A 56,394-nucleotide genomic window follows, 5' to 3' on the forward strand; every position below is an offset into this window, starting at 1 on the left:
ATTGCGTGAGTCTAGGTTACCTGTGGGCTCATCAGCAAAGATGATTTTGGGCGTGTTCACGAGTGCTCGCACAATGGCAGCACGCTGACGTTGCCCACCTGAAATCTCATCGGGATATTTATGCTTAATGGCTTCGATGCCACATTGTTCAAAAAGCGTGTCGATGTAGGTGCTATTTTTATTGATCGCGGCTAGTTTGATGTTTTCTAAAATCGTTAAATACCCGATGAGGTAGTGAAACTGGAAGATAAACCCAACCTCTTTTTGACGAAACGCATCAATATCTTTGATGAGCGTGTAAGCTTTCCCCTCAAAAAAAAGCTCGCCTTTGCTTGGGAGAAGTAGAGAGGAGAGAATGGAGAGCAGGGTGGATTTACCACTACCGCTTTCACCCACGATAGCGATAAACTCACCTTTTTTGGCTTCAAAATTGACGTTATCCAGAGCGAGATCATTTTTATAGTAATGGGTAATGCCACCCGCTTGAAGTATCATAGCGCACCCCTTTGAATAAGGATGATCGGATCGATCTTTGATGCGCTGTAGGCAGGCAACAGTGCGCCTAAAAGTGCCATAAAAAGGGAAAAGCCAAAGACAGTTACAATCGTCTCAAGGCTAAGCTCACCATTGACATAGCCTTGAAATTTCTCGATGTGTGCGATCATAAACAAAAGTCCTTTAGAGAACAGAAGCGCTGAGAGAAAACCAACACAGGTGATGATAAACGTCTCACCGACAACCATCGTCATGATAAAATTGGATGACTTACCGATGGCTCTTAAAATGCCAAACTCACTTCTTCGCTCATTGATCGTAATGCTAATAAGACTCGCAATGCCAAGCAGTCCCATCAAAAATGCCACCGCACTGATCACAATGGAAGAGGTTTCGATGATCTTAAACTGATTGTAATTGTCCACAAATTCGTGTGTGGTTTTGGCTTCAATGTCAGAGCTTAGGGCGTTGATATGCTCTATAAGTTCTTCTACATCTGTATCTTTTTTGATGCTCACGAGCAAGATAGATGCTTCCTTGTTGAAGATGGCACTGGCATCCTCACGGTTAAGGACAGCGCCTCCATCTTCGAAGCCGACACCGTTTTCAAAGATGCCTGAAACGCTGAATGTTTTGTTTGAAATCGAGATAGTTTTGGGTGCGTGAAGGCGCGCATTGATATTTTTACCCAAAATGACTTCGCCCTTTTTAGGGTAAGTACCTTCTATCAGCGCATAGGTTTTAAAACGGTTTTCACTCACACCATAAATCGCTGCGATGGGAAGATCATTAATGGGTGAAGCGCCTAAGATGATTGCATATACGTCATTCACGCCTGCGATGTTTTTGATCTTAGCGCCAAGCGAAGCGTTGACATCGCTGAAAAAGGTATCGGCAATTTTGGCTTGCGTGACGATGATGTCACCTTCGGTTTTAAGTATCGCGGAGTACATACCAATGATGCCACGTGAAATCGAGGTTATCATAAAGATAGCCGTGATAGAGACGGTGATGCTTAGGTAAATTAAAAAGGTTTTAAAGCGGTTGCGATTTAGTGCTTTAAAGAAAAGTGATACCAATGAAATTTCCTTACAAGTTATAATTTAATGACAATTTTAGATGAATAAGATGAATTGAGTATGAATTATCTTTACATGTAAAACATTTAAAAGCTATGTCGAAGTACAATGTTCACAATGTTGAATGAGGGAGTATTATGAAAATTATTGTATTAGATACCGAAACGACAGGCATGCTTGAAAAAGACCGCATCTGCCAGCTTAGTTATTTAGTGATGAATGAAGAGTTTGAGATAGAGGAAATTCATAACGACCTTTGCACGCCACCCCTTCCGATCTCGTTCGAAGCAATGGCGATTCACCACATTACCCCTGAAATGCTTGAAGGTGAGCCAACGTGTGTGCAAACCAAAGCGTTTAAAAGACTCTGTGAGCTCAACATCCCTGCCAATATTATCGTCATTCAAAATGCCGCATTTGATCTTGGGATGCTTGCCAAAGAGGGCTTTAGCTCACAGATGAATCTCATCGATACCTTTCGCATTTTACGTGCCTACTATCCGCTTGAGGGTTCTTTTAGCTTGCAGTTTAAACGCTACCAGTGGGGACTGTATAAAGAAGAAGAGGGCTTGTCTCAAAAGCTTGGCATTACCATCAAAGCACACGATGCTCTGGGTGATGTCATCGTTCTAAAACACCTGTTTGAACGCCTGTGCGAAGAACACTCCATGCCAAAGATGATACTTCTCTGTTCTGAACCTATCGTACTAAGTCACATTCCTTACGGAAAAAACAAAGGCAAAAAGTTCGTCGATGTAGCACATACCGATCGCCAAGACCTCCACTATATGCTAAATGCCAACGGACTCGACGCCGATGTAAAAGCCTCCATACTCCACGCGCTTGAAAGCACCAAAGAGAACGTCACCCTAACCATCAGCTTTGGTAAATACGCAGGCAAAACGCCCGAGGAAGTTTTAGAGATAGATAGAAACTATCTTTTATGGATGGTCAATAAGATGGATAACCTCAATGCTGAGTTGAAAGAGGCGATAGAGAAGGTTTTGGTAGCGTATCCATAAATTTTAAGATAAAATTGTACTAAATCAATAAAGGTCTAATGATGAGTAATGATATAAGGTGGCAACAACGGTTTTTTAACTACCAAAAAGCACTTAAACAGCTCAAAGCAGGCGTGGATTTATCAGCTCAAAGAGAGTTGTCCCTCTTAGAAAAACAAGGGATTATCCAAGCGTTTGAGTACACCCATGAACTAGCATGGAAAACGATGAAAGATTTTTTGGATTATAAAGGCTCAACCGAGCAAATTTATGGCTCAAAAGATGCAACACGGCAAGCCTTTCTTATGGGTTTAATCGCACATGGAGAGGATTGGATGAGAATGATACTAAGCAGAAATCTAACCTCTCACACGTATGATGAAAAAACAGTTGAAGAGATAGTGAATGAAGTGTTGGGAAATTATAGTTTTAGATTTGAAGAGTTAGAGCAAAAGCTATCGACACTTTTAAAAGAAGAGAGCCTTTAGAGATGTCTTTTGGTCTGAGTGATGATGTCATTGAAAAAATGCAACAGGTTTTTTCGCAGTTTCCTAACATCAAAGAAGTTGTTGTGTTTGGCTCTCGTGCTAAAGGAAACTATAAAGAAGGCTCCGATATTGACCTAGCACTAAAAGGTACTGCTCTCAATCTCCAAACACTGCAAAACCTTGAACTTAAACTAGAAGAACTTTATTTGCCCTATAAAATTGATATGGTGATTTATAAAAATATCGCCAATGATGCGCTCAAAGAGCATATTGATAGAGTTGGAATGGTCTTACAAAAATAAACGCTTGCTCTAAGTTGTGGTAAAAATATGTAGGCCAAACGCCAGAGAAAGTTTTAAAATATGACCGAAACTATCTATTATGGATGGTCAATAAGATGGATAATCTGAGTGCAGAGCTGAAAGAGGCGATAGAGAAGGTTTTGGTTTCGTATCCGTAAAGGTTTATATGTAAAAATTCTAACGCACAAACACCCTTTTTAGATATGTTAAAATACTTTCAAACATTCACTTCATCAAAAGGACTTCAAGATGGCAACGAATACTGGTAAAAATCATCGAATAGGCTCAATTAAGGATAGATCACAGTTCTATAATGAAAGAACTAACACTTATCTTGAAAGAGATGCTATAACAGGTCTTATTCTGAAAGGGAAACAAGGTAAACCTTTTAAGGGTGTTGCAAAAGAACCTGATGGTCGTAAAAAATGAAATTTGATTTGCCTGAGGATTTATTAAAACGAAGCGAAGAAGCAGACTCTTTAAAAAACTATCTTCTTAAAAGATATGAACAGATTCCTCTAAAACCATTTACATTAAATATTAATGCTGAATGGGGATATGGAAAAACATATTTTTTACAACAATTAGCCAATAAATTTGCGGTTGATGGACATCCTGTTGTCTATTTTGACGCGTGGAAAAATGACTATACGAAAGAGCCTTTGCTCGCTTTTATGTCAGAGTTAAATGGACAATTAGACGAATATTTAGATAAAAGAGAGCAGAAAGCAAAAAATATTTTAAAAAAGATTGCCGAGTTTTCATTACCAATTATTTTTTCAATTATTGCAAAACGCTTTACAGGATACAGCGTAGACCAACTTAATGAAATGTTATCTGAAGATAAAGGAATTGAGAAAGAGAAAACTGAAGATAAAGTTTCATCTTTAGTGAGCAATATGACTAAGATAACACTTGAAGAACATTTTAGAACTAAAAATAGCATCAATGATTTTAAAGAGAATATGAAAAATCTTTTAAGAAAGATCGAAAATTATAAGAATAAAAAACTTCCACTTTTTATTCTTATTGATGAATTAGACAGATGCAGACCAAATTATGCTATCGAGCTTTTAGAGAACATCAAACATCTTTTCGATATTGAAGGAATTTACTTTATCATTGCTACGGATTCAAGACAGTTGTCTCATTCCATCAATGCCGTTTATGGTGTCAATTTTGCATCCGATAAATATTTGAAAAGATTTTTTGATTTAGAATACACACTAAAAACACCTGAGGTTTATGACTTTGCGTATTATCTTTTTGACCACTATAATTTGCTCAATCACGATAAATTCTTTGTTCCTTTTGAAGAAAATGAGTATAAAGAAAAAAATCTAAATGTCGTTGCATTTGATCTAATGGCACGTTTTTTTAAACTTGTACCCAGAGATATAGAGCAAACGGTTTCCATGTTATCAACCATTTGTTTGACATGGAATGTTGAACATAAAATCCACTTAATTTATATGGTGTTTTTAATCATGCTAAAACATAAATCTAATAGTGATTTTGAAAAATATAAAGATGCGTTACTAGCTAAACCCGACTGGATAACATCGGTAGATTGCCCCTTAGATATGGACAAAACTATTGGGGTCAATCAGCTCTATGTTATAGGAAATGAAGCTCGTAAAAATATATTATTGACTAAGATAATTGAGCGGTATAGCAAGCTAGAAAATATTGCAATAAAAACATTTTTTAATATATATGATCGTTCAGAAAATCCAATAGAAAACAACATTTTTAATTTAATTAAAAATGAAAAAGGTATTACAAGCCGTCTTAGTTCAGAGGTATTAAAAAGTTCTATTCAAACCTATAAAGATAAAATTTTGCATTGTGGTCAATTTGATATTATCTCTAAGGCTAAATGAGTTTCACAAAACAAAAGGAATAAAATGGAAAATAAGGGCTCAGGACTAAACTTTTAACTTTTGAAATCCCTTTCAAACACATTCACAAACTGCTCAAAAATGCCTTTACATGTAAAGCCATTCTCCCTCACACACAAAACTAAAATAGTGTCATAAATAACCACGATAGAAAAGGTTTTGTGGCATATTTGTTTAGAGGCTACGTAGAGCTTTTCTTTAAGTTGGGTTGTGTTAGCATAAATGCAATGTACCTTTATGGGAGAATCAAACTAATGATTAAACATATTGAACTATCTTTACGCAAATGCGTTGCTCCCGAGTTTGTTTTTGGTGTCGATGCTCGAAAAATGGCGGGAAAATATGCCAAAAATTTAGGTATAAAAAAGGTTTTAATCGTTACCGATCCTGGCGTCATTCGCGCGGGTTGGGTTGATGATGTTACAAAAGCATTGGAAGCAGAAAATATTTCCGCGATTCTCTTTGATGATGTCGTCCCTAACCCAAGAGATACCAACGTTTTAGCCGGCGTAAAGCTTTACCGCAAGCATAAATGCGATGGCATTGTGACTATCGGTGGTGGTAGTCCTATGGATTGTGCCAAAGGCATTGGCATCGTTGTTGCCAATATGGGCGATGTCTTAGCATATGAAGGTGTCGATAAAATTCTCTACCCTTTGCCCCCACTGATTTGCATTCCCACGACGGCAGGAACGGCAGCGGATGTTTCTCAGTTTGCCATTATCAACGATATTAAACGGCATGTGAAGATTGCGATTATTAGTAAGTCTATCGTTCCAGATGTCTCCTTGATTGACCCTGAAACAACGATGAGCATGGATAAAGAGCTTACCATCAACACAGGGCTTGATGCGTTAACCCATGCTGTTGAGGCGTATGTGTCCAATGCCAACTCCGCGATTACTGATTTGTACTCTTTGGAAGCGATTTCGCTGTTAGGTAAAAATTTGCCCCGTGTTGTAGAACATCCTAATGATATACAAGCGCGTGCTTCGGTGATGATGGCAAGTCTTCTTGCAGGTCTCGCGTTTTCCAATGCTTCTCTTGGGGTGATTCATGCAATGGCACATTCACTTGGTGGCTGGCTTGATTTACCGCATGGTTTATGCAATGCTATTTTACTCGAGCATGCGGTTGCTTATAATTTTTCCCATGCAAAAGAGCGCTACCAGACGATGGCCTCGTATATGGGAATGAAAGGCAATCTTAATTGCGATGCGATAGTGTATGACATCCATGAGTTTAAACTCTCTTTAGGATTGACACAGCGTTTAGGCGTGTTGGGTGTTACGCGTGAGATTATTCCTCATCTTGCTTCGATGGCACTGCAAGATGCGTGTATCGTTACCAACCCTGTTATGCCAAGTCAACATGATGTTGAGGAGATTTTGATCCATGCCCTATGAAAACAGTGACGACTTACGCACTAAAATTATTGGCTTAGGAGAGAGCTCTGTTCGTAAAAGCTACTACCCTCAGCTTCAAGATAGAATCGTGGAACTCGAGCGTTTTCATGGTCTTTTGGATCGCGCTAGGGAGTTAATCTTTTTAGTCGATGCACAGAGTTTACGCATTATCGATAGCAATGCCATTGTCTGTTCAACTTTTGAAGCATCCAAAGAGAGTTTAATGGGAAGTGAGCTTGCGCAGTGGTTTCCTCCCCATTTTATGGATGCTTTGAATACTTTGTCTCAGGAGAGTGAACATTGTTCCATCGTTGAGACGATCATTGCAAATTCTTCGGGCGCAGTTCCCATGGAATTTGTACTCCAATATGTCAACTTTAGTGCGCAAAATTATTATGTCATTTTGGGCAAAGATATTTCTGAGCGCAAGCATGCAGAGTCTAAGATTCATACCTTAGCTTTTTATGACTCTCTAACCCACCTTCCCAATCGCCAACTGCTTCATGATCGTATGGCAATGGCTCTGGCTAAAAACCAACGGCATCACAGAGTAGGGGCGCTTTTGATGATAGATCTTGATAATTTTAAAGCGTTAAATGACACCAAAGGTCATCACATTGGAGATGAACTTTTGATTCAGGTGGCGAGTAGGCTTCAAAGTGTTCTCCGCGATGGTGATACATTAGCGCGTATGAGCGGTGATGATTTTATCGTTTTACTAGAAGGTCTTCATTTAGAAGAAGACAAAGCGGCCTTGGAGGCTGAAAAGTTCGCGACACGCATCAAATATCTCCTGAACGAGCCTTACAATCTTTTAGGGTATGAGCATACATGCTCTTCGAGTATTGGTATTGCACTGTTTAGTTCTAAACCAAAAAGTAAAGAGACATTGCTCAAGCAAGCGGATATTGCGATGTATCAAGCTAAAAAACTGGGGCGGAATCGTATCTGTTTTTATGACCCTGTGATGCAGGAGAACATTGAGCAAAAAACAACGATGGAGCATGAACTGAGAATTGCGCTCTCTCAAGAAGAGTTGACACTTTTTTACCAACCCCAAGTCAACTTAGAGGGCGAAATCATTGGTGTTGAAGCACTGGTGAGATGGAATCATCCTCAAAAAGGGCTTGTGCCGCCCAATGCGTTTATTCCGCTCGCGGAAGAGACTGGATTGATTATTCCTGTTGGCAGTTGGGTGTTACATCAGGCTTGCGAACAACTCAGCCTTTGGACGAAAATGTATCCAGAACGACATTTACATGTATCTATTAATGTGAGTGTTAAACAGTTCCAAGAAGCCTCTTTTTACGACACGGTTGCTGAGGTTATTGCCAAGAGTGGTGTGGAGACGGGACGGGTGAAATTGGAATTAACCGAGAGTTTAATTGTCGAAAATATACGCGAAACGATTGTCAAGATAGAATCACTGCGTTCCCTTGGCATCGGCTTTTCATTGGATGATTTTGGCACAGGGTACTCTTCGCTTTCCTACTTGAAGCGCTTGCCGTTGGATGAACTCAAAATCGACCAATCCTTTGTTCGTGACATTGGCAATGACAACAATGACGCGATGATCGTTAAGACCATTATAGAGATGGCGCGCAACTTTGACTTGGATGTGATTGCTGAAGGTGTTGAAGACCAAGAGCAGTTCAAGTTTTTAGAAGAGAATGGCTGTACGTTGTTCCAAGGGTATCTTTTTGGAAAACCAATGCCCGCGAAAGAGATAGAACGCCTCTTTTTAGATGCATAACGCTTTATATGTAAAAAAATAGCTTAATCAATAGTATTTTTTTGTACTTAATAGGGGGTTGGTAACTATGTTGCGATGGATCATAGCTTTTTTAGTGATAGTATTAGGTTTGAATGTTTATGCTGACCAAGGCATTCCACAAGAGCATATAGTCGCCCTTTCGCCTGAGGCTTCATCTTCGAATGTTATTGAGATTAAACGTTTAACCTTAAGTGCCAATGCACTAGAACTTAAAGCCTCGAGCCAAACAGCCTTAGAGCTCAATGCGCTCTTTGGTGATAACTCCACCCAAACGATTACTACCACTATAGAATGGCTTGTGTCAGATCCTACCGTTGCTTCCATCACCCATAACACACTTCAAGCCCTTAAAGAGGGAAAAACAACCATTCAAGCACGCTATTATGGTAAAAGTTCCAACACACTGACCATTACTGTTTATCAAGAGATCAATGGACATAGACTCCCTCCAAAACCTGATCCTAAGTTAAACAATGCAACCCTCTTGGGAATAGACAGCAATCACAATGGCGTGAGAGATGATGTCGAGAGGCAAATTTACTTCAGATACAAAAAACCCGTTATCCAAGCCTTTATGATGCAAAGTGCAAAATCGTATACTCAATCTTTAGAGAATCCTATTGCGAGTGCTAAAGCAGAAGAGATCAAAGGTGCAATATGGAAGGAAGGCTCATGCTCTGGATATCTAGAAGTTGTTGAAAAAATAGAAATGCCAAGTGTTGAAGGTCTTAAATTTTTAAACAATGCCTATATGAATACTAAAGAGAGAATCAAAGCCTATAAAAAATTTAATGAGGCTTTAAGTGGGGGAAGTTACTCTATTCCATTACCAAGAGATTATAAAAAAGAGAGTTGTGATTTTAATGTTGAAGAGATGCTGGAGATGGGAAAATAAGAGTGCAGGGCTAAACTTTTAACTTTTAAACTGAACACTCTTTTACATGTAAAGATTTATTTTGGAAGTTAGAGTATAAAAGGGATGATTCTTTTTGTTTTGCGCATGTAGGTTGTGTACTCGCTAGAATGCTCCATCCACAACATCTCCTCTTTTTTAGCTTTCAAAAACAGCGTTATGATTAAGAGTGTATAGATCAAAAAGCTGAGAATGGTAGGCTTAGACACTACAACCCCAAGCATCATCACAAGGACTGAAAAATACATAGGATGCCTGATGTAGCGGTAGGCTCCTGTGGTGATGAGTGAGGCGTTTTCTTTGATTTCGGGGGTGATGTTGAAGTTGCCAAGGGGGTTGTGTCTCACCGTATAGAGTCCAAAGCCACAGCCTAAGAGAAAGATGAGTAAAGCAAAGTTGCTTGGTGTATGCAAACCATGTTCTACAAGTAAGATTGCGATGAAGATGAATTGTAACGATACTAAAAGGTAAGAGTATGCTTTTGAACTCATTGATTCTCCCTTTCAAAAGCTTCCATTAAACTGCTCAAAAATGCTTTTACATGTAAATCATTTTCTATCTCAATGCGCTCTTTCATTTCATGAGCAGTGATGCGTAAAGCTTCGACACATTCATCGTAAAGCACTCGAGTTTCGCTGGTACTTAGCTCACAACTCTCTTTACCAAAGCGGAGCAAAAACGCTTTGCTCCACCATTTCTTACTTTCCAAAAGATGCAAAGCAGGGATGTCTTTTTGAATGTAGAGTGTCGTACAGACGACATCGTATGCAGGTGCAAGCCAAATATCGTGAATGTTTTCATAGAGCATACCAAAGTTTTTGAGGTGTGCATCGCCATTTTGCACGAGTGTGTTGATGACCATCATCTTGAAAAAATCTCTTAATGCCTTTTTCTTGTATTTTGGTGAGACAAACGTTTTGATGCTTTTGGCGATATGCTCATAGGAGCCTTCGTATTTTTCATCGGCTTGGCGTGCTTGAAGAACACACATATCTTCAAAACCTAGGTAGTTGCCATCATCTTTGATGTCAAAGCGTTTCATAATGAAGAGCTTGTTGTCATCGGATAGGTAAAACTCAGGCACTTCAATGCCAGCACATTTTACGACTTTCATGCAGTAAAATTCGTTAAGCGCTAAGTGTGGGTACTCGTCACCCCATGACTTGACGATGTACTCTTGCAGCGGCAAGGTGACTTTGTCGCGCACTTTGACTAAAACTTTGGGTTGAACACCACTGATAGGAGAGTCCAGTGCAAAACGGCTTACAAGTTCATCAAAGAGCGTTTCACTCTTGGGGTGCAAGAGTGTGTCTAAACTGAGGGTTGATTCTTCTTGTGTCTTATCTGCTTCGTACGTAAGCCTACCTTTAATGCTATGCGCCATGAGCTGAAGAAGTCCGAAGTCATCGGTTTTGGTTATTTTTGAAAAATGTTTTTTGATGATGGAAAGAAGATACCCCTCGGGCAAGTGCATCTCAAAAATGGGGTGAAGTTTTGGGTTTGCATAACTTTTGACTCTCACAGGCATACTCAGCGATACAAAGGCATCTTGATTGTCGGTTGTGTAGTCAAAGATGTATTCGTTATTTTCGAGAAGGATAGTGCCGACTTTTTCGTTAGAAACTTTTACATGTAAACTATCTGGCATCTCTTAGCTCCTCAAAAGTTGGGAAGGGCGATTTTTCTTTACATGTAAGTTCATACCCTAAGTAGTCAAGGATGTGGAGTATTTTTTTGATGCCGACATCGGAGCTTGTTCCATTTTCAAGAGAGCTAATGGTGGCACGAGAGATGCTAAGATCATGAGAGAGTTGTTCTTGCGACACTTTTTTCTCTTTACGAAGTTGTGCCATGTGCGCTCCAAACTCTTTTAAATCCATAACAGTTCCTTGACTAATATTTTAGACATTTTATAATTTTAATATATAAATATCAAATATATTGTTCAAAAATAAAAAAGAGTGATGGGAAAATTGAAGAAAAGTAGTTTACATGTAAAGCCAAAAGTGAAATGCTAAGCTTTACATGTAAAGATTATTTTTTTTCTTCTACGACTTTAGCAGGAGTGACAGGTTTTTTAGCAGGTTTAGCGATGATCTCAACATAACACTCGCTCCATTTAGCACTGTGAGCTTTGTCGATTTCTTCGCTAAGATCGGCTTGGTGAATGGCTTCTGCATTTTCGCTTGTCTCACCAAATTTACACTCAAACTCCCAAAAATGAAAGCCCTCAGGTGTTTTTTTCGTGCGTTCACGTTTAATGTATTTACGAATTTCATGTTTGATGGCATCCACAAGTCGGTCACTATTTTTATTTTCTTCTTGAAGGTGAAATATCTTTTTCAAGGCTTGCCTTTTAGATTTTATTTAAGTGTGACATTGTACTTCATTTCACCTTTGATCGCGAATTTATTGAAATTCTGTTTTGTAGGCTTCATCAAGAATAGCCATAAAGGCAGTAGGATCCATGTAGCCTGTATACCCCTCAAGAATGGTGTGGCGAGTTGGAGAGAGAATGGCATTGGCAGGAGTGTATTTGGTATGTAAATCATCGGGTAAAGCTGGGTCCATTTGATCAATGACAACCAAAACATACTTCTGATCAATCTTGTTACGGTAGGTAGGGTTATTGAAAACCTCTTTTGTCATTTGCTTGCAGTAAGGGCAATTTTCACTGACAATATTGACAAGAATGAGCTTTTTCTCTTTAACTGCTTTGGCACTTTCTTCGTCTAAAAAAGCAGCGTGAAGTGTTGCCATACTCATGAGTGCGACAAAAAAGAGTCTTAGGAGTGTGTACATGTTTTAACCTTTGTAATGAAAGATAATTTAACCAAAACTCTAACACAAGCTTGATAAAAGCATATTGAACTAGGCATATAGGTATATTTAAAGTGTGGATATGTTAAATTACACGCAATTTTAATGCCAAGGACTGTGCAATCATGGCAAATATTCGTGAAATTTACCAACTCGGCTCTCCTGTTATCCGAAGTATGGCTGCCAAAGTGGAGGATGTCCATTCCACTCAGATTCAAACGCTCATTGATGATATGATCGTTACATGTAAAGACTCAAAAGGGGTGGGTATTGCAGCTCCTCAAGTGAATTGCTCTTTGGCGATTGTGATTATTGCCTCTGAACCTAGTGAGCGTTACCCTTCTGCGCCACAGATGGAGCCAACTGCACTGATCAATCCCAAGATTATCTCGCATTCCCCCAAGATGCTCAAAGATTGGGAAGGGTGTCTTAGTCTTCCAGGAATCAGAGCACAAGTACCCCGTTACAGCGAAATTGAGGTTGCCTACACCGATAGAGATGGCAACAAACACCATGTCATCTATAGCGACTTTGTTGCCCGTGTCTTTCAGCATGAATATGACCATCTCATCGGTAAAGTCTTTATTGATAGAGTAGAATCAACCTATGACATTGTGATGGAAAAAGAGTATCAACGTATCCTTGCACAGTAAACTATAAAACAGAAGGAGTAGGATTTTGAAAACACGCATTTACTATGATGATACCGACGCAGGCGGTGTGGTTTATCATGCCAATTACCTTAAATTTTGTGAGCGTTCCCGTAGTGATCTTTTTTATGAACATGGAAGAAGTCCTGCCGTGAATGGTGGGCATTTTGTGGTACGTCATCTTGAAGCAGATTTTTTAAAATCCGCCAAACTGGGTGATCTTATTGAGGTCAAAAATGAACTGATTGAGCTTAAAAACGCTTCATTGATTTTGAAGCAAGAAGTCTGGAAAGACGATGTAAAACTTTTTGCTATGACTTCCACACTTGCGTATGTCAAAGAGGGGAAGCCCTGCAAAATTGATGATGAGACAAAAGCCTTTTTTAGAGACCTTTTACTTTAAGGTCTTTGTTCCTTTGTGTTAAATATACCTTTGGCATAAAAAAGAATAAATGCTAAGGCAAAAGCTCCAAGCGTGACGATGCGAAAAAGAGTTTGTGCATCGTAATGATCCCAGATATAACCAGCCATCGTTAAAGAAATAAAGGTTGCCGTTCCCACACATCCATAATAAATACCATATGCTGAAGCTTTAAGCTCTTTGGATGTGGTATCGGATATGATGGCTTTTGCTAAGGCATTAAAACCGCCTGCAAAAAATCCATAACACCCAAATCCGATCCATGCACCTATGGGGCTCTGCCATGTCATAAACCATGAAGACAATCCAAAAGAGGCATACATGAAACTCAGCATCATGGGTTTACCTAAGCGATCCGCCAGTTTTCCAATAGGAATTGCAAAGAGAGACTGTGTGAAATTATAAAGCGTATATGCCAAAGGAATCATCATGAGGGCAAGTCCATTATCGCCTGATTTTAAGACCATAAACGAGTAATTCATAGCGATAAGGCTAAACGCTACTTGAAAGATAACTAGCGTATAAAATTGTTTTGAAAGCGAAAAAGGTCTAAATGAGCGAAAAGGAATCGGCGGAGTCCTGACATCCGATACAAACACAATCAAAATCAGCAGAGCCAACATACCAGGAACAAAACTAAGTGCAAATACAAGTCTAAATGTTGTTTCACTCTCTCCATAGAAATGCAAAAATAAGAATGCGGATAATGATCCTGCAATGGCACCAGCACTATCCATCATTTTATGAAAACCAAAGATAAAACCACTTCTTTGCGCTGGTGAAAATGCCGAAATTAAGGCATCTCTTGGTGCGCTTCTGACCCCTTTACCAAAACGATCCCCCACACGGACAATACCAACCATAAGCGCACTACTTGCAAAATAGGCTAAAGGCTTAATAAGATTTGAAAATCCATACCCTACGATTGTGAGCATTTTTCGGTGCCCTAATTTGTCGGATAAAAATCCTGAAATAGCAATCAAAAGAGCAACGCCAAGTTCTGCAAATCCTTCGATCATGCCAATATTAGATTTTGTAGTATGTAAAAATCGTTCCAAAAAAAGCGGTAAGAGGGGAAGGATCATCTCTGTTGCAAAATCAGTAAAAAAACTGTTCACACCTAACGCGATAATGTTTTTATTGATGTTTTCCATTACAGTGTTCCAAATTTAATGGCGAATTTTATATAAAAAACGGCAGATACTACACTTTAAACAAGAAGGATTTCCTGTATAACTTCAATGAGAAGCTGCTACTTTATCGTGTAACAGCTTCATAACTCAAGTCTAATTTGCTCGGATGAACTCATTGCGACCGGGTTGATACAATGAGGTGTTATACACCACTTGGTTACCAGAGATATTCTCTTTAAAGGTTCGTGATATTTTTCCATCAAAGAATTGTTGGCAGAGATAATCGGCTCCAACAGAGGTTGAGTAGTTGACCCAATCATAAACAATGTCATGTCCAAATAAAGCATTGATCTCTTCAAGTGAAGGAGGTGCTTTTTGGATGGAGTTGGCAATATACATTTGGTCACGATCTTCATACTGTGTTAGAGAAAGCAGTAAAGGGTTATAGTTGATCTGTGTTGAGAGTAACATGTATGGATTAATACCATTGGCACGAAGCTGTGAAGCGATGAGGCTGGATGTAACCAATGGTGTATTGAGATAAAGTGATGCGTTATTTAAAGAGCTATTCCCTTTAAAGAGTTGTTTATAGTTCATTTTAGAATTTTCGACGCGCTTCTCATAAAAGACATGATTGCTGTTTTTCTTAATGAGTCCATTGAGTTGATAGCTTAGGCTACTTCCATCCTCAAATGTTCCAACACGATCATTTGCTTTTGTTGCCAAGAGGGCGATTTGTTGGTCATAATCGATACCACCAAAGATGATATTAGAGCCAGCACTTCGTACATTGGAGCGATTGAGTGTAGGAATAAAGACAAGGGTGTCTTGTACATTGTTCGCAATGATTTGTGCACCATCTGCTGTTACAGGAGCAATGATGTAGTGGTATCCACCTGCTTTAATGTCAGAGAGTGCTTTAGCAATTGAATCTTCTCTTTCATCCCCTGTATTGAAAACATTGAGATCAAAATAGTAGTTTTTATACAATAAATATGCAATGACGGAGTTCACTGAAGTAATAGCATATTTTTTAATGGTTTTTTGAGGGACTAAAACAGCAATTTTGATGATAGTGCTGTCATCATTCAGCGGCTTTGGCATAGAGGCGGCAGGAACAGGCACTAAGGTTGATACAGAGGTATCTGTTTCTTGTGAAGAGGAGGTTGCTTCTTCTGTGCTTATAGGCTGTTTTGGTTGTTCAACGGTTGTACTCGGTGTCGGTGTCGCCATCGCAATTGTGGTTGATGTAATCGTATTGTCAATCGTCACAGGGGCTGAAGAGGACTGTGTCTCGGTATTTTTTAAACTGCTAGAGGGGGTTGTTGCTTTTGCAAGCGGTTTTTCAGAGCCCGGATACGTTGAAGTATTCTTTTGATTAGGAGCTTTTTTCATACTCGTTGATACATTGTAGGTACTGGGTGTGTAAGGCTCTGGGGCTTGGGTTGTACAGCCTGCAAAGATGAATAAACTGAGGGATAATGTCAACCAAAATCTCATAACATGCTCCTTATTTTTAGCATATCTGCAAAAACCTCTTTTTTAGCGCTGGGGTTTCGCAGTAAAAAACTTGGGTGGAACGTTGGAATCAATTTGGCTTCACCAAAATTGAGCACGGTGCCACGTATTTTATCAATGGGTGTATCATACTCTCCTGTGAGATGATGAAAACTGGTCGATCCAAGTGCAACAATAATTTGTGGTCGAATGGTTTGAATCTGTTGCATCACATACGGTTTGCAACAAGCAACTTCTTCAGGTGTTGGAACACGATTATCGGGTGTTTTACACTTCAAAATCGTGGTGACATAGACATCTTCTTTGGGGATCAAAAGAACTTTTTCGATCATATTTGCGAGCAATTCGCCGCTTTTACCCGTAAAGAGCATTCCTGTTTCATCTTCGCTAACGCCTGGGTTATCGCCTATAAACATCACTTTAGCTTTCAGATTACCTGCACCAAAATGACATTTTTTACGACTCTTTGCAAGTGCACAAAGATGACATCCTGCGACACTACTTTTTAACTCTTCTAAATTCTGTGACAGGGCAGGTTGTGTGCTCAACGAGAGCGGTCGATACTCTTGGAAGAATTCAAATCCAAGAGCTCTGTACTGGTATAAAAGTTTTAAAAGTCGTATCTTTTCAATGTGAGTCATTCTTATATGGTAGCCTAGCGGGAGTTAAAATATCCTTATTCGATGTCACAATACTCTAAAGTTGGGAGGTCTGGCTTTTGCAAATTGTGGTTATTGGCAATAAAAAGATTTTTGAGGTTTGTCAGCTTTTGAATGGATTCTGGAAGGCTTTCTAGGAGGTTTTCTTCGACATCTAATTCATAGAGGTGCAATAGATTTCCAATGCATTCAGGGAGGCTTTTGAGGCGGTTAGCACTCAAATCCAAAGAGGTGAGTTTGGAGAGTTTGCACAGTGTGTTTGGTACACTCTCTAAGAGGTTGTTTTCCAAAGAGAGAATTTTTAAATCTTCTAATTTTGAAATATCAAAGTCAATGGAGGTGAGATGGTTGGAGGCAAGGTTGAGTTTGACCAGCATATCGTGCGCCTCTAATGAAGGAAGATTTTGCAAAAGATTGCCTTCTAAAATAAGGGTTTCAAGCTCTTTGATTTCACCAAGAGATTTAGGCAATGTGGTGAGTTTATTAAATGAAAGATCGAGATAATAGAGCGATTGCATCGAGCCAAAGACTTCAGGGAGAGACTCAAAATAATTGGTATCCAAGCTTACATGTAAAAGTTTTTTGAGGTTTCTAAAGGCAGCATCTAAATGGCTTAAACGGTTGACAGCAAGAGTGAGCCTCGTAAGCTTGGAGAGCGCATAAAAACTTTGTGGCAGTGTCGTCAGTTGATTTCCATTGAGGTTTAAAATGACTAAAGAGCTTAGTTCTCCAAAGTTTTCGGGGAGACTTTGTAAAAGGTTGTTCTCGCACTGCAAATTACGAAGATTTTTAAGGGTGCAAATACTTTGTGGAAGCTCTGTAAGCCTATTACCTGAAATTTTAAGTATGCTAAGATTTTGAAGGGCATTAATGCTTTCAGGTAGACTTTTGAGCTTTTTCCGACTGAGATCAAGCGTAGTGAGGCTTTCAAGTTTTGAGAGTTCACGAGGCAAGGTGTGTTCCAATCCTTGGGATTTTATCCAATGTGCAAAATCGCGAATACTCTCACTCATCACTCTCTCCTTGCTCAAATCTACTATTTTTTTGATCAATTAAAAAGGCAATCTCTTCGTAATCAATTTCACCGAATTCTACCATATTAAAGAGTGCCATTAAAGGTCTACGACAACAGGTTTGATTACACCCAGTGACAAGTTTTTTGGCTTTTTTATAGGGGAGGGTCGTAGATTTAAAAATATCAATAGCTTCCTGAATGGTTTTTTGACCGCATTCACAGATGATTTTAGAGGCATATTCTTCCATTAATTTATCCAGCTTTTGAAGCGATATAGAGCGCTCTTAGCTCCTTTTTGTTGAGAACTTTTTTTACGTTTTGTCACCATCTCACGCACTTGAGGAAGCATTTTATTGATAACCTCATTTTCAGGCTCATACCCCATCGCTCGAAGATGGAACAGAAGTGTTGAACTGCCTGAATGCTTACCAATAGGATAACTGCGTGTCATCCCCACACTTTGAGGTGAAAAGGCTTCATAGGCTTTATCGTGTTTAATCATACCATTAACATGAATACCCGATTCGTGTGAAAAGATATTTTTACCTACAATCGGCATTGTGGCAGAGATACTCTGATTGGAAGCTTTTTCGACCAGTTGCACCACATGTTTAAGAGCGTCTGCATTGATAATGCGTTTTTCACCGAAAAGATGGGCAAGACTCATTAAAACCTGCTCAAAACTGGCATTTCCCGCGCGTTCACCCAGTCCAATGACCGTCGTGTTAACACTCATAGCCCCCGCTTCAAGACCACTAATAGCATTCGCCGTTGCCATGCCAAAGTCATTGTGGGTGTGCATTTCGATCTCTAAAAGATTGAGGCTTGAAAGGTAGGCAATATGCTCATAAATTTGATGGGGTCGCATGATGCCTACGGTATCACAGTATCGAAAACGATTGGCTCCTAGACTAGCTCCTAATTCCATTACTTCTTTCAAAAAGCCAAGATCTGCACGTGAACTATCTTCACCACCAATGCAGGTAAAAATTCCCTCAGATTTGCTTACATGTAAAACCTCTTCGAGGTTTTTTAAGAGGCGCGTTTTGTCGCCCCCAAATTTTGCTTCAATGAGAATGTCCGATACGGGAATAGAGAGATCAACAGCCGTTAATCCACAGGAGAGTGAGGCTTCAAGATCGCACATCGTGGCACGATTCCAACTCATAATGCGAAGTGGAAGATCAAGCGCTAAAATTTCTTTGATGTCGGCTTGCTCTTTTGCACCCATTGCTGGAATTCCCACTTCAAGCTCATCGGCTCCCGCTAGGTACAAAGCAGAAGCGATGGCAATTTTTTCTTCGGTATTAAACGCAACATACGGCGCTTGCTCACCATCTCGAAGTGTGGTATCGTTGATAATCATCGTCTACTCCTTATGCAGTAGCAAAAAAGTGTTTACGCACTCCCTTTAAGACAGAAAGCTCAATAGGCTCATCCGCAAAACTCTCATCACATGTGAGGTGAATACTCTCTAACTCTTTTTGTGGACATTCGCCAATTTTTTGGGTTAAGAGAAGATGACAATCGGAGAGGGCATTTTTGATCTCTTCGATAGGGTAGGTTCCATTGCAGTTCTCTTTACCCATACAGTAAGAATTTTCGACTTTACGGTGCATAATAAATTTAATCGCTTTATCGCCTGCTTCGTAAATTAAAAACTCTTTCGCACTCCCAAAGTGGTCGTTAATCAGTCCATTTCCACGCGTGGTAACGGCTACAAGCATTGTATCGCCAGTAGAGCTAAGCTCATCTTTATTGGTCGCGTCTTCTTGAGTAATTTTACCATTGGCAGCTCGGAGTGCTCTTCTCCATGTTTCGATATTCTCATGGGTTTTCATACGTTGGTTAAGGTTGTAATGGTGAGAAAGCTCTGCAAAACTTTTGTCAGCAAAACTCTCTTTGAAAAATTCATCACTACGATCTTCACCGAGTAAACCAACCGCGTCAGCTCTGCATTGGCGACAATGGCGCATCAATTTGACATTGATATCACAGGCTTCTTGTGCTTTCATGAGTTGTTTATGCGTAGCACTTGGAACGCCATCGAGTCCAAATTTAGTACCGTATTCTGGTTTTGAGATGATTGGCATAACGTTTTGAATAAAAACACCCAACTCTTTGACTTTTTTAGCAACGAGAGGAAGATGCTCATCGTTGATGCCTGGAATTAAGACTGAGTTCACTTTGACAAGAATGCCTCGCTCAACGAGCATTTGAATACCAAGAAGCTGTTTTTCAAGCAATAATTTTGCACCTTCCACACCACGGTGTTTTTTATGTTCGTAAAAAACCCATGGGTAGATTTTAGAACCAATTTCACCGCTCTCATCAACAGAGTTAAGCGTTACGGTAACATGCTCAATGTTGTATTTAGCAATCTCATCAATATGTTTGTGAATCATCAAACCATTCGTTGAAAGACAGAGTTTGATGTCAGGCGCGTATTTTTTAAGTAGCGCAAACGTCTCAAAGGTTTGCTTAGGATTGGCAAGTCCATCGCCTGGCCCTGCAATGCCTACAACACTGAGTTGCTGAATGAGTCCGCCTACATGTAAGACTTTTTTCACTGCCTCTTCGGGGCTTAGTTTATAGCTCGTAACACCGGGACGACTTTCGTTGGAACAGTCGTACTTGCGGTTACAGTAGTTGCATTGAATGTTACATGCAGGAGCTACTGCAACATGGATACGCGCATAATGTTGGTGGGCATCTTGGCTATAACAAGGGTGGTTGTTAATCTTTTGCATGATGCTAGCATGAAGTTCATTTTGTGTGTTGGTGGATGATGTGCAAGAACAACTCATGTGCGATCCTTTAGAATTTCTTTACTCTAAAGTTTGCACAAACTGTTCCTTGGAAAATAAAGAGCGAGTCTTTAAATTTAAGAAGGTTTTCCTAATCTCGTAGTTCTAAATAAATAGCACGAATTCTTTCAATATTTTCACTAAAAAGGTCAATTAATATAGGGTCAAAGTGTGTTCCTCTGTTTTTTTTGAGAAAATCATATGCCTCTTCAAAACTCCAAGCGGGTTTATAGGTGCGCACAGAAATAAGTGCATCAAACACATCGGCGATAGCAACAATTCTTCCAAAAATAGAAATTTCTTCACCTTTTTTACCCAATGGATAGCCAGTTCCATCCCATTTTTCATGATGTTCCAGTGCAATGAGTGCGGCAGTTTTAAGGTATTCGTTTTCGCTGTCAAATAAAAGGTCATAACCTATTTGAGTGTGTGTCTTTACAATGTCAAATTCTTCTTGATCGAGTCTATCAGGTTTAAGCAAGATAGTATCGGTAATGCCGATTTTTCCTGCATCATGCATGGGAGCAGCGAGTTCAATTTTATAAATATCATCTTGATTTAAACCCATCTTGTCGGCTAAGAGTGCACTGTAGAGCCCTACGCGTTTGGTGTGTTTGGATGTCTCTTGGTCTTTAAATTCTGCAACAGAAGCGAGTTTATTGATAATCTTAGTTTGAGTATCACGTAGTTTGTCATATAAAATGGCATTTTCAATGGCTGAAGCGGCGTAGTTAGAGATAAGAAGTAAAAGCTCAGCATCAACGTTGGTAAAAAAACCTTCTTTTTTATTGAGCGCTTGAAAGACGCCAATGGTGTTTTCTTGATTGTCAAGTAAGGGAACAGCGAGAATAGTGTGTGTCAAATAGCCTGTGGCTTTATCGACATCAGGATTAAAACGGTAGTCATTGTAAGCATCCACAACAATTTGTGTCTCTTTTGAAAGGGCAGAATACCCTGCAACACCTTTTTGGGTACTCACATGAATGGGATGAACTTCATGTGCCACTTTTGACCAGAGTTCTTCTTTCTCTTTATTGTAGACAAAAATAGAACAACGATCTGCTTGTAAGATGTCCCGTGCAAAATTTGCCATAGACTCCAAAACATCGTTCAAACTTTTGGTTTTGTTAATGACTTTACCAAACTCCAATAAAATGGCAAGCTGTTTTTCCGCTGAATTCATGGTTTTCTCTTACGTGGAAGGATATAACCGTATTATAACCAAGTTTTCATATTCTTGTAGGCAAAATTATGAGCTTTATGTATAATACAAAATCAGAAAAGTTTGGAGTAAGAATTCAAATGCAAAAAAAAAATTAAAGTTCTTTTAATCGAAGACAATTATGAAGAAGCGACTCAAGTTGCCCAATATTTGGAGAGTGTGGGTTTTGAATTGGATATTTCAGAAACGGCGGTTGATGGGCTTTTAAAGCTTTCGGCACAGCATTATGATCTTCTACTTCTCGACCTTAGCCTACCTGATTTCAGCGGTTTCGAGGTGATTAAACAGATCAATAATCGAACAAGTATTCCTATTATTGTATTAAGTGCCCATTCTGATTTAGAAGCGAAAGTACAAGCCTTTCGTTTTGGGGTAGATGACTATTTATGCAAACCGTTTATGCTTGAAGAGTTAGAAGTGCGTATGTGGGCAATTTTGAGACGCTGTTCTATGATTAAACTGGAATACAATAAAAATAATCTTGCCATTGATTACAATAGCCAAACAATCTTACTCAATCAAAAACCACTCTCACTTACCGCAATTGAGTATAAAATACTTTCTTTCCTCATAGAAAACAAAAATAGAGTGGTTTATCGCAATGTTTTAGCGATTCATCTCTCCTCTTTAAGCTCTCCACAATCTCTAAATTACCATATTCAAAATATTCGTAAAAAGCTTGATGATGACCCAAAGAAGCCAAAATACATTATGACAGAGTATGGAACAGGCTATCGTTTAGTGTTATAAACCATCCATTTCCTAATAATCCTCATACAAAACTGATAATAAACCATTTCTTTGGTGTATAATCAAAAAATTGATCCAAGATGATGAGGAAAATGATGGAAGCATCAGCAATGGAGGACCTAAGATCTCGTTGTAAAAATTTGAAGATTTTATATGTTGAAGACGATGAAGTTACTAGAAAATACACTCATTCTATTTTAAGTGAATTTTTTGATTGCATTGATGTTTCGAGTGATGGGAAAAATGCTTATGATATGTTCTTTGATGCTGAAATTGCCATACCTCAATTGGGTATTTCACAAGAACCTCAAATACAAAAATACGACCTTTTAATTACAGATCTAAAAATACCTAGATTAGATGGTATTTCTTTAATTACTAAAATTCGTAAATTTTGTAAAGAGACGGCTATCATTGTTACATCAGCCCATAATGATGTGGAATTTTTGATTGAAACAATTCGTTTGGGTGTCGATGGTTATATTTTAAAACCTATTGAACTCGATCAGTTTTTTGATTCCTTAAGCTCTACTGTGGAAAAAATTCTTCTCAAAGCACAATATCGTGCTTATACGAATGATTTAAAGAACACAATAGTATTGCAGAAAAGTGCACTTGAAGAACAGCTGCATACAGATGCACTCACAAAGCTTCCTAATAAATATACTTTGGATCGTCTTTTAGAACAGATACAGCCCTCAGAAGTTCCCACATTATTTTTAATCAATATTGATAATTTTACAAATTACAATAAGCTCTATGGCATTGAAGCAGGCAATCAAATTTTAAAAGAGTTTTCCCACCATTTTAAAGAGGTTGCAACATCCCTTTGTTACGATGTTTTTCGTATCTCTTCTAACGAATTTGCAATGCTTCGTTTGAGCACACAGCTTGATCCTGAAAAAATCTATGAAGATATTGCCCAAACACTGGGTATTTTAAATGGTATCGAGATAAAAGTCGAAGGACTTATTGAAAAAATATTGGTTCATATCTCCATGGGTGTAACGTTCGATCAAGAAAATCTTTTTAAAAAAGCGTTTACGGCTCTTGATTTTGCCAAACAAACTAATAAAGCTTTTGTTGTTTATACCAGCAATTTAGATGAGACGGAATCGTTAGCCAATGATTTTTATTGGCAAGATGTCATTGCTGATACGCTTAATAAAGACAATATTGTTCCTTTCTTTCAGCCTATTTGCGACAAAGAGAGGGAGATTATAAAATATGAGGCGCTGATTCGTATCAAAACAAAGGATAAATTTGATCAAGATCAGTATGTTTCACCCTATTATTTTTTAGACATTTTACGTCGAACGAAACAATATGATAGTCTTAGTTACAGAATGATCGAAAAAGTATTTGCGATGATGGTGTTATATCCCGATATGACATTTTCGATTAACCTTAGTTTCCGAGACATGCTTAACAAAGAAATACGTGACTTTATGCGATCTAAAATTCTTGAGTTTAAAAACGAAAGCAGAGCGGTTCATCTCGTTTTTGAAGTGGTTGAAAGTGAAAAGGTAACGGACTATACGACCATTATAAATTTTTTAAAATACATCAAGTACGATGATGCACCGATTGCTATTGATGACTTTGGTACAGGTTATTCCAATTTTTCACATTTATTGGAATTAAATCCAGTCTATCTCAAAATTGACGGTAGTTTGGTCCAAAATCTCGATAAAGACGTGAAGTCATTTAAGCTTGTCAAGGGCATTGTTTCGTTTGCAAATGCTTTACATGTAAAGACGATTGCTGAATACGTGCATAAAAAAGAGATCTTTGATCTTTTGGTGGGAATAGGCGTAGATGAGTTTCAAGGGTATTTTATTGGCGAGCCATGTTTGGAGCTACAATGTTCTCACTAACACCATTCACGATCCTTTTATTTTTAGCTTTAGCCCTTTTTGTTGGATTTATGTGGAGTTATTTACGTTTAAAGCAGCATCAAAAATTTAAGCAGTTGATTGATTTTGCGATTGAAGGATTGGTGGTTTCTCATAAGGGACGTATTGTCGAGATTAATGAGCAAGCTTTAAAGCTATTTGGAGGCGAGAGCAAAGAGGAGATGCTTGGTAAGTCGATGGTCGATTTTGTAGCTGCTACATCCAAAAAGCTGATACGCGAAAAATCTATGAAAAATACGGGTATCTATGAATGTATGCTTTTACGCAAAGATGGAAGCTCTTTTCCCGCATTAGTGAAAGGCTCCATCGTTCGTAGTGTTGGAAAAACCATGCGAATTTCTGCTGTTATCGATCTCAGTGAGCTTAAAGAAACACAGTATGCACTCCAAACGCTCAATAGAACTTTAGAAAATCAAGTGCAAGAACAAATTGAAAAAAATCGTCAGCAAGAGATGATGCTTTTCCAGCAATCTCGTCATGCGCAAATGGGTGAAATGATTAGTATGATTGCCCATCAATGGCGACAACCTCTCAATGTCCTCTCTCTGCTAGCCCAAAACATTGCTTTCAAATATAAACTTCAAAAACTTGATGATACCATCATGGATGAGTTTAAAGAGGACTCTATGCGTCAGATTTTGCAGATGTCAAAAACCATTGATGATTTTAGAGATTTTTTTAAACCCGATAAATCTCAGAAAGTTTTTGATGTCAAACAACAACTCGCACATACCGTTGAAATGGTAAAACCTATTGTTTCAGCACACGGAATAGAGCTCTCTTTTGTTGCCGAAGAAGGTTTACATGTAAAGAGTTTTCCCAATGAGTTTGGGCAGTCGATCATCAACATCTTTAACAATGCCAAAGACGTTCTTTTAGAGAGTTGCGGTGATCATGCAAAGCAGATTATTGTTGAGGCAAAACGGGAGGAACATGACACGATTATTGTTTCAATAGAAGACAATGGTGGCGGTATTGATACGCTTGTTATGCCTTATATTTTTGAACCTTATTTTTCTACAAAAGGTTCACAAAATGGGACTGGACTTGGACTTTATATGACTAAAATTATTGTTGAAGAGCATATGAATGGACGTATTCGTGTGGCAAATACTGCGTCAGGGGCACGATTTGAAATTATATTGCAGGGATTGGTATCATGAAGTTGAATGATCTTAAAGAGGTTCGTCCTTTGATCGTTGAAGATGAACACAATGTTTTAGACTCTTTATTCTCCGTTTTTAATACGGTGTTTGATGAGTTTTATACGGCTCGAAATGGTGAAGAGGGATTGTATCGATTTTATAAAGATGCTCCAGATATTATTATTACTGACCTACAAATGCCTTTTATGAGTGGATTTCGTATGCTCAATCGCATTCGCATTGAAAATCCAACGATTCCAATCATTATTACATCAGCGCATAGTAGTCAAGATCAGCGTGAACAAGCTGAAAAGTTAGGTGTGAACGGTTATTTGGTAAAGCCTTATGATATGGATATGTTATTTGCTAAAATTAATGAATGTTGTTGTAACACAGCCTTAGGCAAGATCGATCTCGACCAATTTACCGTTTAAAATCTCAGCGAATTCCACTCCAAATTGGTAACATTCTTCAAGTTCGGATTGACTTGGAATCAGTTTTATCTTAAGTGGCGTGAGAGGCGGCACCCGTAGTTTGAGAGACTTAAGACGCGCTAGGATATGATCAACCGCTTCGCCACTCCATCCATACGATCCAAACGCTCCTGCACATTTTCCTTGTTTTTCTAAAAACATTAAACAGGAAAGCAGATCCCACACAGGTTTAGGCGCATCGGCATTGATGGTAGGTGTGCCAATTAAAAAACCATCACTCTCTTCCAAAATCGCTATCATGTTTTGTGCTTCAATAGACGCAAGATCATACATATTGGCCACAACGCCTTCGACACTTTCGCATCCATCAAAAATCGATTGTGCCATCTCTTGTGTATTTTTATAACTAGTAAGGTAAAAAATAGAGAGTATTTTTTTACCACTACCTTTATTATTTTCAACTTTATGGCTCCATTGTTTATATGCATCAATATATTGATATGGATTTTCTCGTAATATGGGACCATGAAGCGGAGCAATCAGCTCAATTTCAAAACGTTCATAGAGTTTTAGCGCACTTCTGACATAGCTTTGAAATGGGCGCATAATATGGTCATAGTAGTATTGAAATGCATATGAAAAGTCACCTACCTTATTGTTGAAAAGGCGTTTATCATAATAGTGTGAACCAAAAACATCACCACTAAAAAGTAGCTTGTCTTCATGCACATAACTGCTCATAGTCTCTGGCCAATGCAGGTACGGTGTTGTGAGAAACGTGATCGTTTTCCCACCTAAAACAAGCTGCTTATTGGTCCAAATTGTTTCAAAATTGATCTCTTCGCTGTTGGTAAGTGCTTTAAGCATCGTAGTAGCTTGGGGAGAGATAAGCACTTTAGCGTTGGGTGCTCTTTGAATCAATTCAGGCAAAGCTCCTGAATGATCAGGTTCTATATGATGGATAATGACATATTTGATTTCATCGTAGGAACAAAGTGCCTCGACATGATGAAAAAAATCATCTTGAAACTCTTTTTTAACCGTGTCAACAATGATGACACCCTCAGTTGTTTTCATAAGATAGGCGTTATAACTCGAACCATTAGCGGTTCGCATTACGATGTCAAACGTTCGAATATCGGGGTCAAATACACCTATAAAATAGATATCATTAGCTATGGTTATGGGGTGATGCGGCATGGAGAAACCTTTGCATCCAAAGAGGCGGATTGCTATTTTTTAATGTCAGTAGTGTGTTTAAAAGGGTATCAATGCGTTCATTCTCTTTTTCAGACTTCAGTACAAAAATACCAGAGCCTTTGACCATCAATGAAGCGCGAGGTCCAATGTGGGAAGCACACAAGATATTGGCATCTTCTAAACATTCGATTTTATAAGCCAGTTTATCGCCTTCTTCAGTGAGTTCATTGGGTGATTCTAGTGCTTTGAGAAAAACAAACGATTCTTTTTGCAGCTCATAGAGATAAAAGCATTTGCACCAACCAAAGTGGTCATTAACATGAATATTGTCTGTGGATGCAAATGCTATTTTCATCATTTACTCCGCTACAGGAGTATGTGCTTGGCGATTAGCGATAGAGATCGCTTCACGGTAAGGTTTAGGAGAAACTGCTGGGAACATGATGCCATTTTTCTTATGCTCACGAATGTTGTAGATGCCACTCTCATGACCTGCAACATAGTACGCATTGTATTCAGCAGTGTAGGGCATATCCCATACAATTGCACCTTCTGTTGGACAGGCATCTGCACATTTTGGCATAGTGCCATCAGAACACTCAATACATTTTTCTGGTTTAACATACGTGTTGTCACCATTGACCGGTGAGTCGCTTGCACTGACAATAGCGGTTGCTGGACACTCGTCAATACAACTGTCACAATTGATGCAAAGTTCTGTAATTTTTACTGCCATGGTAAATCCTTTTGATGGGAATGGATTAGTAACTCTAAAAAGCCTTGCTTGAATGTACCCACGATGTGAAAAGGGCTTGATCGCATCGTGGGCGTTGAGTAAGGGTTTTTAAAGGTACACACCACTTTTTATGCAAGAGCTGTTCCATTAAAGGTTTTTTTAAATACTGCACGAATTTTTTTTTCTTGATATGGTGCTATTTTTCGCTTAGAAACTGCATTGAGAGTTTTGTTTTCGTGCTACTGCAAAAAGGTGTAATGTAAAAACTCTAAATGGAATGGATTGTGCAAATCTATACATATGGTAAATAGAAAACTGATCAAGGATTTGTTAAGCGAGAGTGCTTGTTCTCATAACAAAACCAAAAAAAAGTAGCTGTGATAAACCGAAACCTGGAGCGACGAGCGGAGGGTGTGCGTTTGAGGGAGCGCAAATATCACTCTTTCCTTATGCGGATGCTGTGCATTTAGTGCATGGTCCCGACACTTGTCTTGGCGCTTCTTGGGAGACTCGAGCTACACTTACAAGCTATGAAGGTGAAAATAACACGCCACTGGGCTATTGCACCAATGTCACGACCCAAGACATCATTTTTGGCGGTGACAAGAAGCTCGCAGATGCTCTCTCTTACATCGTGGAGCACAAAAATCCTAAGGCGATTTTTGTCTACGAAACGTGCGTGACAGCGATGATCGGTGATAATATTGACTTTACATGTAAAACCGCAGAAGAGCTGTTTCACATTCCTATTGTTCCAGTACATGCGCCTGGTTTTGTGGGCAGTAAAAATCTAGGATCACGCCTTGCGGGCGAAGCAGTGCTTGAAGCGCTTGTCGGTACGCGTGAGCCAGAAAGCATTCATCCCTTTGGCATTAACTTGATCGGTGATTATAATGTAACGGGCGATATGTGGCAGTATAAGCCTCTTTTGGAGCGCATTGGCATCAAAGTCATCTCCTCTCTCTCGGGCGATGGCAGAATTGAGCAGATACAAACAGCTCATACGGCAAAGCTCAATGTCATTGTTTGTGCTAAGTCTTTGGTAACCTTATGCCGTAAAATGCAAGAGCGCTATAACATCCCTTATGTCAGCGTCTCCTTTTATGGAAAGCGTGACACGTCCAATGCGATTCGCTCTATTGTGAATGCATTTGGCGATGCGGAATTGATTGCGAAAGCAGAAACGATTATTGCTGAAGAAGAGGCGAAATTGGAGACGCGTTTGAAGCTGTACCATCCAATGTTCAAAGGCAAAAAAGCCATTCTCAACACGGGTGGTAACAAGTCATGGTCTATCGCTTCAGCGCTTCAAGACATCGGTATCGAAGTGGTCGCAACCTGCGTGCAAAAAGCAACGGAAGAAGATGTGGCGATTGCAGGTGAATATGTGCCTATTTTGTTTAAAGCACCCGGTGTCGACCAGCCTCGTTTGATTGATGAGCACAAAATCGACATTTTACTCGCAGGTGGACGAAGTCTTTACACCGCGATTAAAAAACGCATTGCCTTTGTCGATGTCAATCAAGAGAAAAAAGTGAGTTATGGCGCGTACGGTGGGCTTGAAAATCTTGCCATTGATGTCTGTGCCGCCCTTTCAAACCCTGTTTTTAAACTGGTTGGAAAACAAGCGCCGTGGGACGTGGCATAAATAAATAAATGAGGAGGAGACCATGAGCTTTATGAATCCCAAAGAGATGAAAACAACCCCAATGAAGCCTTTACATGTAAACCCTCTTAAGCTCTCACAACCGATGGGTGCGACACTCGCCTTTTTGGGCATTAAAAACTGTATGCCTCTGATGCATGGAGCACAAGGGTGTGCTTCCTTTACGAAGGTACTTTTTACCAGACACTTTAACGATCCTATTGCCATTCAAACCACTGCGGTCAATGATATAACTGCGGTCATTGATGGTGGCGACAAAGGTATTTCCGAAGCGGTGGAAAACATTACTAAAAAAGTAACGCCTGATTTGGTTGGGCTTTTTACGACAGGCATGACGGAGACCAAAGGCGATGACATCAAAGGTGCAACGCTTCTGTTAAAAGAGAAGCAAAAAATGGTGTATGTGCATACGCCTGATTTTGAAGGAGGGCTAGAGAGTGGTTGGAGTTTGAGCGTTCAAAACATCATCACCCAACTGATTGAGCCAACCACGCATGTCCGAAAAGATAAAGTTCTTTTTGTCCCCAATGTCAATTTTAGCCCCATTGAAGTTGAAAAACTCAAAGAAGCACTCGAACTTCTGGATTTAGAAGTCTATGCCCTTCCCGATCTGAGCGATTCCCTCGATGGTCATTTGGGTGTGAAGCAAGGAGCCCTTAGCAGTGGAGGCATTAGTGTTGCAGACATCGAAAAACTAGGTGATGCGGGTGCTGTCATCACCATAGGGCGTTCGGTTAAAAAATGTGGCGAACTTTTTTATGAAAAATTCCCTCAAAGTACCCATCTGCATTTTGATAGCCTTATGGGTTTAGAAGCGAGTGATGATTTTTATGCCAAACTGTTTGAATTTTTGAACTGCAAAAGTGTACCCAGTGTCGTCAAACGATGGCGTGCCCGCTTGCAAGATGTGCTCTTAGATACCCATTTTACCCTTGGAAAAGCGAAGATTTTGATCGCGGATGAACCTGATAGTGCGTATGCGATGGCTAAAGCACTCAAAGAAGCTGGAAGTACGTGTGAGGCGTACATCGCGCAGCGCAGTGAAGTGCAAGAAGCCTTTACATGTAAAGTTTCCATTGGCGATTTAGAAGAGGTGGAAAAAGCTCTTCCCGCTATGGATATGCTCATTACCAACTATCATGGTGAGCGTTTAGCGCATAAACATCATAAAGAACTGTTGATTCGAGGCTTTCCCAATTATGAACAAGTCGGTATTGGGCTACGCCATAACATTTTGTATGAAGGTAGCTGCATTTTTTTATGTGAAGTAACCAACCTATTAGTCCATCATTAATAACTTCCAATACTTTCAATAGGGCACATTTTGTGCCCAACTCATAACTTCCTTTATCTTCTTTTGCTCTATTAAACTTCTTTTTTCAATCAATTTAGAAGTAATTTGGAGTTTTTAATACCCTTTTTGATTCATATTGTGTAGGAATAAATACTTTTTTCGTCAAAAGCAATGATATTTCTCATATCTCACATTAAATCTCACAGTTAGTTATTAAAATTAAGTTAGAAATAAAAAACACTATTTCAAAAAGGAGTAATACAATGAGTAAAGAGACGATGTCAAGAAGAGATGCCCTAAAATTAGGCGTAGTTGGCGCAGGTGCAGCAATGTTAAGTGCAGCCAATGCAATGGCTGCAGCACCGATTGAAAAAGATGTCAAGTTTGATGAAGAATACGATGTTATCGTCATTGGTACTGGCTTTGCAGGTCTTGCGGCTGCGGCTAAAGCAGCTGAACGTGGTTATAAAGTATTGATTCTTGAGAAAATGGGACGTATTGGTGGTAACTCCGTTATCAATGGTGGTGGTATGGCAGTTCCAAACAGTACATGGCAAAAAAAATACGGTATTCAAGATTCAGGTGAGCTTTTTATTGCGGATTGTCTCAAAGCAGGTCTTGGTATCAACCACGTTGAGTTACTTGAAACCATCGTGAAACGTGCGCAAGATGCATTAGATTTCTCTATTAAATGTGGTGCTAAATGGCAAGATGTTAAACCCGCATGGTTTGGTGGACACTCAGCTCCTAGATCATTGGTAACGGATAATATGAGTGGTTCTGGCGTTATTAAACCAATGCATGAATTCGTTGAAAAACTTCCTGGTTGTAAAATCATGACACGTACTAAAATGGATGATTTTGTTATGAGTAACGATGGCACTAGTGTTGTAGGTGTCACAGCTCGTATCAACTACCGTTTTGATGCAAAACTGTTAAGCGATGATGTTGAAAACAAAACAGGTGAGAAAAAAGTTTATAAAGCGAAAAAAGGTGTTGTTTTAGCCAGTGGTGGTTTTTCTATGGATAAAGTGTATAGAAAACTACAAGATCCACGCCTTGCAGAAGATATGGATGCGACTAACCATGAAGGTGCCACCGCAGGTGCATTGCTTAAAGCGTTCCAAATTGGCGCATTTCCTGTACATGTTTCGTGGATTCAACAAGGACCATGGGCAAGCCCAGATGAGAGAGGTTTTGGTGTAGCACCACTTTTGACACAACAAGGACTCTTTAAACTTGGTATTGCCGTTGATGTCAGAAATGGTAAACGCTTTATGAATGAAATGGCCGATCGTAAAACACGAGCAGACGCTGAGTATGTCATCTTAAGAGAAGCTCCAAAAGCATACCCTGTTGCTATTGGAACGTATAATACCTTTGAAGAGCAAGTTTATCCCATTATGGAAAAAGGTATAACCGGTGGCGTTATGAAAAAATTTGACACCATTGATGCACTTGCAGCCAACTACAAAATTCCAGCAGATGCACTCAAAGAGACGATCAAAAAATACAATGAAGATGCGAAAAATGGCACTGAAGATCAGTTCAAAAAACAATCTCTTAAAGATGTCAAAGGTAAAGAAGCAATTGAGATGAAAGGACCATTCTATGCGATTCGTTTGGTACCAAAACCTCACCATACCATGGGTGGTTTACAAATCAATACGAAAGCACAAGTTATTTCTGCTAACACCAACAAACCAATCCCAGGTCTTTATGCTGCGGGTGAAGTCACCGGGGGAACCCATGGCGCAAGCCGTTTAGGTACGGTTGCTGTAACCGATTGTTTGACCTTTGGTATGATCGCAGGAGAGAACATATAAATGTGTATCAAAAGAACTCTATGGATAGTAGGGTTCTTTTTTTATTTTCAGTGGGATGTCTCTTTTAGGTGTTGATGCAAACACGTCGTCGCCAAAGATTAACATCACGCCTGAACTTAAAAAAGAGTTTCCCATTAAGGCTCATCATGACAAGTTATCGCTTAGTTGTACCGATTGTCATGAAGGTCAAGGAGATGACCCTAAAAATTTTCAATTGATTGGGGATAAAGGGTGCTTGTCCTGTCATAAAACAAAACAGTTTTTGGCAGATAGGCTAAAGTTTATGGATCCATTACATGTCAATCCACATAATTCCATTCATGATGGTCCAAAACTCTATTGTGATGAGTGTCACAATGAGCACAAGCCATCTGAAAATATGTGCTTATCTTGCCATAGTAATGATGTTAAGATTTGGATGAGGCCGACACCATGATTAAAAAAATATTTCTCATCATCAAAAATAACATTTTACTAATGGGTTTAGTAGGTATTTTAATAGGGTTACTCAGTTCATGGGTACTTTATGAAGGACTTCATCGTACTAGCGATGATAAATTTTGTATCGTGTGTCATGAAATGAAACCGATGGTTGCAGCCTATCATAATGATGTGCATGGTGGAAACGGTAAAGTGGGCATTAAAGTATCATGTGTTACGTGCCATTTACCTCATGATAATGTCATTGCTTATATTGCTACCAAGGCGAGAAATGGCGTTGTAGAAGGAGCGATTCACTTCTTTGGCAATCCTGATGCGATTAATTGGCAGGCTAACCGTGCCAATAGGGCGCACTTTGTCCGTGATGAAGCATGTGCGGGATGCCATACCAACTACAAAACCAACGATGCGATCAGTGAAAAAGGTCACAAAATGCACGCGCATTATGCTAGCCTCAAAGGAACAGATAAAGAGATAAGTTGTGCCTCTTGTCACATTGAAGTTGGGCATAAAGGGTTAAGAAGCATGCTCAATTATTATAAACCTGAGTATGAGTTTTACAAAGGAAAGTTAGACAAACAAAAAGATGAGGCTGAGAAAAAATTAGCCGAAGAGATGAAGTAAGGGTTCTAAAGAGAAGCCCCACTGGTTTTGCGGTAAATCAATGGGGCAGATCGTTAATGGTGTTTTACATGTAAAGCACAAAATGGGCAAAAAAAGGAGAAAAGATGAAACTCGCTAAACTTAGTATCGTTACAATTATGGTTTTGGGACTTAGTGGTCATATGTATGCGGCAGATACATTAGCAGATGCTTTTAAAAATGGTAAAGTCAATGGTACATTAAAAGCATGGTATTGGGATAATGACGAGGAGGGTAACTTTTACTCAAAGGCATCTCATGAAAGTATTTTAAATGTGGGTATTGAACTAGGTTATGTAACCGATACGTTATATGGCTTGAGATTTGGTACAACATTCCAAGCAAGTTCAACCCCCTTTGCAACAGATGATGCAAAAGCACTTTTTAATAAAGAAGAATCAGGTCAAGGCTCTGTTCTCTCAGAAGCCTATTTAGGTTATAAAATTGGCAAAACAGATATTAAAGTTGGTCGCCAATATATCTCAACACCACTTCTTTCTGGAAATCCTACCCGCTTCTTTAGAGAGTCTTTTGAAGGTGTGTCTGTTACCAATATGGATTTACCACAAACAACAGTATTCGCGCACTATGTGGATAAGTTCCAAGGTAGAACAAGCGATGTACTCAATGGTGTAGCAAACACATATAAAGCGCCTGAGTTTGCAAAACAAATTATTTTAGCGGGAGCTGGTCCATCTACATTTGAATTTGATGGTGCATATTCATTAGGTGCTATTAATAAATCTGTTTCAAATCTTACGTTAACGGCACAATTTGCACAAGCAAATGATGTTCGTATTAAAACAGCAATTCCTGCGGGCAAAGGTCCTTATGGTATTAGCCCAACCGATAAAACAGATGATGTTTCATTCTATTACACTGAAGCAAATTATGTACTGCCTGTCAGTAATTTCAAACTTAACTTTGATGCAAATTACAGAGGTTCACGTGCTGGTAGTGACCTAGATGTAGCTCATATTGATGGTAATATGCTTGGACTTCGTGTAGGATTTACTGAACTTTACGGATTTGGTGCTGCTTTAGCGTATACAACGGTAAGTAACGGTGATGATATGCTTCTAGGTCTTGGTAATGGCCCATTATGTTATACCATCCTACCGATTCGTGGACCATTGGTCTTTAATGGTTATGCTGGTACGGACACTTATAAACTTAGCACAACATATGATTTTTCAAAAATTGGTGTTAATGGACTTACAACAGAGCTTGCTTATGTTACAGCCAAACAAGATGCACCATCCGCATCAACTATTTCAACAGTTGCTAATAGTAACCTAGAGGTTGATGGCTATTCTGTAAAATTAAGCTATGCTATTCCAGCACTTAAAGGCTTAACAACAGATGTTACTTATGTCACATTTGATAAAGATTACTTTACTGCAGATGTGAAAACGAAGTCACTTTCAACGGATGAGTTGTGGGTAAACGTTAACTATAAATTTTAGAGTATTGAGTGATTCCAATAAATTTTGAATCACTCAAATTTTTATCTGACATAGACCTTTAAACTACTTTAAATATTTCAGGAATATAATGTAATATTATATTCCTGAATAAAATAGTCTCAGAATGCTAGACTAGAGATCATACTAATCCACCGAAAAGGAGAAAAGTGAAAGTACTTTTTCTTGAACCAGATCGAGCATTAGCGGATGACATCGATATATTTATGAATAAATTGCGTTTAAAAATGAATATGAAGAAAATACAATCTGAAGAAAAGATAATGAATGAAGGTGCCTCTTTATTAGATTATTCTCTTTTTATTCTCAACCTCAAAAATCCTACAGATCCTTCTATTATGAAATTTATCAGGCAGAGAGGAAATGATGCTCCTATTTTGCTCATTTTAGACAAAGTGGCTAACCCTCGTATGTTACAAACCCTTTATTACCTCTCATACGATGATGTTATTATCAAAGATTTTTCTCCTGATGAGATCGCTTTTAGGATTTACAAATTGTGTCATATTTGGAATGATGATACTTTTTGTTTAGCGAAAGATGTCTGTTTTGATTTTAAAAATGCTCTTTTTATTTATAAAGAAGATAAGATTTTTTTAGGTAGGAAAGAAGCCCTTTTCCTCAAATATTTACTAGCCAAATCCCCTCATATAGTTTCCTCTGACGAAATCGTATGTTATGTTTACCATAATGAAGTGATTAGCCAAGAGCGAATTAGATCACTTGTGCGACAATTACGCGCAAAACTTTTGCCTTTTCATCTTATTGAAACGGTTAAAGGTGAGGGATATAGAATCGTTAATACAAAAATAGAAGAAGAAATGGATAGTACAAGTAGTGCGATTATAAAATTTTGCCTACCTTTATTGCCCGTTTTTGCAGATTCTTGTTTGTATGCTGCTTTATAGTCATGATATGATCTAAATTTAGGATGGTCTATGAACCCTATTCAAGAGATATTAGCAAAGCAAAAAGTGCTCATCATTGATGGTGCCTTTGGTACGGAATTAGAGCGTAAAGGCTATGATATCAATGATTCTCTTTGGTCCGCTAAGTTTTTAATGGAAAAACCAGAGGCGATTGGCGAAGTTCATAAAGACTACCTTGAAGCGGGTTCTGACTGTATTACAACGGCAAGCTACCAAGCGACTTTTGAAGGTTTTATGAAACGGGGGATGAGTGAGAAAGAAGCAAAAGAACTCATCCAATCTTCAATAAAAATCGCTCAAAATGTTCGTGATATCTTTTGGAATGATGTCAAAAAACATACCAAAAGGCAAAAACCTCTGGTAGCGGCCTCTGTCGGTCCCTATGGTGCGTACCTTGCCGATGGCTCAGAATTTCGGGGCAATTATGGGCTCAGTGTGGAAGCACTGATGGATTTTCATCAAAAGCGCCTCGCTACCCTTATAGAAGCCAAGCCCGATCTTTTAGCGTGCGAGACCATTCCTTGTTTAATCGAAGCACAAGCACTTTGCAAACTCTTAGAGGCTTTTCCCACAATGTATGCGTGGGTGAGTTTTAGTGCTAAAGATGGAGTGCACATCAACAGTGGTGAAAGTATGCGAGAATGTGCGCAATTTCTTGATACCCAAAAGCAAATCATTGCTATTGGCATTAACTGTACAGCTCCTCAATATATCGAATCGCTTATTGGTGAAATTAAAGCGGTTTCGTCTAAACCTATCATCGTGTACCCTAATGGTGGGGCAACCTACAATGCACTCACTAAAACATGGGATGGACTCTCTAAAAGTACATCCTATGGAAAAATGACGTATGTCTGGCATAAAAAGGGTGCAAGTATCATCGGGGGATGTTGTCAAACAACGCCTTTTGATATTGCTCAAATCGCACAATGGGTAAGGCATTAATTCTTCTTTCTAATAATGCTGTGAACTGAAAATTATTCACTTCACAGCACTTCATAAAACTTTTTTATCTTTACATGTAAAGTATATTTTTCTACGGAACACTTCTTGTATAGTGTTTAAAAAAAGTGACTTTTTTAGTCCTAATAGTGATAAAAATCTTTTGCATTATGGTTTCAAGCATCCTCTTCCTATTTAAAAAAAAAGGTCTATCATCATGTCAGAGCAAAGCCGTACATCTCGTTATAATGCCTATATTCCCGAAGTTGTAGCATATCAAAAAGCATTGGATCAGCTCTCTGAACGATGGAATTTACTCTCTCTTTTGGGGCAAATGAGTAATATTGGCATGGACATATCAGAGACCAGACAGGCCTTTAGTAATTTGTCAGAGCAACTGTTGCAAAGACTTTCTGAAGAGACTGTCAAAAAACTTGCAACAGAACTTGGCGCAAAAGCACAAGTCGCAATAGATATTTTGATTCGTAATCTTTTTGAGCGTACTGCAGATATTGGTTTTTTAGCGATGGATACGATCATTTGTGACTTTGCTCGCATGAACCACGAGGAGCAGAAAGTCTCTTTACCATCACTACAAAATCGTTTTCTTGAATATATTGAAAAGTACAGTGTTTATAATGATGTTTTGCTCTTTTCTCTTGATGGCACACTCATCGCTTCTACTAAAGATGAAAAGATAGGGAAGAAGATAGAGGGTTCATTGATCTATGAAGCAATACATACATCCAAAGAGTATGTTGAGAGTTTTGGTGTTTTTCCATTAGTCAGTGAAAAAGAGAGTTTATTGTACAGCTACCGCGTGTGTGATGAAAATGGCACACCCCTTGCCGTGCTCTGTTTAGTGTTTAAATTTCAAGATGAGATGCGCGTTATTATCTCCAATCTTATCGAAAATGAGACATGGGCTGACATTCTTATCTTAGATGAAAACAATGGTACGATTTACAGTAGTGACCCTTTTCATTATGCCCTTAGAGCTCCTCAAAAAACTGCACTTAAAAACTTTGATATCATTCCTTTTGCAGGAAGTGAGTATGTGGCGAAAACACAATCAACCAAGGGGTACCAAGGTTTTTATGGACTAGGATGGATGGGGCATGCCCTGATGCCTCTTTTTTTTGCTTTTAATCAAAAACAAGAACATGTCCCTTTTACAGAGGGACAAATAAAAATTATCAAAAATTCTTCGCTTTTTTCTGAAGAGTTTACCAGTATTCCGACGAAAGCTGAAGCAATTCAAAGACGTCTTGATATGACTATTTGGAATGGCAATGTACAAATTGCTAATCAAAAAAGTGGCGATAACTCTTTTTCAAAATCACTTTTAAATGAAATCTCTCGCACGGGAGCACAAACCAAAAAGACGTTTGAAGAGTCCATCGGTAATCTTAACTGGACCGTTGTTGCTTCGTTTATTAATAATGCGGCATTTAATGCAAAACTTGCCATTGATATTATGGATCGAAACCTTTATGAACGTGCCAATGACTGTAGATGGTGGGCTTTAAGTCCTGTATTTATCAAAGCATTTAGTGCCAAATACAAGGAGTGTACGACAATCCGAAAAGAATTTGGACATGAAATCACTGAAGTGCTTGGAGCCATTAATTCTCTTTATACCGTCTATAGTAATCTTTTCTTATTTGATGCACAAGGGTGTGTCATTGCTGTCAGTCAAGAAAAATATGCTCATTTGATCGGTAAGCGTATCGGAGCGCATTACATTGCGCAAACATTAGCACTCAAAAGTTCCAAAGAGTATGTGGTAAGCCCCTTTGAAAAAACAGAACTTTATGATGGAAAATACACCTACATTTATAGTGCGCCCATTTTTATTGAAGGTACAAAAGAAGCACAAGGAGGCATTGGCATTGTCTTTGATGCAGAAGTTCAATTTGAAGCGATGCTTAGAGATGTGGTTGGTGAAGATGAACGTTCCTTTGCTCTTTTCTTAGAAAGTAAAACCAACAGCGTTATTGCGTCAACCAATCCTGCTATCAGTATTGGGGAGCGCTGCGTTTTTTGTGATTCAAGCGATAGCATGGTGCTAATTAAAAATGAGTATTATATTATTGGAAAAGGTAAATCTCAAGGCTATAGGGAGTTCAAATGCAGTGATGGTTACTGCAATGATGTAACCGCCATTGTCTGCATCAAGATAGCAAACCAAGATGCGTGTGTGGAAGATGTTTCAAAACATACTAAAAAGCAATACCTCTATCCAAAAATTGGTGCATCGGAAAAAACGATTGAGCTTTCTACTTTTTGGATGAATGGCAATCTCTTTGCCATCGAAAGCCAGCAGATATACGCAGCTCTTGAGGGGCAAGATGTCACACAAGTGATTGGATGCGATGAAATTTATGTAGGGATGATTACGTGGAATAATAAAACCATTCCCGTAGCTTCTTTAGCAAAATATTTCCATCACAATATTGCGTATAATAAAGAGTTACATCATATTATTGTGCTAAAAGGAAGTGAAGAAAAGCCTTTTGGTTTGGTGATAGACATGGTGCAAGACAGCCCCGAAGTGCCTGTGCGTTGTATAGATGAGACAAGCCAAGCGATGATGGGTCAACAGACCCTCACGAAAGCCATTGTTAAAGCAGATGTGGGACAAGAGAAAGCAGAGATGCTTTCTCTTCTTGATCCTCTTAAAATAGAAAAATATTTACTCATGGACAAAACAATCTCCAACAGTGAAATGAGAGTCAATTAAGCTTTGATCATTTCTTCTTTATCACTTTTTGTAGCAGCGGACAAAAGCGATAAATGAATATTGTCATCGATACTTTTAAGATGCAAATCGTGCTGTGGAAAAGGAATTTCGATACCATTTGCATACAGTGTGTTGTAGATAATAATAAGAAATCTTGAAATAGTTTTACTGGGGGCTAAAATTTCTTCACCATGAATCCATACTTGCAATGTAAAATCAACACTACTGCTACCCATCCCCGTCATAATGACATTGGTGTATTTGTCATGGGTAGAAAGAATATCTTGATAGCCACTCTTTGATACCGCTTCTACAATCACAGCAATAACATGTTCTGGTTTTGTGCCATAGGCAACACCAAAAGGAATATCAAAACGTTTAAGTTTATCGTGCATTGTCCAGTTAATCACATTGCCTTCAATGAAATTACGATTAGGAACGATGACATCAATATTGCCATTGGTATTGAGCGTGGTAGAACGCATACGAATATCAGAGACATGACCACGCAAGGTATCGGACAACTCAACAAAATCACCAATTTTAATGCTTCGCTCAAACATTAAGATAATTCCAGAAACAAAGTTGGAGACAATATTTTGCAGACCAAAACCAATACCAACCGATAGTGCTCCTGCAACCAGTGCAATAGAAGAGAGATCAATGCCCATGACATTCAGCGCTACAAAAAAAGCTGTGATGACAATAACGTAGTAGCCAATATTGGATAAAATCGTACGTGTTGCTAAGTTGATAGATTTACTATTGTTGGTAATTCTTTTAATCGTGGTTTTATAAAAGCCGCCACCAAAAACACCAATCAGAAAAACGAATAAGGCTAAGATCATTTTCAACATGCTAATAGGAGAGCCATTCACTGTAAAAATGGGTTCACTCATAATGTTCCAAGACATTTTAAGGATATTCTTGAACTCTTGTACCGTTGAGCCTTTAATGGTATCTATTGTTCCAAAATAATTTTTTTCCATATTATGGAGTAAGGTGGCAATTGACTCTTGGATAACATTTGCATTTTCTAAACTAGAAACTGCATCAAGGATATTTTTTTCCAAAACAAATACTTTTTTATTTTTAGATTTTAAAGCATCTGAAAATTCTGAAAATAACGCAGTGATTGTTGCTCTGACTGCTTTATTGTAGGCATCTTCTTTGGTATTGATTGCTGCAGTTGAAATACCTTTATCGTGCGTATCCCCTAAGAGTTCGAAACGCTCTTTCTTAACTAAAAAATTATCAATAGTTGCACGTAATTTTAAAGCTTCATCTTGAGCCGTGACCGTTTTTTTAGATAGGTTTTCAGAATCAAAGGTAATGTTTTTTAACGATTCATTTAACATTTTATCGATGGAGAGCATTTCATTGGCCATCATTTCATTTTGGTCTTTAAAATCTAGAAATGACTTCGTGTACAGAGCACTTTGAAGTTCTAGTGTACGCTCTGCGGAGTTGTTACTCTCTAAACTTTTGATTTCTTTAGTTAAGGATTTGATTTTGGTATCAATTGATTGGATTTTTTTAGTCAGAGAATCTTTTTTCAGTGTATCATCAATGTAACGATTAAAAAGAGTGTTATATTCATCAACATTTGTAGGTACACTTAAAGTACTGTTTGTAACAGTTGCGGGGATGGTATTAATCAGCTTGTCAAGCAATACTTTTTGTAAAGCAATTTCATCATTCGAAATTTTTGACTCTTTGATTGTTTTTAAGAGGTTGATGTAAACGGTTTTATCTGCGTTGATCAAAGAGGTGTTTTGGTCATCTGCAAGAGCATTATGTGAGACTAACAAGAGTAAAAGTACGAACGATTTTAGGACATGCATGACCATTTGATTCTCCAACATTGAATAGACATTTTAAAAGCTAATTATACCCTCTATGGATTTAAAACACATTTGCAATTCATTAATACATTGTTCATAGGGATTTGATAGGTAAACTCTCTCAAAAAAGGAGAAATAAAAACTCCATTTCTTGCTCTTTTAATCTAATCATTTCCAACGGAACACTTCTTGTAAATGTATGAATAACGTTTAGCATAGGAGGATAAAAAGATGGTCAAGGTAGCGTTTTTTACAAACGATCTCAAAAACATTGATGCCCATTTTGGTTCAGGAGAGCAATTTGCCGTGTACGACGTAGGTGCTGAGGGTTTTTCGCTGGCACATGTTGTTCAAACAGGTGAAGAGCGAACGGAAGGCAGAGTCGAGATGTTGCAACAAGAGAACATTGACATTATGTATTGCATCGAAATTGGACCTGCCGCGGCTGCAAAAGTCGTCAACGGTAAAATCTTTCCTATCAAATACAAAGAAGTAGTGAGTATTGAAACAGAACTGAATAAACTTCAAACCATGATAGCAACAAATCCTCCACCATTTATCAAAAAAATCTTAGAAGCGAGAGGATAAGGCTATGAATGAACTTGAAAAGTTATTCATAGAAACCCTGACATCTCAGCTAAGAGCGCTTGACCAATTTGGTACTTGGGCAAAAAAAAGTGATGAAGAAGTTTTGGGTGAAAAGTACATCAAGAGTAAAGATGCGCTTAAAAATATTCCCATTATTGCGGATATTGATGAGATGCAAATCCAAGATATTCGTCTGATTTTTCAGTCAATAGCTTTGGCTTTTGAGCTTAAAACAAATATTATGTGTTCCGTGGTCATGGAAATGAGTCACGAAGGATTCGGACGAGCTGTCGTCATAGCTGAAAAAATTGTTGTCACCAATAAGTTTTTCAAAGATGCCCATCGTTACAGTTTTAGAACATATGAAGATCTCGTCAAAGAAGGTGGCAAAATGTTAAAAGATGCTATCGAAATTTACGAAACTTATAAAAAATAATCAGGATAGAACATGGCAAAGGTTGGTATATTTTACGCAAGTGCGGGTGGTAATACAACATTGGTAGCAGATGCTTTAAAAGAAGCCTATGAGCTTGAAGATGATGATTGTATTTTAATGGAAGATGATTTTGATAGCGTTGAGCAATTTGACAATTACGATGCACTTTTCATTGGTTCTTCAACATGGGGACAAGGTGATGTACATTTTAGTTGGGTTGATCCGCTCTTTGAAATCACTTCTGAAAACATTAGTTTTACAGGTAAAAAAGTTGCATTTTTTGGCGCAGGCGATAGCAAAACACACGGTGAACATTTTTGTTCAGCTCTTGGTAAATTCAACCAAATCTTTACCAAAGCAGGTGCAAAAGTCATCGGCTTTGTCGATAAAGAAGGTTATAACTATACAGCATCATTGGCCGAAGTTGGCGATAAACTCTGTGGTTTAGCGATTGATAATATCAATGAAGAAGACAAAACAAGTGAACGTATCGAAAATTGGATAGAACAGTTAAAAAGCGAATTATAAAATCATGCGTAAGCTTTACATGTAAACATGAGTCATGCTCTTGTTTGGTGTTAAAGTATCTATAAAATAGTTAAAAAGGATAAAAAATGAAAACGTTGGATCAATATTACAAACTAAAAGATGCAGAAGATTTTTTCGAGTTTTTTGGTGTTGAGTACGATAAGCACATCGTTGAAGTCAAGCGTTTTCATATTATGAAAGAGTATGGGACTCTTATTAAAAAAGGGTTTGAGAATTTTAATGGTAATGAAAAATACTTGATGGATTTTCTAAAGTTTGCTCTGATTCGTGTTTATATGGATTACAAACATGGGCATGCTCCTAGTGCAGCAGAAGTCTGGGGAATGTTAGAAGATGGTAAAGCCAAAGGGTGTTTAGCGTGTGCAATATCATCGGAAGGAGGAAACTGTGCCTGTTAATGATGAAATTGTTTTGCATGATAGTGTGACGGCAAAACTTTCGGGGAAAGATGAGCCAAAAGCGAAATTTTTTCTAGGGCAAAAAGTACAACTTTTGGAAGATGTTAAGAATGATGGAACGTATCCTTATCTCAAAATTGGTGAGGTGATGATTAAAAAAGGCTCAGTTGGCTACATTCGTGGTATGGGTGAGTTTTTACAAGTCATTCGTGTCTATGAAGTTCATTTTTTAGATGCTGATGCGGTTGTTGAAGTCATTGGGTGTAGGGAACATGAGCTTGAAGCACTAGAGCCTTATCGTGACCTTGAAGCCGAAGAAGTTGAATGGATGATGAATCACTATAACCATAGTTAACCATAATAGTCATAATAAAAGAGTTCTGAAAGAAAACGAATACAACAAATCTTAGTAAGGAGGAAAAGTCATGGCGAAAGTAATCTTTATGCATTTTGATAAAGAAAAAGATGGTATCTACGATGCCAAAATAGGCGAACCAGTGGTGCGTTTAGCAAAAGAGAAGGGGATTCCTATCACTTTTGATCCTAAAGACCATTCAACATGTTTGATAAATGTTGAGAATATTAGCGAAGAAGAGCCTACAAGTTACATGGAAGACGAAGAGCTTGATGAGCTTGTCAAACTTGGTGCTATTAGCCAAGAAGATGCTGATATCTGCCAACAGTTCACCGTTAGTCCAAAAGTTCGCATCGCTTCTATGATGATGATCAAGGGCGATGTTTTGATTAAACCATTTAAAAAGTAAAGGATCACGTATGACAACAAGAGTAGAAATTATCAATGATTTTTTAGCCATTAATGTAAAGCCAGGTGCAACCATTCAAGATGTTGTTGAAGCAAGTGGTAGTGCACTTCCTTTTGGTTGCCGTGACGGTCAATGTGGCACATGTGCTGTTGAGATCGTTCAAGGTATGGAGTTTTTATCTCCAAAAAATGAGAAAGAAGTGAAAGTGCTTAAAGAGATCTGCTTTGGTACCTGTACTCCAAACACTCGTCTTGCCTGCCAGATGAAAATCGACAAGCCAAACGGTGTGGTCAGAATTAAATACTAAGATTGTTCTAAGAGTTCTTGCAGAACTCTAACGTAGTGTTCACAGTTGTACTTTGCACACTACGTTATCCCTCAATAGCACGTTTCACAAAAACTCACAGTGTATTCGGCATTTTTTCTGAAAAACATGAAAAATATGCGTAAAAATTAATCAGCAATTATTCCAAAAAGCACCAAATCTTTGGGCATAATTTACGCATGAGAAGTATCAACCTAGAATTCAAACAAAAGCAGAGTCTAAACCTCTCTTTGAAACTTTGGCTCCCACTGTTACAGCTTCCTCTTCAAGAGTTAAGTACGCACCTAGAAACATTGTCGTACGAAAACCCTTTTTTAGAGGTCAAGCGCCCCTTTGAACAAAACCTAGGCTCTAGCCATGGCATCGTCGAAGAGTTGGTCCTTGGCAGTGAGTCTTTGCATGAGAAGATCATTGAGCAGATCGTGCCACCTCTTTTTCCAACACCGATCTCTCAAAAAGTAGCTCATGAAATACTATGCGACATTACAGAAGAGGGCTATTTTGATGGTGATCTTGAAGCGATTGCACAGACGTGTGGGGTTTATACAGAGTATGTCGAGCGTATTCGTCAGCGTTTTTCCAAACTCGAGCCTTATGGCGTTGGTGCGCTAGATAGCAAAGAGTCATTTGTTTTTCAACTGGATGCTCTCAGTGACGACATTGACGATGAGCTTTATAACCTTGTTAATAAGATGATAGAGCAGATGGCAAAGGTTGACAAATTTTCCAAACATGGGCGTTTTGAAGAAGCCAAAGCGGTCATTAAAAAATTTGCAAATCCACCCGCTTTAGAGTATCAATCAACACCGAAACAGATTATTCCTGATTTCTTCGTTGAAGTAGACGATGATATTAAACTGCGCATTAACAATGACTATTATCCTGATATTCTCATAACCGATCCGTTTTCAAGTAAAAGTGAGAACATCAAAGAGAAGCTCAAAGAGGCACGTGATATCGTCAACCTTTTGGAGCTTCGCAAAACAACGCTTTATAAGATCGTTCTTTTAGTCGTGGAAAGGCAGCTCTCTTTCTTTGTCGGTGGTGAATTAAAGCCACTCAATATGAGCACACTCGCCGATGAGCTCTCTTTTGCAGAGTCCACCATCTCACGAGCGATCTCAAATAAGTACATTGAGTCAAAACAGGGAATTTTTCCGCTTAAATCGTTTTTTACCAATGCCGTCTCCTCCAAAGAGCTTTCTTCTTCGGAGGTAAAGAATTTTATCAACCAACTGATAGAATACGAAGATAAAAGTGAACCGCTCACCGATGATGATCTTTTGGAGCGCATTGAAAAACGATTTAACATTAAGATGGTGAGACGCACCATTACCAAATACCGTAAATTGATGAATGTAGCATCATCCAAAGAGCGCAAGAAAATATATAAGGTACAAGCATGAACACAACACTAAATGAGAGCTCTGATAGTAGGTATAGCAAACTTGAAATGCTCAAACTTGAGCGCGAAGTGATGGTTTTTTTGCAAGGGTATGCCAAAAATCGCTATTCGAAGTATGTTATTGCACCGCATATTGCTGCCATGTCCTTACAGATGAATCACCTCTATGAAGCGATGGGTTTTAAAAATCGTGTGCAGATGGGAAAATACATGAAATGCCATTTTCCAAAGCTTGCTGAGCTAAAACCAGTGGATAAACTTTGGAAGAAATTTCTCTACGATTCTATCAACAGAGTTGCCCCTTTTTGCTTTACATGTAAAGATAATTCAAACTGCTTTGCGTGCCAGTTAGCGGGGTAAATTCCCAGTATAAAAAGGTAAATAACAATGATTCGGTTTGCCGACGAAAATGATTTGGAAGCCATTTTAGCGATTTATAATGATGCGATTTTAAATACTACTGCTGTCTATACGTATCATGCCAAGACATTAGAAGAGCGCCAACATTGGTTTCATAAAAAAGAAGAAGAGGGCTATCCTCTGTGGGTGTATGAGCACGATGGAAAGGTCGTTGGTTATGCAACCTATGGCTCTTTTCGGAGCAGTCCCGCTTATAAGTACACCATTGAGCATTCGGTGTACGTTCAGAAAGATTTTCGAAAGCAGGGAATTGGAAAAATTCTTCTTGAAACCATCATCGCTGATGCCAACACTAAAGGGTATGCCACCATCGTTGCAGGCATTGATGCTTCCAATGCCAAGAGTATTCAGCTCCACAAAAAACTAGGCTTTAGCGCCGCGGGAATTGTCCACAAAGCAGGGTACAAATTTGGTCAATGGCTTGACTTAGCCTTTTACGAACTTCTCCTTGATGGCCCCAAAAATCCTACGGAAGGGTAAGTTTAGGCTTTACATGTAAAACCGTATTACAGAGCAAATGCATTATTTTATGCTTGTGTTCCTATCGTCATAAAAGGGTTATGTGCGATTTCCCACAAATGACCATCGGGGTCTTTAAAGTAGCCACTATAACCACCCCAGAAAACTTTTTGAGGTTGTTTGGTAGGTGTTGCACCTGCTTTGATGGCTTCTTGAAAGAGTGCATCCACTTCAGTTTCACTACCAAGGGTATGCGCTAATGTAAATCCTTTAAAGGTGCTTTCATCAAATGCGACATTGGCATCTTCTGCGAGTGTTTTTTTTTCATAAAGCGCAAGCCATGTTCCATTGAGTGTAAAGAATGCAATGTTCTCCTCATAAGGCTCAAGCCTAGGAAATCCAAGACCTTTGTGATAAAACTCAATAGACTTCGCCATATCACTGACACCTAAGGTAATCATACTCATGTAAGGTTTCATTGTTTTCCTTTTTACATGTAAAGATTTATCTCATGAATTATGGCACAATTCATCATGCTTCTTCAACCTTTTTCGGTGGAAAAAACAACGCTCGTGGGTTACGTTTTGCTTCTTGAAAAAGGAGTTTTACAAAAGAGAAAAAATTACCAAACTCCGCATCTCTGGATTTGAGCGAGACTTTGAGGGCGAGGACGAAGCTGACGCTGAGATTGACCAAGCCTATCATCAAGACAAAGACTAAACCTACGAGAAAATCAAGCCAAGAGAGTTCGCCTTGTGCGACGATGTACCCAAGGTTGGCGGAAGAGAAGGCGACGTGTCTGATGTCGAGTGGTAGGTTGAGCATATGCCCAACAAATGGGGTGACGCCTAAAAGAATACCAAAGTAAAAATTACCCATGATCGCGCCATGGTTGTTGTGTAGGTAGGTTGCGATTTTTTCTCTCATAGCCTGTGAGGTTATCTTTTTTAGAAAAGGAAGGTGCATGTACCTGCTTTTTAAGTCCAAATAGCTTGCGCGGTTGTCGTAATAGCCTGCGATCAAGCCCGAGGTAAAGAGCCAAACGCCTGCAATAGCGGCGTAGAAAAGCCCTGGGAAGGGATTGAAATTTTCTGTATAGTACTGAAGTTCTTGAGGTGATAGAATCGGGATATGGTTCTGCGCGTAGATAAACCCGATCAAGCATGAAACGCCTAAAGCAAGTGTCACATTGCCAACAACCGCGGCAAATTGGGAGCGGCTTACTTGCATGAACAGTGTTGCGAGTTTATGTTGGTCGGCGCGTTTGGTATCGGCTCTATCCACCGCTTTTGCAAAGGTTGAGGCAGTCATGGCGGGCTGTTTGGTGGCTACGGTAAAGCCCAAAAGATGGATAAGCACAAAACCAAATCCGTAATTTAAACTGGCCAAAATAGTCTCAATAATAGGTGAAAAACCACTGTGCATGATCGTTATTTTAATAAGTGCCATCAATGCAATCACAATACCCGCACCACTAGCACTTAAGAACATACCGATGTACTCTTTGGTGGTATCTGCGATGTAGTGTTCGCCATGTTCACTGGCATTGTTCGCGATGCTTTTGGCTAAGATTTTGATGTTTTGATTGAGCACATCGCTTAGAGAATTGCGTGAGCAGTTTTTCTCAACCACCTCTTTAAATAGCGGTAGCAAGGTCGCATAAAAAGAATCTGTCTCAAATTCTTGGATGAGTTGCACGCATTTTTGTGTTCTTTGGATGATCTGTTCTAAGCGCTCAAGGTTGTAGGTGAGCGAGACTAAAATGCCTTTATTCAGAGACTGTTTGCGTAAGAAGTTGACTTGGTCATAACATTGAGCGATTAAAACATCGATGTGCTGAAAATCAAGCTTGGTCATCTCCGCCTCAGGGTCTTCATTTTGAATCGTGCATGCAAGACTGCTGATCTCTCGTTGCAACGCGATAAATGCAGAGTCTTTGGTCAACAGCGAGCGATCTAGTCGAATATAGTGTTCATCAAACTCTTCCGCGGCAATCCAAATCGCCAAAATCTCCGTCGCGTAGATGATCTGATGATAAAGGTACATTTTTGTCTTTACATGTAAGGTTTCGTTGTATAAAAGTATGCCCCAAAGCTTCGCCCAGAGCGCATCATCGATGGCATTGACCCACAGAGGATCTTTTTTATGCGGAAAAAGTATGGCAAATAAAGAGGAAAAATCGCCTTTTTGAGGCGCTTGCGGTAAAAACTTATTGTAAAAACGATCGCTTATTTCCTCTTTAAACCCCTGTTTGGAAAGAATCCCTAGTGAGGCGATATTATTCGAGATTTTAGAGTCAATAAGCCATAGATTAAATTCAGATGAAAGCGATTCCCTAAACTCTGGATATGCTTCAAGATATTGTATCATCGCTTCGATATTTTCGATACTTTCTTCTTTATTTCTGATGGATTTCGGGCGAATTTTACTGATAATTTTGCTAAGTTTTTCGACAGAAGTTTCAGTGCTCTCACTGAGTGATTGTAAAAATTCTTCAATAGTCTGTTTCATGATAACCTCTTTCTTGTAGCACTTTCTACACTTAATTATTCGAAGCTATTTTCAGTGTAACACACTATGGTAAACCTTTGACTCCTTTTATTTATTTACATGTAAAGATTTATGGAACTCTTAAAACCATGCTATTGCACAAATCATCGCTTTCAAAGTGTGTCATATCGCCTGCTTTGAGGTTAGGGACGGGGAAGAGTCTGACGGTGAGCGGTTTATTGAGTCTGTAAGCAAGTGTGCCAGTATCAGCGCAAATGGCAGCGATTTTTTCCACTGAGGTATCACCTTCAATAGGGACAGTATCGAGTCCTATGCCACAAACGGCAGAGTATTGAAGCAAGGCTCTGATGTCAAATTCATTGCGTGTGGTAGCATCGGCTAAGCCTTGATCTTCTACAACGGCTAACATCAATCCTGAAAAGCCTATGAGTTCACATCCTTTTTGCGCCTTAAAGACTTTGGTTAACAGTGCAGAAGCTTCGAGCGTTCCTGCTGCACCAAAGAAAGGCACGCCCAAAAGTTTATAGACATCCACCATCGAAGCGCAGTTTTTTGACGGTGCAGCAGAGGTATCGATGCCCGCAAAGTTAGTTTTGTATGGATGTGCATAGCCATTAGCAATGTCAAGAATTTCAGTGATATGGTATTGTAATGCATCACGCATAATGGCATAAGACTTTTGCATTTTAAGATTATGGTTTTTTTCTTCTTTGAGACTTTTGAGTGCTTCTACAAGGAGGTCAGGCGTTTCAAGTCCGAGAGCAAAGCAGTTTTCATCATGGCTGTTATGGTAAGAAGCTGGAAAGTAGGGAATGTGCGGTTTGCAGTTATAGTTAATCGTAAAATTAAAGTTGCCTTCGCCTCGTGGTGTAATGCGACCGATTTCCTCTACCGCTTTGGCACAACACAGTGTTAAGTCTCGATCAACGACGCCGAGTTCATCGACACTAACATTCACACAAGCGTTACAAATATCGCCAAAGGCTTTGATCATCTCAGGCAAAAGAGCGATCTCCTCTTCTGTTTTTGCTTCACCGATAGCAAAGCGAATACGAATTTTTGGCATAGAGGGGCTTTTAAGCACGGTAGAGAGTGCTTGCATGTCTTTAAGAACAGCATGATATGACGAGGTATGAAGATACTCTCCAAAGGGATTTGTCACAATGCGAATGGATTGAACATGATAACCATGTGCTTTAAATTCATTTGCCAAATCGCCACCAAAGCTTGCCGCTTTAAAAATGGCTTCTTCCCAAGTGCTTTTCTCTTTGCCTAATGTCACAAAGGAGGTAATGGTGCGAATTTTACATAAATCTTTGTTTTTGGGGCTCTCTTTAACCATGAAATTTCCTTGAGTGCTTTACCAAATCATAGCTAAATCGTTTTTACATGTAAAGGTATAAAGTTGCATTAAATGCTTATTTTAAAGCCAATAAAAGTGTATAATTTAAAAGAGTTCATTGAAAAAGGATGTCTATGTTTTTGAAAGTAATACTCATGCTGGGATTATTCTGTTCGTTATATGCGGAAGATGCAATGATGGCCAAACTTTTTGATGATGAAAACATAACAGGTACAATGCTCATTGAGTCATTAGATGGTACGAAACGGTATGTGTACAACGATGAGCGTGCCAACATGCCGCTCCTTCCCGCTTCGACTTTTAAAATTCCCAATACGCTCATAGCCCTCCAAGAAGGTGTGGTTACTGCAGACTCGATTATTGTTTGGGACAAAGTGGAACGAAGTGTTCGTGCATGGAATCAAGACCAAAGTTTAAAGTCGGCATTTAAGAGTTCGTGTGTCTGGTGTTATCAGTCTTTTGCCCGCAAGATTGGGTTGGAAAAGTACAATGAGTATCTCAAAAAACTTCACTATGGCAATGAAACAACAGGGCATAATGTAGAGCGTTTTTGGCTCGATGGAGATCTTCGCATTAGCGCTTATGAGCAGATAGCTTTTTTGAAAAAGCTTTATAACAATGATTTGCCGTTTCAGCAAGACCATATGGATTTACTCAAAAGTATCATGATCGACGAGCAAGGTGAAAACTACATAATTCGAGCTAAAACAGGTTGGGCCGTACCAAAAGATGCAGAACATCACGGCTGGTATGTGGGATATGTTGAGAGTTCCAAAGGCGTTTACTTCTTTGCAACCAATCTTATCATTGAATCAGCCGATGAGCTTCCTCTTCGTAAACTCATGACCATACAAGCCTTGAAAAATAAGGGAATTATGGAGTAAACTATCTTTACATGTAAAGATAATTTACGAGTTCATTTCTGAATGCTTTTGCTCAAAAAATTCTTTGAGTGCATCATATCTTAAAGGTTTGGCATATAAATAGCCCTGAAATCTATCACATCCCAAACTTTTTAATACCGCTTCTTGTTCTTTGGTCTCAACCCCTTCGGCTAAAATATATAAGTCAAAATTTTTTCCGATAGTGATAATGTTTTGAATCATTTTTTCAGCTGTCATATCATTCAAAATCGTATCAACAAAGCTTTTATCAATTTTTAGCTCGTCAATAGGCAGCTTACGTAAGATACTCAAAGAGGAATACCCTGTACCAAAATCGTCCATTGAAATATGCAGTCCCATGCCACGTATCTTTTGTAAAAGTGGTAAGACGTAGTCAATATCTTCAATAAACAAACTCTCTGTAATCTCAAGACATAATGAAATATGCGCCAACTTTGAACGGTTTATCTCTTTAATCAGTTTCTCTAAAAAATGAACTTCCATAAACTGTTTGATCGAGATATTGACAGAAGTTTGAAAAGACGCACCGAGTTCGACTTGTAACGCTTTCATCTCTTTAAGGGTTGCACTCATGAGAGTATCCATAGTTCATAACGAGGGTCATATTTGAGGGCGATTTGTATACGTTTTCCATCGATTGAGGACGTTTCAACCGCATAAATTTCACCTTTTTGTTTCATCTCTTCAAGCGAAATGGTGTATTTATGACTAATATCGTTAAACATAGTCTGTAAAAAACTATTGGGAAGAGGTGCTTCGTAAAGATTCTTTGCTATCTCATGGTTGGAGGATTGAAATTGGACAAAGTGATCACGATCTCGAATGAGGGTAACGGTATTGTAATCGCCCAATGAAAGATTTTCGGTATAGATCTTAAAAGCGCCTTCTATTCCAATCCCTGCTGTCATCACGCCAATCGCTTGACCTGAAGAATCAAAAGCTGTTTTGCGAATCGGGATTCCCCAACGCCCTCTCCCCGCAATAAAATAGGTTCTACCCAACACCATTTTCTTTTGGGTTAACGTATAATCAAAGGAATCTCGTGTAACGGCTTCAGCCCTAAGATTAGGGCGTTTTGATTTATCAAAGTTAGAACTTGCATAAAGATACGTGCCTTCACTATCGGTAAATCCAAAGGAGACAACCGAAGGATTGAGTGCTCGTAAATCGTCTAAAATACTTGGGTCTTTTTCTTTAACAATTTGATTTCCTAAAAGATTGAGCATCATCTCTTGGGTTAGGAAAAGAGAGTCGGTTGCATTGGAAACAAGTTTAACGAGATTGATTTGGTCGATCTCATATTTTTGATGGATACTGTTCAGTTGAATGTACGAAACAATCCCCAAAAAGAGAAGGGCACTTGCTAAAAGAATATAAAAAATAGTCCAGATATTTTTTTGAAGAGCAGCCAAAAGAAACTCCTTTTGTCACAATGACTAATCATAACATAATTTCTGAGCCGTGTAATAAAGGATGAAATAAAGTGTTAAAAATAAAGAAGGCAAAGTGCCTCCTTTATTTATTCTTTACGTTTTAAAAAAGTTTCGATCTCTTCGATGGCTTTTTTGTTCGAGAGGTTAAATTTGATTTCAATGCGCCTTGAAGCCTCTTTGTCTTCAACCCCATTTTTAAAGATACGATCACTGTAAGCTCGTCCATTGGCGCTGAGGTATTTTTGAAGAAGTGCTGTGCGCTTTTCATCGAGAGAATAGATAAACGCCATAACCGAATAGGCTCTTTTTTGAGAAAGATCAAGGTTGTGCATGTATGTCCCATCGGAGTCTGTATGCCCTTCGATGACGATATGGTCGATATTTTCACGTATCGTAGCGTCATTTAACAGTACATCAAGGTAGGGTTGGAGCGTCTCCGTCAGCTGCTTTTTGGCTTCAGGTTTAAGCTCATACGAACCGACATCAAAGAGTACAGAAGCGGGCAGACGAATCGCACCGCTGTTGGGGTCGATATTGATCTTTTTGCCCAGTTTTTCTTTTAGTTCTTGTATGACTTTGATGCGAATACCCGTAAGATTTTTAATACGGGATTTTGTTAAATTGAGATCTTCGACTAACTGTTGATGTGCAGCAGTGCTTTCCAGTAATTTGGCACTCAACAAAGCAAGTTCTCCATCTTTGAGTTTAAGAGTTTGGGTCGTTGTCCCAAGCTCCATTTGGCTTGCAACAAGTTCACCTTTCACTTCATCACGAGCAAGCTCTGTGTCAAGCAGGAGTTTTTTGAGGCTTTCAATTTCTCTGTCGCTCAGTTGTAGTTTTGCAGTGCTTACATTGAGGTCATTCTCTTTTTGAGCAAGCAATTCTTGCGCAATTTGCAACGAGGCACTTGTGACATTCATGTCAGAACGTAACCTTAAAAAATTCTTGTTTTTTTTGCAAGAGCTCTTCTTGACTAAGATGTAAAACTCTTTTTTGCTCTTCAAGATCATTTTTGATCCCTTTAAGGTCTGTCTGTACATAAATGTATTTGACGACAATCGCGCCAATCAGCAAAATAAAAACAAACAACAGTCCTGCCATGAGGTCAGCGTATGAAACCCAAAAGTTTTGGTCTGAGCTTTGAGATCGGTTGTAACGCATTATTTTAACGCATCCATTTTTTGGATAATCTCTTCCGTTTCAGCATCAATGATCTTCAAGCTCTCTTTGAGTGATTCGACTTCTTCGTTAGAAGGTGCTTCATTGCGTGCAACACTCGTTGCTTTAAGGACTCTGAGCATCTCTTGGTTGGTTGCTATCATCTCTTCATTGCTCTCTGCCATCTTTACATGTAAAGTAGTTGTGTTCTCATTGAATTGGCTAAGTTTGGTGAGCATGTCATCGTAAACTTGTACTAAGTCGCGCTGTTTCTCTTGGGATTTTGCAAGCATTTCCATGCCGTCTTTGATGTGCTCAGCACCTCTTTTAACCGCAGCCGCTTCTAGGGTAAGCATTTCATCAAAGAGCTCAAATTTTGCTTCAATGTTTTTACCCAAACGCTCAAAAAAGTCGTTGGAACTGAGGTGTTCAAACATTCTTCCGATGCGATCAAAATGTTGAAGATTCTCTTGTAAATACGCATGTTCTATCTCTTCTTTTGACCAAAACAGTGATGCCGTTGACTCTTGGATAAGTGCGACTTCTCTATCAAAACGGCTGAGTCCTCTTTTTTCAAAGAATATCCACCAAAGAGAGAGCAAGATACCGTAGATGGAGACGTAAAACGCTGTACCAACGCCACTTAAAAGAAGGGTTATCTCATTTTCCAAAGCGCCTGCTGTTTGCGAAGAAAAATTAGGTAGCGTTAACGCGATGGAGATAAACGTACCCAAAATTCCCATCGTTGGGAAGATGGAAGCTGCGACAGAGGCGTAGTTGTCATTGCGAATGCGTTTGGCATAGGTATCGATGAAATTTTCAAAAGACGCATTGGACTTAACCGTACTACCAATAGGCATGAGGTTTTTGGAAACATACTCGTGAAGTTCTGTTTGAAACTCTTTAGCGTAGCGAAGAAAGGTGCAAGCGCCAAGCTCGCCATTGTGTTTGGCAAAAATAAGTGAAACAATGTAGATAAATCCGATGAGAATAATACTATGGATACCTACTTTAAAATGAAGAATATCTAAGAAACCCAGTAAAAAGTAGATATATGCTAACGTCGGAAGTAAAATGAGCTTCATGTAGACAAAAGCACAGCTACGTTGTGGTGTTTCGAGTGATGCGAGATTTTGGAGTGTTTCGTTCATGTCTTCGTTCATAAAAAACCTTTGTAGAATATCTATAATTTCTTTCGTAGACTATTATAACGCTTCTTTTTATACAGATGCTTAACAAGTGCTTGAAATTGCTTATAATTAACGTGAGATTAATATTAAAAGACTACAATTTATCATACTAATAAACTCTGTGGTGAGAGAGATACCGCATCGTGTATCACTTTTCAAATGCCTTTCCTTAACCTCTTTAAGGTTCATTCATGTCCTCCAAAAAAGATTTTTTAGAACGTCACAGCATTAAGCAGTTGCTTAAAACCACACTTCATGACAATATTGAAAATATTGCGACGCATTTAAAGGCTTTTTTACAAACCAAGGATCCTGAAAGTTTGCATCAGTACCGTGTTTACATTCGCACAGCACGCTCTATTTGCTTGGAATTTAGCGAGTTTATGGACGAAAAACGTCAATTTGTCCTTGATAAAACGCTCAAAGTTCTCCAACAAGAGACTAATGAAATGCGTGATCTTGATGTTTTTATAGAGTCGCTTGATGCCTATAAGCAAAAGATTGCCGCTCAGTATTGGGATGATGTTGAACATCTCCAAACACAGCTTTTGGCAGAAAAAGAGTTGGCGTATCGTAGTTTTGAAACAAAATTTACTCCTAAGCTTCAAGCTAAAATCATCGAAGAGCTAGCCCAGTTACAGAACGATGAAAAACTCTGCCTTCCAAAATCTGAAGAAAAACTGTTCCGTCATATCAAAGCCATCATCGAAAAACGTCTCAAAAAGATTGCGAAACTCTCCAAAAAGCTTGATATAAAATCTTCCAATGAGAAATTTCATAAACTAAGACTTCACTATAAAAAACTCCGTTATACCTGTGATGCTTTATCTTTCAAACAGTTTGCCAAAAGTTTTAAACCGATTCAAAATGCTTTTGGTAAAGTGCAAGACAAAA

At 38.9% G+C, this 56,394-nt stretch carries 62 protein-coding genes (2 of these 62 only partly in view); 35 read left to right on the plus strand and 27 right to left on the minus strand.

Features of this window, described 5'->3' with window-relative positions; all coding sequences use genetic code 11:
* Both Sdiek1_RS06155 and Sdiek1_RS06160 read right to left on the minus strand, forming a co-directional pair.
* Window positions 1-495, minus strand: partial view of an ABC transporter ATP-binding protein gene (locus Sdiek1_RS06155; protein ID WP_238099197.1) — the 5' portion only. The gene continues 132 nt to the left of window position 1, outside the view; the window shows 495 of its 627 coding nt (coding positions 1-495); the start codon lies at window positions 493-495; its stop codon lies off the left edge, out of view.
* The gene (locus Sdiek1_RS06160; RefSeq protein ID WP_087438378.1) at window positions 492-1,574 is read right to left on the minus strand and encodes an ABC transporter permease; all 1,083 of its coding nucleotides are present in this window, start codon (window positions 1,572-1,574) and stop codon (window positions 492-494) included. Before Sdiek1_RS06160 ends, Sdiek1_RS06155 begins: the two co-directional genes overlap by 4 nt.
* A gap of 137 nt (window positions 1,575-1,711) precedes the next feature.
* On the opposite strand from Sdiek1_RS06160, the gene Sdiek1_RS06165 reads away from it, so the two are divergent.
* From Sdiek1_RS06165 to Sdiek1_RS06200, 8 genes are all read left to right on the plus strand, one after another.
* Entirely contained in the window at window positions 1,712-2,596 is an 885-nt protein-coding gene (locus tag Sdiek1_RS06165; protein ID WP_087438379.1) for a 3'-5' exonuclease, read from the plus strand.
* A gap of 41 nt (window positions 2,597-2,637) precedes the next feature.
* Complete coding sequence (locus Sdiek1_RS06170; RefSeq protein ID WP_087438380.1) at window positions 2,638-3,063, plus strand: nucleotidyltransferase substrate binding protein; 426 nt, start codon at window positions 2,638-2,640, stop codon at window positions 3,061-3,063.
* Window positions 3,064-3,065: 2 nt separating this feature from the next.
* Window positions 3,066-3,365: a nucleotidyltransferase family protein gene (locus Sdiek1_RS06175; RefSeq protein ID WP_087438381.1), complete on the plus strand. Its 300-nt coding sequence runs from the start codon at window positions 3,066-3,068 to the stop codon at window positions 3,363-3,365.
* 249 nt (window positions 3,366-3,614) lie between these two features.
* Entirely contained in the window at window positions 3,615-3,794 is a 180-nt protein-coding gene (locus tag Sdiek1_RS06180) for a hypothetical protein (RefSeq protein WP_087438382.1), read from the plus strand.
* Window positions 3,791-5,248, plus strand: coding sequence for a KAP family P-loop NTPase fold protein (locus tag Sdiek1_RS06185; RefSeq protein WP_087438383.1), 1,458 nt, complete (start codon window positions 3,791-3,793; stop codon window positions 5,246-5,248). The genes Sdiek1_RS06180 and Sdiek1_RS06185 overlap by 4 nt, the downstream gene beginning before the upstream one ends.
* 272 nt (window positions 5,249-5,520) lie before the next feature.
* Window positions 5,521-6,672, plus strand: a complete 1,152-nt coding sequence (ercA, locus tag Sdiek1_RS06190; RefSeq protein ID WP_087439847.1) for an alcohol dehydrogenase-like regulatory protein ErcA — start codon at window positions 5,521-5,523, stop codon at window positions 6,670-6,672.
* A complete protein-coding gene (locus Sdiek1_RS06195; protein ID WP_087438384.1) occupies window positions 6,662-8,425 on the plus strand; it encodes a putative bifunctional diguanylate cyclase/phosphodiesterase in 1,764 nt (587 codons plus the stop codon). Before ercA ends, Sdiek1_RS06195 begins: the two co-directional genes overlap by 11 nt.
* Before the next feature lie 67 nt (window positions 8,426-8,492).
* Complete coding sequence (locus tag Sdiek1_RS06200; protein ID WP_087438385.1) at window positions 8,493-9,341, plus strand: Ig-like domain-containing protein; 849 nt, start codon at window positions 8,493-8,495, stop codon at window positions 9,339-9,341.
* A gap of 68 nt (window positions 9,342-9,409) precedes the next feature.
* On the opposite strand, the gene Sdiek1_RS06205 is transcribed toward Sdiek1_RS06200, so the two are convergent.
* From Sdiek1_RS06205 to Sdiek1_RS06225, 5 genes are all read right to left on the minus strand, one after another.
* Window positions 9,410-9,850: a methyltransferase family protein gene (locus tag Sdiek1_RS06205; RefSeq protein WP_087438386.1), complete on the minus strand. Its 441-nt coding sequence runs from the start codon at window positions 9,848-9,850 to the stop codon at window positions 9,410-9,412.
* Window positions 9,847-11,007 (minus strand): type II toxin-antitoxin system HipA family toxin, encoded by a 1,161-nt coding sequence (locus Sdiek1_RS06210; RefSeq protein WP_087438387.1) that lies wholly within the window; start codon window positions 11,005-11,007, stop codon window positions 9,847-9,849. Before Sdiek1_RS06210 ends, Sdiek1_RS06205 begins: the two co-directional genes overlap by 4 nt.
* Window positions 10,997-11,239, minus strand: coding sequence for a helix-turn-helix domain-containing protein (locus Sdiek1_RS06215; protein WP_087438388.1), 243 nt, complete (start codon window positions 11,237-11,239; stop codon window positions 10,997-10,999). Before Sdiek1_RS06215 ends, Sdiek1_RS06210 begins: the two co-directional genes overlap by 11 nt.
* A 154-nt stretch (window positions 11,240-11,393) precedes the next feature.
* Window positions 11,394-11,705: a DUF6172 family protein gene (locus tag Sdiek1_RS06220; RefSeq protein ID WP_087438389.1), complete on the minus strand. Its 312-nt coding sequence runs from the start codon at window positions 11,703-11,705 to the stop codon at window positions 11,394-11,396.
* 63 nt (window positions 11,706-11,768) lie between these two features.
* Window positions 11,769-12,161, minus strand: a complete 393-nt coding sequence (locus tag Sdiek1_RS06225) for a thioredoxin fold domain-containing protein (protein ID WP_087438390.1) — start codon at window positions 12,159-12,161, stop codon at window positions 11,769-11,771.
* A 143-nt stretch (window positions 12,162-12,304) separates the two neighbouring features.
* On the opposite strand from Sdiek1_RS06225, the gene def reads away from it, so the two are divergent.
* Together def and Sdiek1_RS06235 are read left to right on the plus strand one after the other, a co-directional pair.
* The gene (def, locus tag Sdiek1_RS06230) at window positions 12,305-12,832 is read left to right on the plus strand and encodes a peptide deformylase (protein WP_087438391.1); all 528 of its coding nucleotides are present in this window, start codon (window positions 12,305-12,307) and stop codon (window positions 12,830-12,832) included.
* A 25-nt stretch (window positions 12,833-12,857) separates the two neighbouring features.
* Window positions 12,858-13,232, plus strand: a complete 375-nt coding sequence (locus tag Sdiek1_RS06235; protein ID WP_087438392.1) for a YbgC/FadM family acyl-CoA thioesterase — start codon at window positions 12,858-12,860, stop codon at window positions 13,230-13,232.
* On the opposite strand, the gene Sdiek1_RS06240 is transcribed toward Sdiek1_RS06235, so the two are convergent.
* From Sdiek1_RS06240 to Sdiek1_RS06275, 8 genes are all read right to left on the minus strand, one after another.
* Window positions 13,229-14,404: an MFS transporter gene (locus Sdiek1_RS06240; protein WP_087438393.1), complete on the minus strand. Its 1,176-nt coding sequence runs from the start codon at window positions 14,402-14,404 to the stop codon at window positions 13,229-13,231. The two genes, Sdiek1_RS06235 and Sdiek1_RS06240, sit on opposite strands and share 4 nt — an antisense overlap.
* A gap of 132 nt (window positions 14,405-14,536) precedes the next feature.
* The gene (locus Sdiek1_RS06245; RefSeq protein ID WP_087438394.1) at window positions 14,537-15,883 is read right to left on the minus strand and encodes a type 1 periplasmic-binding domain-containing protein; all 1,347 of its coding nucleotides are present in this window, start codon (window positions 15,881-15,883) and stop codon (window positions 14,537-14,539) included.
* Window positions 15,880-16,542 carry a uracil-DNA glycosylase gene (locus tag Sdiek1_RS06250; RefSeq protein ID WP_087438395.1) on the minus strand — a complete coding sequence of 221 codons (663 nt, stop codon included), beginning with the start codon at window positions 16,540-16,542 and terminating at the stop codon, window positions 15,880-15,882. The genes Sdiek1_RS06245 and Sdiek1_RS06250 overlap by 4 nt, the downstream gene beginning before the upstream one ends.
* Window positions 16,543-16,577: 35 nt before the next feature.
* Window positions 16,578-17,573, minus strand: coding sequence for a leucine-rich repeat domain-containing protein (locus Sdiek1_RS06255; protein ID WP_087438396.1), 996 nt, complete (start codon window positions 17,571-17,573; stop codon window positions 16,578-16,580).
* Window positions 17,566-17,823 carry a hypothetical protein gene (locus tag Sdiek1_RS06260; RefSeq protein WP_087438397.1) on the minus strand — a complete coding sequence of 86 codons (258 nt, stop codon included), beginning with the start codon at window positions 17,821-17,823 and terminating at the stop codon, window positions 17,566-17,568. Before Sdiek1_RS06260 ends, Sdiek1_RS06255 begins: the two co-directional genes overlap by 8 nt.
* Window positions 17,823-18,941 (minus strand): homocitrate synthase, encoded by a 1,119-nt coding sequence (nifV, locus tag Sdiek1_RS06265; protein WP_087438398.1) that lies wholly within the window; start codon window positions 18,939-18,941, stop codon window positions 17,823-17,825. Before nifV ends, Sdiek1_RS06260 begins: the two co-directional genes overlap by 1 nt.
* Window positions 18,942-18,951: 10 nt before the next feature.
* Window positions 18,952-20,382, minus strand: a complete 1,431-nt coding sequence (gene nifB / locus Sdiek1_RS06270; protein ID WP_087438399.1) for a nitrogenase cofactor biosynthesis protein NifB — start codon at window positions 20,380-20,382, stop codon at window positions 18,952-18,954.
* A gap of 91 nt (window positions 20,383-20,473) precedes the next feature.
* The gene (locus Sdiek1_RS06275; protein WP_087438400.1) at window positions 20,474-21,565 is read right to left on the minus strand and encodes an HD domain-containing phosphohydrolase; all 1,092 of its coding nucleotides are present in this window, start codon (window positions 21,563-21,565) and stop codon (window positions 20,474-20,476) included.
* A gap of 198 nt (window positions 21,566-21,763) precedes the next feature.
* Here Sdiek1_RS06275 and Sdiek1_RS06280 point away from each other — a divergent pair, with 198 nt between their 5' ends.
* From Sdiek1_RS06280 to Sdiek1_RS06295, 4 genes are all read left to right on the plus strand, one after another.
* On the plus strand, window positions 21,764-22,354 hold the full coding sequence (locus Sdiek1_RS06280) for a response regulator transcription factor (protein WP_192866779.1): 591 nt from the start codon (window positions 21,764-21,766) through the stop codon (window positions 22,352-22,354).
* Between the two features lie 95 nt (window positions 22,355-22,449).
* Entirely contained in the window at window positions 22,450-24,231 is a 1,782-nt protein-coding gene (locus Sdiek1_RS06285) for an EAL domain-containing protein (protein WP_087438402.1), read from the plus strand.
* Window positions 24,219-25,433: a PAS domain-containing sensor histidine kinase gene (locus Sdiek1_RS06290; protein WP_161492006.1), complete on the plus strand. Its 1,215-nt coding sequence runs from the start codon at window positions 24,219-24,221 to the stop codon at window positions 25,431-25,433. The genes Sdiek1_RS06285 and Sdiek1_RS06290 overlap by 13 nt, the downstream gene beginning before the upstream one ends.
* Window positions 25,430-25,849 carry a response regulator gene (locus Sdiek1_RS06295; protein ID WP_087438404.1) on the plus strand — a complete coding sequence of 140 codons (420 nt, stop codon included), beginning with the start codon at window positions 25,430-25,432 and terminating at the stop codon, window positions 25,847-25,849. The genes Sdiek1_RS06290 and Sdiek1_RS06295 overlap by 4 nt, the downstream gene beginning before the upstream one ends.
* On the opposite strand, the gene Sdiek1_RS06300 is transcribed toward Sdiek1_RS06295, so the two are convergent.
* From Sdiek1_RS06300 to Sdiek1_RS06310, 3 genes are read right to left on the minus strand one after another with little or no spacing between them, the layout of a single operon-like run.
* Window positions 25,814-27,049, minus strand: coding sequence for an FprA family A-type flavoprotein (locus tag Sdiek1_RS06300; RefSeq protein WP_087438405.1), 1,236 nt, complete (start codon window positions 27,047-27,049; stop codon window positions 25,814-25,816). The genes Sdiek1_RS06295 and Sdiek1_RS06300 overlap by 36 nt on opposite strands.
* Window positions 27,021-27,404 carry a NifB/NifX family molybdenum-iron cluster-binding protein gene (locus Sdiek1_RS06305; protein WP_087439848.1) on the minus strand — a complete coding sequence of 128 codons (384 nt, stop codon included), beginning with the start codon at window positions 27,402-27,404 and terminating at the stop codon, window positions 27,021-27,023. Before Sdiek1_RS06305 ends, Sdiek1_RS06300 begins: the two co-directional genes overlap by 29 nt.
* 3 nt (window positions 27,405-27,407) lie before the next feature.
* On the minus strand, window positions 27,408-27,785 hold the full coding sequence (locus Sdiek1_RS06310; protein WP_087438406.1) for a DUF362 domain-containing protein: 378 nt from the start codon (window positions 27,783-27,785) through the stop codon (window positions 27,408-27,410).
* 340 nt (window positions 27,786-28,125) lie between these two features.
* Here Sdiek1_RS06310 and Sdiek1_RS06315 point away from each other — a divergent pair, with 340 nt between their 5' ends.
* The 9 genes from Sdiek1_RS06315 (at window position 28,126) to Sdiek1_RS06355 (ending at window position 39,752) form a co-directional block, all read left to right on the plus strand.
* Window positions 28,126-29,433 carry a nitrogenase component 1 gene (locus tag Sdiek1_RS06315; protein ID WP_238099199.1) on the plus strand — a complete coding sequence of 436 codons (1,308 nt, stop codon included), beginning with the start codon at window positions 28,126-28,128 and terminating at the stop codon, window positions 29,431-29,433.
* A gap of 22 nt (window positions 29,434-29,455) precedes the next feature.
* Window positions 29,456-30,745, plus strand: coding sequence for a nitrogenase iron-molybdenum cofactor biosynthesis protein NifN (nifN, locus tag Sdiek1_RS06320; RefSeq protein WP_238099201.1), 1,290 nt, complete (start codon window positions 29,456-29,458; stop codon window positions 30,743-30,745).
* 263 nt (window positions 30,746-31,008) lie between these two features.
* The gene (locus Sdiek1_RS06325) at window positions 31,009-32,571 is read left to right on the plus strand and encodes a flavocytochrome c (RefSeq protein ID WP_087438407.1); all 1,563 of its coding nucleotides are present in this window, start codon (window positions 31,009-31,011) and stop codon (window positions 32,569-32,571) included.
* Window positions 32,572-32,626: 55 nt separating this feature from the next.
* A complete protein-coding gene (locus Sdiek1_RS06330) occupies window positions 32,627-33,007 on the plus strand; it encodes a cytochrome c3 family protein (RefSeq protein WP_087438408.1) in 381 nt (126 codons plus the stop codon).
* Window positions 33,004-33,636, plus strand: coding sequence for a cytochrome c3 family protein (locus tag Sdiek1_RS06335; protein WP_087438409.1), 633 nt, complete (start codon window positions 33,004-33,006; stop codon window positions 33,634-33,636). Before Sdiek1_RS06330 ends, Sdiek1_RS06335 begins: the two co-directional genes overlap by 4 nt.
* Window positions 33,637-33,740: 104 nt before the next feature.
* Window positions 33,741-35,120, plus strand: coding sequence for an OprD family outer membrane porin (locus Sdiek1_RS06340; protein ID WP_087438410.1), 1,380 nt, complete (start codon window positions 33,741-33,743; stop codon window positions 35,118-35,120).
* Between the two features lie 167 nt (window positions 35,121-35,287).
* Entirely contained in the window at window positions 35,288-36,046 is a 759-nt protein-coding gene (locus tag Sdiek1_RS06345; protein ID WP_087438411.1) for a winged helix-turn-helix domain-containing protein, read from the plus strand.
* 30 nt (window positions 36,047-36,076) lie between these two features.
* Window positions 36,077-37,012 (plus strand): homocysteine S-methyltransferase, encoded by a 936-nt coding sequence (gene mmuM / locus Sdiek1_RS06350; protein ID WP_087438412.1) that lies wholly within the window; start codon window positions 36,077-36,079, stop codon window positions 37,010-37,012.
* A gap of 214 nt (window positions 37,013-37,226) precedes the next feature.
* Window positions 37,227-39,752, plus strand: coding sequence for a chemotaxis protein CheW (locus Sdiek1_RS06355; protein WP_087438413.1), 2,526 nt, complete (start codon window positions 37,227-37,229; stop codon window positions 39,750-39,752).
* Here the strand turns inward: Sdiek1_RS06355 and Sdiek1_RS06360 are convergent.
* Window positions 39,749-41,602: a mechanosensitive ion channel family protein gene (locus tag Sdiek1_RS06360; protein ID WP_161492007.1), complete on the minus strand. Its 1,854-nt coding sequence runs from the start codon at window positions 41,600-41,602 to the stop codon at window positions 39,749-39,751. The genes Sdiek1_RS06355 and Sdiek1_RS06360 overlap by 4 nt on opposite strands.
* Before the next feature lie 225 nt (window positions 41,603-41,827).
* On the opposite strand from Sdiek1_RS06360, the gene Sdiek1_RS06365 reads away from it, so the two are divergent.
* The 10 genes from Sdiek1_RS06365 (at window position 41,828) to Sdiek1_RS06410 (ending at window position 46,961) form a co-directional block, all read left to right on the plus strand.
* Window positions 41,828-42,184, plus strand: coding sequence for a NifB/NifX family molybdenum-iron cluster-binding protein (locus tag Sdiek1_RS06365; RefSeq protein ID WP_087438415.1), 357 nt, complete (start codon window positions 41,828-41,830; stop codon window positions 42,182-42,184).
* A gap of 4 nt (window positions 42,185-42,188) precedes the next feature.
* Window positions 42,189-42,620, plus strand: a complete 432-nt coding sequence (locus tag Sdiek1_RS06370) for a NifX-associated nitrogen fixation protein (protein ID WP_087438416.1) — start codon at window positions 42,189-42,191, stop codon at window positions 42,618-42,620.
* Window positions 42,621-42,632: 12 nt separating this feature from the next.
* The gene (locus tag Sdiek1_RS06375; RefSeq protein WP_087438417.1) at window positions 42,633-43,148 is read left to right on the plus strand and encodes a flavodoxin; all 516 of its coding nucleotides are present in this window, start codon (window positions 42,633-42,635) and stop codon (window positions 43,146-43,148) included.
* Between the two features lie 86 nt (window positions 43,149-43,234).
* Complete coding sequence (locus Sdiek1_RS06380) at window positions 43,235-43,567, plus strand: nitrogenase-stabilizing/protective protein NifW (protein ID WP_087438418.1); 333 nt, start codon at window positions 43,235-43,237, stop codon at window positions 43,565-43,567.
* Window positions 43,557-43,922, plus strand: a complete 366-nt coding sequence (locus Sdiek1_RS06385) for a nitrogen fixation protein NifZ (protein WP_087438419.1) — start codon at window positions 43,557-43,559, stop codon at window positions 43,920-43,922. The genes Sdiek1_RS06380 and Sdiek1_RS06385 overlap by 11 nt, the downstream gene beginning before the upstream one ends.
* 70 nt (window positions 43,923-43,992) lie before the next feature.
* A complete protein-coding gene (locus Sdiek1_RS06390; protein WP_087438420.1) occupies window positions 43,993-44,331 on the plus strand; it encodes a hypothetical protein in 339 nt (112 codons plus the stop codon).
* Between the two features lie 10 nt (window positions 44,332-44,341).
* The gene (locus Sdiek1_RS06395; protein WP_087438421.1) at window positions 44,342-44,638 is read left to right on the plus strand and encodes a 2Fe-2S iron-sulfur cluster-binding protein; all 297 of its coding nucleotides are present in this window, start codon (window positions 44,342-44,344) and stop codon (window positions 44,636-44,638) included.
* 197 nt (window positions 44,639-44,835) lie between these two features.
* On the plus strand, window positions 44,836-46,062 hold the full coding sequence (locus Sdiek1_RS06400; protein WP_087438422.1) for an RNA polymerase factor sigma-54: 1,227 nt from the start codon (window positions 44,836-44,838) through the stop codon (window positions 46,060-46,062).
* Window positions 46,059-46,421: a nitrogen fixation protein NifQ gene (locus Sdiek1_RS06405; protein ID WP_192866780.1), complete on the plus strand. Its 363-nt coding sequence runs from the start codon at window positions 46,059-46,061 to the stop codon at window positions 46,419-46,421. The genes Sdiek1_RS06400 and Sdiek1_RS06405 overlap by 4 nt, the downstream gene beginning before the upstream one ends.
* 27 nt (window positions 46,422-46,448) lie before the next feature.
* The gene (locus Sdiek1_RS06410) at window positions 46,449-46,961 is read left to right on the plus strand and encodes a GNAT family N-acetyltransferase (RefSeq protein WP_087438423.1); all 513 of its coding nucleotides are present in this window, start codon (window positions 46,449-46,451) and stop codon (window positions 46,959-46,961) included.
* A gap of 47 nt (window positions 46,962-47,008) precedes the next feature.
* Here Sdiek1_RS06410 and Sdiek1_RS06415 read toward each other — a convergent pair whose 3' ends face one another.
* The 3 genes from Sdiek1_RS06415 to Sdiek1_RS06425 form a co-directional block, all read right to left on the minus strand.
* The gene (locus Sdiek1_RS06415; RefSeq protein ID WP_087438424.1) at window positions 47,009-47,419 is read right to left on the minus strand and encodes a VOC family protein; all 411 of its coding nucleotides are present in this window, start codon (window positions 47,417-47,419) and stop codon (window positions 47,009-47,011) included.
* A 52-nt stretch (window positions 47,420-47,471) separates the two neighbouring features.
* The gene (locus tag Sdiek1_RS06420) at window positions 47,472-49,451 is read right to left on the minus strand and encodes a site-specific recombinase (protein ID WP_087438425.1); all 1,980 of its coding nucleotides are present in this window, start codon (window positions 49,449-49,451) and stop codon (window positions 47,472-47,474) included.
* A gap of 109 nt (window positions 49,452-49,560) precedes the next feature.
* The gene (locus Sdiek1_RS06425; RefSeq protein ID WP_087438426.1) at window positions 49,561-50,793 is read right to left on the minus strand and encodes a DUF711 family protein; all 1,233 of its coding nucleotides are present in this window, start codon (window positions 50,791-50,793) and stop codon (window positions 49,561-49,563) included.
* 128 nt (window positions 50,794-50,921) lie between these two features.
* On the opposite strand from Sdiek1_RS06425, the gene blaOXA reads away from it, so the two are divergent.
* On the plus strand, window positions 50,922-51,698 hold the full coding sequence (gene blaOXA, locus Sdiek1_RS06430) for a class D beta-lactamase (protein ID WP_087438427.1): 777 nt from the start codon (window positions 50,922-50,924) through the stop codon (window positions 51,696-51,698).
* 24 nt (window positions 51,699-51,722) lie between these two features.
* Here the strand turns inward: blaOXA and Sdiek1_RS15160 are convergent, their stop codons facing one another.
* From Sdiek1_RS15160 to Sdiek1_RS06445, 5 genes are all read right to left on the minus strand, one after another.
* The gene (locus tag Sdiek1_RS15160; protein WP_238099203.1) at window positions 51,723-52,292 is read right to left on the minus strand and encodes an EAL domain-containing protein; all 570 of its coding nucleotides are present in this window, start codon (window positions 52,290-52,292) and stop codon (window positions 51,723-51,725) included.
* Entirely contained in the window at window positions 52,289-53,131 is an 843-nt protein-coding gene (locus Sdiek1_RS15165; RefSeq protein WP_238099206.1) for a cache domain-containing protein, read from the minus strand. Before Sdiek1_RS15165 ends, Sdiek1_RS15160 begins: the two co-directional genes overlap by 4 nt.
* Window positions 53,132-53,238: 107 nt before the next feature.
* The gene (locus Sdiek1_RS06440; protein ID WP_238099208.1) at window positions 53,239-54,072 is read right to left on the minus strand and encodes an OmpA family protein; all 834 of its coding nucleotides are present in this window, start codon (window positions 54,070-54,072) and stop codon (window positions 53,239-53,241) included.
* Window position 54,073: 1 nt separating this feature from the next.
* The gene (locus tag Sdiek1_RS15170) at window positions 54,074-54,313 is read right to left on the minus strand and encodes a hypothetical protein (protein WP_238099210.1); all 240 of its coding nucleotides are present in this window, start codon (window positions 54,311-54,313) and stop codon (window positions 54,074-54,076) included.
* Window positions 54,313-55,473, minus strand: coding sequence for a MotA/TolQ/ExbB proton channel family protein (locus Sdiek1_RS06445; protein WP_087438428.1), 1,161 nt, complete (start codon window positions 55,471-55,473; stop codon window positions 54,313-54,315). The genes Sdiek1_RS15170 and Sdiek1_RS06445 overlap by 1 nt, the downstream gene beginning before the upstream one ends.
* A 218-nt stretch (window positions 55,474-55,691) precedes the next feature.
* On the opposite strand from Sdiek1_RS06445, the gene Sdiek1_RS06450 reads away from it, so the two are divergent.
* Window positions 55,692-56,394, plus strand: the 5' portion of a protein-coding gene (locus tag Sdiek1_RS06450; protein WP_087438429.1) for a CHAD domain-containing protein. The gene runs 185 nt beyond the window's last position; only the first 703 of its 888 coding nucleotides appear in the window; the start codon lies at window positions 55,692-55,694; its stop codon lies beyond the right edge, outside the window.

The organism is Sulfurospirillum diekertiae (assembly GCF_002162315.1).
In the GTDB taxonomy this organism is placed as follows: domain Bacteria; phylum Campylobacterota; class Campylobacteria; order Campylobacterales; family Sulfurospirillaceae; genus Sulfurospirillum.

Coding starts and splice junctions, on each gene's coding strand:
- Sdiek1_RS06245 (WP_087438394.1), bottom strand. CDS start 15,883: ATGAGATTTTGGTTGACATTATCCCTCAGTTTATTCATCTTTGCAGGC.
- Sdiek1_RS06330 (WP_087438408.1), top strand. CDS start 32,627: ATGTCTCTTTTAGGTGTTGATGCAAACACGTCGTCGCCAAAGATTAAC.
- def (WP_087438391.1), top strand. CDS start 12,305: ATGGCAAATATTCGTGAAATTTACCAACTCGGCTCTCCTGTTATCCGA.
- Sdiek1_RS06370 (WP_087438416.1), top strand. CDS start 42,189: ATGAATGAACTTGAAAAGTTATTCATAGAAACCCTGACATCTCAGCTA.
- nifB (WP_087438399.1), bottom strand. CDS start 20,382: ATGAGTTGTTCTTGCACATCATCCACCAACACACAAAATGAACTTCAT.
- Sdiek1_RS06215 (WP_087438388.1), bottom strand. CDS start 11,239: ATGGATTTAAAAGAGTTTGGAGCGCACATGGCACAACTTCGTAAAGAG.
- Sdiek1_RS06390 (WP_087438420.1), top strand. CDS start 43,993: ATGGCGAAAGTAATCTTTATGCATTTTGATAAAGAAAAAGATGGTATC.
- Sdiek1_RS06335 (WP_087438409.1), top strand. CDS start 33,004: ATGATTAAAAAAATATTTCTCATCATCAAAAATAACATTTTACTAATG.
- Sdiek1_RS06275 (WP_087438400.1), bottom strand. CDS start 21,565: ATGAATTCAGCGGAAAAACAGCTTGCCATTTTATTGGAGTTTGGTAAA.
- Sdiek1_RS06445 (WP_087438428.1), bottom strand. CDS start 55,473: ATGAACGAAGACATGAACGAAACACTCCAAAATCTCGCATCACTCGAA.
- Sdiek1_RS06360 (WP_161492007.1), bottom strand. CDS start 41,602: ATGGTCATGCATGTCCTAAAATCGTTCGTACTTTTACTCTTGTTAGTC.
- Sdiek1_RS06425 (WP_087438426.1), bottom strand. CDS start 50,793: ATGGTTAAAGAGAGCCCCAAAAACAAAGATTTATGTAAAATTCGCACC.
- Sdiek1_RS06180 (WP_087438382.1), top strand. CDS start 3,615: ATGGCAACGAATACTGGTAAAAATCATCGAATAGGCTCAATTAAGGAT.
- Sdiek1_RS06300 (WP_087438405.1), bottom strand. CDS start 27,049: ATGCCGCATCACCCCATAACCATAGCTAATGATATCTATTTTATAGGT.
- nifV (WP_087438398.1), bottom strand. CDS start 18,941: ATGATTATCAACGATACCACACTTCGAGATGGTGAGCAAGCGCCGTAT.
- Sdiek1_RS06310 (WP_087438406.1), bottom strand. CDS start 27,785: ATGGCAGTAAAAATTACAGAACTTTGCATCAATTGTGACAGTTGTATT.
- Sdiek1_RS06260 (WP_087438397.1), bottom strand. CDS start 17,823: ATGGAAGAATATGCCTCTAAAATCATCTGTGAATGCGGTCAAAAAACC.
- Sdiek1_RS06195 (WP_087438384.1), top strand. CDS start 6,662: ATGCCCTATGAAAACAGTGACGACTTACGCACTAAAATTATTGGCTTA.
- Sdiek1_RS06295 (WP_087438404.1), top strand. CDS start 25,430: ATGAAGTTGAATGATCTTAAAGAGGTTCGTCCTTTGATCGTTGAAGAT.
- Sdiek1_RS06365 (WP_087438415.1), top strand. CDS start 41,828: ATGGTCAAGGTAGCGTTTTTTACAAACGATCTCAAAAACATTGATGCC.
- Sdiek1_RS06410 (WP_087438423.1), top strand. CDS start 46,449: ATGATTCGGTTTGCCGACGAAAATGATTTGGAAGCCATTTTAGCGATT.
- Sdiek1_RS06440 (WP_238099208.1), bottom strand. CDS start 54,072: ATGAATGTCACAAGTGCCTCGTTGCAAATTGCGCAAGAATTGCTTGCT.
- Sdiek1_RS06325 (WP_087438407.1), top strand. CDS start 31,009: ATGAGTAAAGAGACGATGTCAAGAAGAGATGCCCTAAAATTAGGCGTA.
- Sdiek1_RS06225 (WP_087438390.1), bottom strand. CDS start 12,161: ATGTACACACTCCTAAGACTCTTTTTTGTCGCACTCATGAGTATGGCA.
- Sdiek1_RS06415 (WP_087438424.1), bottom strand. CDS start 47,419: ATGAAACCTTACATGAGTATGATTACCTTAGGTGTCAGTGATATGGCG.
- Sdiek1_RS06240 (WP_087438393.1), bottom strand. CDS start 14,404: ATGGAAAACATCAATAAAAACATTATCGCGTTAGGTGTGAACAGTTTT.
- Sdiek1_RS06250 (WP_087438395.1), bottom strand. CDS start 16,542: ATGACTCACATTGAAAAGATACGACTTTTAAAACTTTTATACCAGTAC.
- Sdiek1_RS06395 (WP_087438421.1), top strand. CDS start 44,342: ATGACAACAAGAGTAGAAATTATCAATGATTTTTTAGCCATTAATGTA.
- Sdiek1_RS06255 (WP_087438396.1), bottom strand. CDS start 17,573: ATGAGTGAGAGTATTCGCGATTTTGCACATTGGATAAAATCCCAAGGA.
- Sdiek1_RS06285 (WP_087438402.1), top strand. CDS start 22,450: ATGGAAGCATCAGCAATGGAGGACCTAAGATCTCGTTGTAAAAATTTG.
- Sdiek1_RS06175 (WP_087438381.1), top strand. CDS start 3,066: ATGTCTTTTGGTCTGAGTGATGATGTCATTGAAAAAATGCAACAGGTT.
- Sdiek1_RS06200 (WP_087438385.1), top strand. CDS start 8,493: ATGTTGCGATGGATCATAGCTTTTTTAGTGATAGTATTAGGTTTGAAT.
- Sdiek1_RS06205 (WP_087438386.1), bottom strand. CDS start 9,850: ATGAGTTCAAAAGCATACTCTTACCTTTTAGTATCGTTACAATTCATC.
- Sdiek1_RS06355 (WP_087438413.1), top strand. CDS start 37,227: ATGTCAGAGCAAAGCCGTACATCTCGTTATAATGCCTATATTCCCGAA.
- Sdiek1_RS06290 (WP_161492006.1), top strand. CDS start 24,219: ATGTTCTCACTAACACCATTCACGATCCTTTTATTTTTAGCTTTAGCC.
- Sdiek1_RS15170 (WP_238099210.1), bottom strand. CDS start 54,313: ATGCGTTACAACCGATCTCAAAGCTCAGACCAAAACTTTTGGGTTTCA.
- mmuM (WP_087438412.1), top strand. CDS start 36,077: ATGAACCCTATTCAAGAGATATTAGCAAAGCAAAAAGTGCTCATCATT.
- nifN (WP_238099201.1), top strand. CDS start 29,456: ATGAGCTTTATGAATCCCAAAGAGATGAAAACAACCCCAATGAAGCCT.
- Sdiek1_RS06305 (WP_087439848.1), bottom strand. CDS start 27,404: ATGAAAATAGCATTTGCATCCACAGACAATATTCATGTTAATGACCAC.
- ercA (WP_087439847.1), top strand. CDS start 5,521: ATGATTAAACATATTGAACTATCTTTACGCAAATGCGTTGCTCCCGAG.
- Sdiek1_RS06405 (WP_192866780.1), top strand. CDS start 46,059: ATGAACACAACACTAAATGAGAGCTCTGATAGTAGGTATAGCAAACTT.
- Sdiek1_RS06165 (WP_087438379.1), top strand. CDS start 1,712: ATGAAAATTATTGTATTAGATACCGAAACGACAGGCATGCTTGAAAAA.
- Sdiek1_RS06170 (WP_087438380.1), top strand. CDS start 2,638: ATGAGTAATGATATAAGGTGGCAACAACGGTTTTTTAACTACCAAAAA.
- blaOXA (WP_087438427.1), top strand. CDS start 50,922: ATGTCTATGTTTTTGAAAGTAATACTCATGCTGGGATTATTCTGTTCG.
- Sdiek1_RS15160 (WP_238099203.1), bottom strand. CDS start 52,292: ATGAGTGCAACCCTTAAAGAGATGAAAGCGTTACAAGTCGAACTCGGT.
- Sdiek1_RS06420 (WP_087438425.1), bottom strand. CDS start 49,451: ATGAAACAGACTATTGAAGAATTTTTACAATCACTCAGTGAGAGCACT.
- Sdiek1_RS06380 (WP_087438418.1), top strand. CDS start 43,235: ATGAAAACGTTGGATCAATATTACAAACTAAAAGATGCAGAAGATTTT.
- Sdiek1_RS06210 (WP_087438387.1), bottom strand. CDS start 11,007: ATGCCAGATAGTTTACATGTAAAAGTTTCTAACGAAAAAGTCGGCACT.
- Sdiek1_RS06375 (WP_087438417.1), top strand. CDS start 42,633: ATGGCAAAGGTTGGTATATTTTACGCAAGTGCGGGTGGTAATACAACA.
- Sdiek1_RS06400 (WP_087438422.1), top strand. CDS start 44,836: ATGAGAAGTATCAACCTAGAATTCAAACAAAAGCAGAGTCTAAACCTC.
- Sdiek1_RS06185 (WP_087438383.1), top strand. CDS start 3,791: ATGAAATTTGATTTGCCTGAGGATTTATTAAAACGAAGCGAAGAAGCA.
- Sdiek1_RS06340 (WP_087438410.1), top strand. CDS start 33,741: ATGAAACTCGCTAAACTTAGTATCGTTACAATTATGGTTTTGGGACTT.